Below are 57,671 nucleotides of genomic sequence, written 5' to 3'. Positions count from 1 at the left end.
AAAGCAGAGCTGCTTCAACCAGAACAACCCAAAATTATCCAGTTAAACATTACCGGAACCACTGATGTTGATCTGGAATACCTGTATAGAGATAGTATTATAGCCAATACCAAGGCAGGTACTGGTGGCATTAGCGTAAAAACCCTTCTTGCGGTAAAAGATCAGAATTCCACCTTAAAAATCAGAAATAAGACTACTGCCGAAATATTATTGACCAAAACGATTACTGCAGCCCCATTTGATCAAAACATCAGTGTTTTTTACGATGGTACCAAAATATATAATAATGCCATTTCATTGCAGTTTAAAGGTTATGCCTTATCTGGCGAACTCGAGTTCTTATTAGATGGAAATTTACTATTTTCAGCTACAGGTGCAGTAAATAAGCCATACTCCATCCTTATTGATAAGGGCACGACGAGAGAAATTTCTATCAGAAAAAAAGGCGAAACAGCCATTTTGTTAACCAAAACAATCGAATCGACCATAGCTAAACAAAATATCGGTTACTTTTTTGACGGCACTAAATTAGTGGATAATGTAAAACTCGATCTGCCCGTTAATCCGGCCAATATGATGCTGACGGCTAAATTTGAAACGACATTTCCAAATCAGTTTAAAAATGTAGATGTAGATCTTATTTTTTACACCAGGCTTAAAACCGCATCAAACACCACTGTTGGCTCAAAAGTATCGCCCGAAATCAGGTTTACCCTACCTAAAAATGGCTCGTTTAATTCGATAGAACTCCCTCCCTTACCAGGCCCGAATTATATTTACAGCTTCGATATAGCAGAAAAAGGCACCAATAACGAGCCTTATACTTCAAGCTCTCCATTAGTATTGGCAGGCTATACACTTAAACCCAATGAAGGCAGAATTACAAGTGCATTTGCTGATAACGGCATTAATTTTGAAGCCGGAAAATCGAAATTATTTGTAATTACTGATGCCAGAACGACAGTTACTTCGCCGGCAAAAAACGTTTATGTATCAGGCGGAAAATTAACAGATCTTTCGCAATATTTTCAATAGGATTTATCATTACTATACAGAAAAGGGAAAAACCAAAGCAAACTGCAGCGGCTATTCCCTCTTTTCCTTTATTACCATTGGTGCATTAACCTATTGATAACAATCATTTAACTTACAACACGATTTAAATCAGCTACTTATTCATTTATTTGAATAACGCAGATAAGTAATCTGCAATGGATATCCAAACTGATCTTATGCCGTCGTTCTGCAACATCATTCCCTTTCTAGGAAACACCGATTTAAGTACTCCCCTTATTATTATTTTTATAGTTTGCTTACTAGCTGTAGTTGGTTTCGAATTTGTTAACGGGTTCCACGATACGGCCAATGCGGTAGCTACAGTGATTTATACAAAAGCACTTAAACCGGTTGTGGCCATACCCTGGTCGGGGTTCTGGAATTTCATGGGTGTATTTACCGGCGGGATTGCCGTGGCCATGGGCATTTTAAAACTTGTTCCTTTAGATGCCTTAATGAACCTTCCTATTGGTGTGGGTGCTGCCATGGTATTGGCGGTTTTATTGGCCTCCATTGCATGGAACCTTGGCACCTGGTATTTGGGTATCCCCTGTTCGAGTTCGCACACCATGATTGGCGCTATGATTGGTGCTGGTTTGGCATTTACCTGGTATTATGGGGGTAAAGGCGTAAACTGGGGCAAAGCCGAAGAAATTGGATTATCGTTAATCTTATCGCCCATCATTGGTTTTGGATTGGCTGTTTTGCTGATGTACTTTTTAAAACATATTGTGAAATACCATGCGCTTTTCCATATCCCACATGGAGAAAACGACCGTCCGCCTTTACTCATTAGAGGCTTACTCATTACCACTTGTACCTTAGTGAGCTTTTTCCATGGCAGTAACGACGGACAAAAAGGGGTTGGTTTGCTGATGTTGATCCTGATTGCTTTTTTGCCTGCAAAATTTGCTGTAAATCATCATATCCCAAATGATAAAGTACTTTTCCAATTGAACAAAACCGAACAGGTACTTCAAAAAACTGCAGCACTTAATCATGGCAAAAAACTGGATATCAACACGATGGTAACTAAAATAAACAAGGCTAAATTTCACCTGTCGCTAAAAAATGAAACAGATAAAAAAAATATCTATCTTTTCCGTAAGCAGATAGAAGAAGTAATTGCTTCGGTAAAAATGGTAAGGGCAGATAAAACATTGATCATTAACAAAGCCGACGATCAGGTCCTTGCCGATAATACTACCGAATTAGCCAAAGTGGTTGAGTTTGCACCTTTATGGGTTATACTTTTAATTTCCATTTCGCTGGGGCTTGGCACCATGATTGGATGGAAACGAATAGTGGTTACCATTGGTGAAAAAATTGGAAATGAACATTTAAATTATGCTCAGGGGGCAACTTCCGAAATCGTAGCTGCATCTACCATCGGTTTAAGCACAGCCTTCGGGTTACCGGTAAGTACCACACATGTACTATCGAGCGGGATAGCCGGTGCCATGGTAGCTTCTGGCGGAAAAGAGAATTTAAACAATAATACCTTAAAAAATATAGGCTTGGCCTGGATACTTACGCTGCCCGTATCAATCGTTTTAGCCATCTTGTTATTTATGCTTTTTCATTTGTTTATCTAATCTTTTTCAATCATTCTATATCCTTAAAAAAAATGAAACAGATCCTTGTAGCAACAGATTTTTCGAGAAGTGCAGGAAATGCCCTGGCTTATGCGCTGGCTATGGCAAAAACGCTAAATATGGAGGTTGTGGCCATCCATGCCATTCATCCTACCGAAGGCATAAACAACAGCACTTACAATGCCATTTTTATCGAATCTTATTACGAAAACAAAAGGACTGCTTTAAAAGAATGGGCCGAAACCATCAGGACGAAAGAAAACTATATTGATGTTAAATTAGAAACCAAATGCGATGTTGGGTTTTTAAGGGCAGTAATTACCAATCATACTGAAAATAACCCGGTAGAACTTTTGGTAATGGGCATTACCGGGGCAACAGGTATAAGTGGTATTGTGGGCAGCAACGCCAGTATGGCGGTTACCAAAATGAGAATCCCAACACTAATTGTTCCCTTAGAAAGTAGTTTTACAAACTTCCCCATTATTACGCTGGCCACCGACTATGAAACCGTTTTATCGCCTAAAGATATTACCGCACTGAGCGAACTCTTAAAAGCTTCGGGTACGAGAAAAATGCAGGTGCTTTATGTTGCCGAAAAATCGGATGAGCTACATATTCAAACTGGAGAAAAAAGGATAAAAGAATTGCTTCCTGATACTGAAATAGAATTTAACTACATTATAGACAGTAGCGCACCAAATGGCATTATGGATTTCATAAAAAGCAACCATACAGATATACTTTGTTTAGTTAAACATCACCACAATATTATTTACCGGTTATTTACCAGTAGTACGGTTAATCAGGTACTGAACAAATCGGTAAAAGCAATCCTGGTTTTACACGAATAGATTTTTTATTGACCGAGCGGATGTGATTTTCTTCCAAGTACCCAGCGGTTACGCATGCAACGGTAACACCTGTAACGTTTCATAGGTAACCAGAATAACAGGGCTTTCATCATAAATGTCCGTGGGATTCTTTCCATATCAGATTTATCGCCCTTACCGCATGGACATACACCTTGGAAATGCTCGTTCCCTATTGATTCGATTGCTGCTGTCATGACACAAAATTGAAAATTTATACTAACCTTATAGATAAACAAAAATATAGCGTTAATGTTAATATAAAATAATCTGTTCAACACCAAAATATGTTTATCACCTCATTATCAGTAAATTTTGCGTTGATTTCCCTATAAAACCCGGCTATTTTGGTTTAAAATCGGCTATTAGGCCTTTTAATTACTAATAGCGCTTACCATATTTGCTACAAGTCGTTTCAACTTAGCATAATGCATTAAATAATTGAAAGAAATAATACCTAAAAATGCGCAGCTTACTCCAGCCAATACATCAAGCGTATAATGATGACTGGTATAAACAGCCGAAAACCAGATGCCGAGCATAACGGTAAAAAAGAAAATATTAATTTTCCCCAAGCGTTTTTTTAGGCCATAATAAACAACAATAACGGGATACGACGAGTGTAAGGATGGCATGGCAGCAAATACATTAGAACCTTTGCTGTATATCCCATGAAAAAGCGTAATACCAAAAAAATGGTCGAAACGGGCCAATCCGGCAGTATTGCCAGCAGTTTTGGCTATAAATTCGAAGCCATGTTCCTGCACATACCATGGCGGCGCTGCCGGAAAAGTATAATAAACCACAAAGCCCAATAAATTTACCCAAACAAAAGTGAGCGAAAACTGAACAAACTGTTCTTTATTCTTAAAGAAAAGATAAGTAGCAAATGCCAAAGGAACGGGCACCCACATTAAATAGAAAAAACCCGTCAATACATCTAAAAATGCAGTACTGTTTATCTTCCAGTACTCGTTAGGGGTAAGTATTAGCCCATGAGAATGAACACCAAACAACTTTTTTTCAAGTGAATACAAATCTTCAATATGCACTTGGTTAAAAAGATAGTTTGGAAAGGCTTTCATATAATCAAACAATATCCAGTATACAATAAAGATTGAAAAGCCGAGAATAAAGCGTCTCGTTCCCTTCGAGATAAAGAACAAAGCATTAAAAATAAAAATCAGCACCAACTGATCGGTTTTAAAGCCAACCAGCAGTACTGATAACAATAGATATCCAACAGATATAGCAACTGTTAGATAAATATTCCGAATATTATAAAAGCTGTTTTTAAGCAATACTTCTTGCTGCATGTTTATTTTTTATCAAAATTAGACCTAAAAATATGGTCCCAAAAAGTCCAGCTTACCCCATAACCTTTGGTCGAATCGGAATAATGATGAAGCATATGATGTTGCTTTAGCTGTTTCCAGAAACCGCTTTTAAAATTAGCATGGTGAAGGGCGTAATGCACCATATCGTAAAACAGATAACCGATCATAAAACCAGAAAAAAATGGATAAACTATAGTTTCGGGCAACAACCAATCGAAAAGAAAGTAAAAACCTAAAGCCATGGGGATACTGGCAGAAGGTGGCATAACCAATCTTTTGGCATCATTAGGATAATCATGATGTACCCCATGAAAAATAAAATGGATTTTTTTGCCCCACTCCGCTTCCGGTTCAAAGTGAAAAACATAGCGGTGCAAGATGTATTCGGTGATGGTCCAGATGCCAAGGCCGAACAAAAACCATCCAGCAAAATTTAAAACAGGCATTTCGATTTCCCAAAGCGCTTTCCAAAAAAGAAAGGCAATAACCGGAACATATACGATTAACGGTACATAAAATCGAACTTTTGATAAACTTTCCAAAAAGTCATTCTTAAACATCCTGATGGATGCGGTTGAATTTGAAACAAAATTCTTTTTCATTTGGTCATATTTTTTTGGTCTTCAACTTCGATCTCGTTTATTCGTCATCCTGAACTTGTTTCAGGATCTTATCATCGAACAGATTTGTTATTCTAAACACAAGTCTTCGACTCCGCTCAGACTGACATATCGGTATAGATTTCTCAACTCCGTTCGAAATGACGGACTACTGTCATCCTGAACATGGTGAAGGATCTCTAACCTATAAAACACAGCACTTATAAATTAACTTTAAAGATTCTTCGTTGCATTCAGAATGACAATCAATGCTTTATGCATCACGCACTCCGCTACACCTTAATCCTTTCAACTAACACTTTTGAAGGTTCAGCAGCATCAAAACCTTTTATTTCTACATATTTCACATTCGGAAACCAAAAGGTCCCCCCCTCAATCCGAAGGAATATCCGTTCTAACTGCATTTTTTTATTGTTGATCGTTGCAAAAACATGATATTTTTTATCTACGGCAGATTTATTCAGGTACATCGGCAGTTTTTTATGGGAGGTAAACCGGAGTTCGAACTGACCATTACCCAGGTTTTTGCTAATGATGCCATAAGCAAATTTCCGTTGGATATAACTCAGTTCTTTCTTTTCACCTTTATCTCCGTAACGTATCCAAAATACGTTTACGGGCTGCTCTTTATTTACTTCGCCATGTTTATCTACATTTAACTGGCAGATAATGGTATTGGTATTCGGATCGCGCTGTAAATAAAACAATTGATTGCTGATATCCTTTGGTGTAGGGAAAGTAATCGGAGAAGGATCACTTCCCTGTGCATTTGCATTAAAGGAAAGTGTTCCAGTTAAGCTTCCCATTAATACCAAACCAGCAATTAATGCGGCCTTGTTATTTCCTTTTCTTTCGTTAAATTCTTGTGCTTCCAAGCCTTTTTTTGCTTCCTGTAAACGTTTAACAGCTGTAATGTTGGTTAATACAGCCATAACCGTAATGGGCATGGTAAAAATCGACATCGTTTCGAAAATATGGAAAGAAATACCTGGCACGTATACCTTATAATCACCACCGATAAAATGGCCCATAATACCACAGGCAATTGCAAAAACACCAATGGTTACCACCCTTTCTGGCCTTTGCATTAAACCGCCTTTACATTCAACCCCTAATCCTTCGGCTCTTGCACGGGTATAACTCACCATCATCGAACCGATAAGCGCGATAAAAGCAAACAGCGAACTTAAAAAGTAATGGTGCGCTACAAGGTAATAACAGATGCCCAAAAACATAATCATTTCGCTGTAACGATCGAGAACGGAATCGTACAAGGCCCCAAATTTCGAGCTCATGTTCCCTAAACGCGCTACCTGACCATCGAGCATATCGAACAGGCCAGCAAAAAGCACCAGTGCGCCTCCCCAGCCAATGTATGACATATCGCCCCGGTTCGACTTTTCGGCACCGAGCACAAAAATTACGGCTACGCCGATATTCAGGATTAAACCAATGGTGGTTACCGCATTTGGTGTTAAACCGATTTTAATCAATCCCTTTACAAAGGGATTGATTACCTTATATATGCCCTGCTGCAGATTATCCCTTAATTTAGTTTCCATAGCTTTTTTCTTAAAAATCAAATTTTACCCTTGCCCTTATTCCCCACTCCGAAACCTCCGGATTATTGAGGTAATTGAAGCGTTTCACCAGATCTACCCTTAATAATTTAAAGATGTTACCTACGCCAACACTTCCCTCCATATAGGGTTGATTACCTAATGCATAAGTTCTTTGTGCACCATTTTCATAAACAGGGAGCTGATATAACCCTGTTTGAAAATTTGGATTATTTTCATTCCGCAAACCACCATATAATGCTTTAAACGACACTACTTCTCTTAACTTTAATTTTTTGAGCAATGGCACTTTATTAAAAAAGAAGCCATTAAAATTTTGGTCTATATTGATGCTCACATAATGATCGCTCACAAATTCAAGAAAGTTCATCAGGTTATAAGAATTAAGCTGATAGGCATAGGTTTGGTTCGCACGGTGTATATCCAATAAAGGAAAAGGTACTTTCCCGGCGATATAACCACCTTCTAAAGTTACATCGCTATAACCCAACTGCGATAGATAGAAACGTTTATCAATACTGCCCATTAAATTATGGTAATTGTATTCGCCACCAAAAACACCTTTTAAACCTGCAGTATAACGTAAATTAAATACCGGATAACGATCGGCAATGGGCACACGGTATATTTTACCCTGATAAAATTTTTCATTTGGTGCATACCTTAACTGCACGGAAACCTCACTGGTGGTTAGTCTGTTTACCATTTGGTTATTCGAATTTAAATAACTCAATCCTCCAGCCGGAGTCTGACTCCATTTTTTAAAGCCAAGATTATAAGAAAAATGGTTCTCGAACTCTTTAACATAATCTAAACGGTAAAAATCGTTGTACAACAGCATATCGTTTACCCCCCGTTTAAACGAGAGCAGGAAATTATCTTCCTGTACAAATTGCAGCTCTTGCCCGGGTATTTTGGTATCGCGCTGAAAACTGGCCCTAACGTAGTTTTGAGGAAATTCGTAGATCGATTTGTTATTCAGCGAATAGGTTGCTGAAAGGAAAAACTTCCACTTCTCATCTTTAATCCCATAAGCTACATAGTTTTCGAAGTAATAGCGTTTACTGAGTTCGGGGGTTGTTCGGCCACCGACACGCAGCCTTAAACCTTCTACATTGTTAAAGCTATAAAATGTATTTACGGGGCCAATTTCGTAAGGACCTAGATTTTGATAACCTGCGAATAAGAGCGTAACGATTTTCATTGTACGTTTAAAGGATGGCAGGTTTTGCAGGGTATCGATATTACCATAAATTTTCAACTGGTTTGTCGAAATGGTATCTAACCTGTTTTTCTCCCAGAACTTATCGTCTTTTTTTGCAGCATCGGCCAGTACAACGGTACTTTTCCCCTGAAAAATAGTGTCTGGCAGCGCCGTATCAAACTGGTAATTTTTAAAAGTAACGCTACGCTCACCTGTAAAGCCAATTCCTTTGGTTTTACCGATACCAAAATCGGCCAAAAGATTGCTTTTGCTTAAACTGTATTTGCCTTTATCGTTTGCTTCAAAATTTAGATCGATTTTAAGTGCACGTACAAAGTTGAGGTTAATATTTTTATTTACACCAAAAGAAGCTCCGGTAACGGCATAATGCTTATCGTTGGTAACATAAATCTTCCCCTCAAATAACATATCGTTTGTATTACGCGGTGTAAAAGACAGCTCGATTACTTCAGGTTTCTGTGTTTTAATGGTATCGGTAATAAAAAACTTATAAAAAGAAGGAGCACCATCTGCAATTGGACTCAAAAATTCGTTACTGATTACAGAAATATTGTTCTTGTAAATATCAATATCCTGATACATCCTGTCGAAATAGGTCTTCATTCCCTTATTATCAATGTAACGGCTGTCAAATTGAACCTGTTTTTCCCCGATTATAATGGTTTTGTTCTTTTCTGGATTTTTGCTCAGGTAATTATCGGCCAGTTTCTCCTGAATATAAATTGGGAGGAGATTTTTGCCACCAATCAATGTTGAATCTTGCTCCTGAAATAAAAACTGATAATTCCTGAACATTTTTTTGTTCTTAAACTTATCAGACACATTACTCAACGAGAACAACATTTTTTCGTATTGCCTGAAAGAAACAGTATTATAACTCTTAATGCGGTTTTCTTCTTTATGGGCAATTACCTGGCGGATCAATTCTACCGCCGGATTATCTTTATTGCGATATTTTATCTTTTTACCACCCACAATGACCACTTCATCTAGGGCCCTCGAATCGGGTACTAAGGCAACATCAAGTTCCTGTGTTGCAGCAGGTACGGTATTTTTAAAAACAGTGCGATAACCTACATAATTAAAACTCAGCCCGCTTTGTGGGTTAGGAGAAATAAGGGTATATTTTCCGTTCACATCTGTCTGAGTGCCTATTTGGGTATCTTTAAAAAAAACGGAAACATTAGGTAATGTTTCTTTGGTTACGGCATCGCGAACCGTTCCCGATACAGTGGTTCTTTGCGCAAAAGCATTTACCTGCAAAATAAAACTGAGCACCACGGATAACAAAAATGAATAAATCGGTTTCATTTAACTTGAAAAAATAAACTGCTTTTGCATAATATAATTGTAGCTTAAGCCCGTTAAAACAGCGCTCAAAACTTTGGCGAGTACGTAATTGAGATTTAAAAAATGGGTAAGGATAAACACTCCCGCTGTTACGATGATCAGGTTGCCCGCCCATACCAAAATGTATTTCAATATCTGCCATTTAATGGATGCAGATTCACTTTCGAAAACCCATTTCCGGTTCACATAAAAGTTAACTGCCCCGCCTGCAACCGTACCTGTAATACTTGCTGCCAGATACCACCAGCCAAAAAGATTTACGGCAACAATGGTCACACCGAAATCTGTTGCCGAGGCCACTAAGGATGATGCCTGTGCTTTTAGATAAGTGAACATCATGGTTAAAATAGTTCTAAAAAAACAACCAGTTGCAGTATAACATTTGCATAAATCCCAGCCAGTACATCATCGGCTATTACGCCCCATCCCCCTGGCAATATTTCGAGCTTTCGGATATAAAGGGGTTTGAGGATATCGAAAAACCTAAAAAGAACAAGCCCTATTAAAGTGTATTCCCATTTTAAAGGCACAAATAACAGGGTGATGCACATTCCGGCAACTTCATCAATCACCACCCTGTTATGGTCTTTACCCCAAATTTCTTCTACCTTATCGGCACTCATTACCCCAATCATCACAATAAACATGGTGAAAAGCACTGGCCACAAATAGGGATTGGTATAGGGGCTCTGGAAAAAGTGCCAGCAGATGCATGTTGCTATAGCAGCATAAGTACCTGCGCCTTTGCCGATATACCCGATTCCCAGAGCCGTTGAAAGAAATTTGTGGATAAACACTATACTGTTTCTATCAGTTCTTCTTCGTAATCCTGACCTAAATGGGTGATCAATTCTTCGCCCATGATGTAACGTAAGGTATTCTGAAGTTTCATTAACTGTTTAAAAATGTCATTTTCTGCAGGTACACCTGGGATCGTTTGTGGCGATTTCAGGTAAAATGACAACCATTCCTGAATGCCTGACAGGTTTGCACGTTTAGCCAGATCGATAAACAAAGCAAGGTCTAATACAATTGGTGCGGCTAAAATAGAATCGCGGCAAAGGAAATTAATCTTGATCTGCATTTTGTAACCCAACCATCCGAAAAGGTCTATGTTATCCCAGCTTTCTTTGTTATCACCATGAGGCGGATAATAATTGATCCTGATTTTGTGGTACATATCGCCATACAGATCAGGATTAACCTCTGGTTTAAAGATATCTTCCAATACCCCCAGTTTTGATACTTCTTTTGTTTTAAAGTTATCCGGATCGTCTAATACCAAACCATCGCGGTTACCTAAAATGTTATCAGAGAACCAACCATTTACACCTAACGAACGTGCGGCCAAACCAGGCGCCAAAATGGTTTTCATTAAGGTTTGACCGGTTTTAAAATCTTTGCCGGCAATTGGGGTATCGGTTTCTTTAGCCAATTCAATTAAAGCAGGAATATCAACCGTTAAATTAGGTGCACCATTGGCAAAAGGAATTCCTAATTTTAATGCAGCATAAGCATAGATCATACTTGGCGCAATACGCGAATCGTTATCTCTTAAACCCTGCTCAAACGCAGCTAACGATTCGTGTACTTCTGATGGTTCGAAATAAATTTCGGTAGAACCACACCAAACCAGCACAATACGGTCGCAATTGTTTTCTGCTTTGAAGTTTTTAATATCATCCATTACGGCTAAAGCCAGTTCGTAACGGTTATCGAGATCTTTTACATATTTACCATCCAGGTTTTTTACATAATTTCTATCGAAAGCAGCACGCATCGGTTTAATGGCCTGTAATTCTTCACGCACATCGCGCAACAGGTTAGCATCCAATACACGGGCATTCATTGCCGCTTCGTAAACATTATCTTCATAAACATCCCATCCACCGAAAACCAAGTCTTCAAGACCAGCCAGAGGCACAAAATCTTTAATTTTTGGTTCTCTTTTTTCTGTTCTTTTCCCTAAACGGATGGTACCCATCTGTGTTAACGAACCGATAGGTTTTGATATTCCTTTTTTAATTGCAGCAACTCCGGCAATCATGGTTGTTGCTACAGCGCCTAGTCCTGGCATTAATATTCCCAGCTTGCCTTCAGCTGCTTTTACTTGTTGTTTCATTCTATTTTATTTAAAATCTTATAACCAATTATTTTTACGGTACCAGTTTATCGTTTCTGTAAGGCCTTGTTCCAGCCCAAACTGAGGCACAAAACCAAAGTCGTTCTGAATATTTTTAATGTCACAGCCCCAGTTAAGGGCGGTGAGTTCTTTTATCTTATCTACATTTAAGGTTGGTATTTTATTAAATACGCCATACAATCGTTCCATCGACCAGGCAAGTCCCTTAATCATCTGTACAGGTACATTAACGGTCAATGTTTTTTTGTTTAAAGCCTTACGCACATGGGCAGCTAGTTCAGAACGGTTATAAACTGCCCCATCAGATACATTATAACTTTTACCAACTACATCAGACGCGAGTGCTTTTATAATGATATCGGCTAAATCGGTGGCGTACACAAAGCTTAATTCCTGCTCCTGCTTGCCGATATATAGCTCCAGCCCTGCTTTAATAGTTTTAATTAAGATGAAAATGTCTTTCTCACGCGGTCCATACACTGCCGTAGGCCTGAATGTGATTAAGGGCAGATCCGGAACCTGAGCCAGGTATGTTTCAGCAAGGGCTTTGCTGATCCCATAATTGGTTACCGGATTTGAGGCACCCTTATCGGTCAGTTTTTCATTCTTTTTATTTAAAGGCCCCAATGCGGCCAAACTGCTGATAAATACAAATTTCTTTATTCTATGTGCTGATTTTGAAGCCGCCAAAGCGAGGTTTCGGGTGTAAATGGCATTTACCTGATTGTAATCATCGAGTTTTTTCGCCTTTGTTACCGCAGCCGCATGAACGATGTAATCGTATTTTTTTTCTTCTATATTTTCTTTTAGCAGGTAGATCGAAGAAAAATTAAGATCCACGTAATTGATCGGAAAACCTTTAAGGTGCTCTGCCGTGGCCGATTGGCGGACATTTGCATACACCTCAAGATCATTTGCCAAAGCAGATTTAATCAGGTGATAGCCCACAAATCCAGTTGCTCCTGTAATCAACACCCGCTTTTTCATATCGCTTTCTCTAAAATCCTATATTTACGATATAACTTCCCACCAATATCTTCAATGGGTTTATTGATCAGATCGTTATGGTCTAAAGTCCAGCTGGCCTCTGCATATTTCATGTTTTTAGCCTTGAAATGTTTGATGATACGGCCATAAAGACAGGCTTCAATACCCATTTTACGGTAACCATCTACTACACCAAGCAATAAAATCCGGATACCATCGATTTTCTTTTTGTTCAATAAAAGCTTGATCAGACCTGTTGGAAACAACCTGCCGCGTTTAATTTTGATCAAAATCTGGTTGATATCAGGTATAGCCAACGCAAAGCCCACAATTTTGCCGTGTTGCTCGGCCAGGATACAAAATTCAGGGTCAAGAATCAGTTTTAGGTCGTTTGCCGTATAGTCAAATTCTTTATCTGTCATTGGCACAAAACCAAGGTTTTTATCCCATGCTTTATTATATACTTCCCTCACTGCATTACATTCTTCCTTGAATTTCTTCATGTTGATTTTACGCAACACGATGTCGTTACGGAGCAACCGTTCTTCAATCCTATCCAACAGTTTAACTGATCTTTCGCTATAATTGCCTGCGGTATAGCGGTAGGCCCTTAAATCGACGTTTTTCTGAAAACCAGTTTGTTCCAAAAGCGACAGGTAATATGGTGCATTATAAGGCATCATGGCTACCGGCGGCCCGTCGAAACCTTCAATCAGTAATCCACATACTTCGTTGGTTGAAAAATTTACCGGACCCAAAATTTTTGTAAGTCCTTTATCCATTAACCAGGCTTGTGCTGCATTTAAAAGCTGTTGCGCAACTTGCACATCATTAATACAATCAAAAAAACCAAAGAAACCATCATTCCCGCCATAAACCTTATTGTGGTTGGTATTGTTAATGGCTGCAATTCGTCCAACTACTTTACCTTCATCATAAAGCAAAAAAAGCTGGATTTCAGAATGTTCGTAAAAAGGATGTTTGCCTGGGGTAAGCAGATCGCGCTGTGCAATAAAAAGTTCGGGAACGTAATTTACATCGCCCGCGTATAATGCATGCGGAAAATCTACAAACGCTGCTAATGCTTTTTTATCAGAAACCTTTACCAGTTCTCTCATGATTGGCTTCCTACTAATTCTACGTTAACGGCCTTAAAAGCAGCGCTTAGTTTAGTTATAGCCAATTCGATCTGATCGAAAGTATGTGTGGCCATTAAAGAAAACCTGATCAAAGATGAATCTGAAGGCACTGCTGGCGAAACTACCGGATTTACAAATACCCCATTTTGCTGAAGGATATTCGTAATCATAAAAGTTTTGGTGTTATCGCGGATATAAATAGGAATAATCGGGCTATTGCTATGCCCAATATCGAAACCTGCATCGAGCAAAAGTTTCTTCGCGTATTCTGTATTGGCCCAAAGTTTATCAATCCGTTCAGGCTCCGATTCGATAATATCCAATGCAGCAATCACACTTGCCACAGCAGATGGTGGCATACTTGCACTAAACATCAGTGAGCGCGCACGGTGCTTAATATATTCGATGGTTTCAGTACTCCCGGCAATAAAACCGCCCAATGAGGCCAGCGATTTGCTAAAAGTACCCATAATGAGGTCCACATCCTCGGTCAGATTGAAGTGTGATGCTGTTCCCGATCCATTAAACCCAATTACACCAAGGCTATGCGCATCATCCATCATAATGTTGGCGCCAAATTCATTGGCAATTTCTACCATTTCTGGAAGATTAACCAAATCGCCCTCCATGCTGAAAATACCGTCGGAAACAATCAGTTTAGCGGCATCTTCTGGTAACCTGCTTAATTTTCGACGCAGATCCTGCATATCGTTATGCGCATATTTAATGGTGCGCGAAAAGGATAAACGGCTTCCATCAATAATAGAGGCATGATCGTACTCATCCAACAATAGATAATCGTTACGATCTAATAAACAAGATATTACACCTAAGTTAACCTGAAAACCAGTGCTAAAAAGCACAGCCGCTTCTTTGCCCACATATTCGGCCAAACGATTTTCCAATTCCTGGTGAATATCAAGCGAACCGTTCAAAAATCGCGATCCTGCACAGCCGGTTCCATATTTTTCGATGGCTGCTTTTGCCGCTTCTTTTATTTTAGGATGATTGGTTAATCCTAAATAGGAATTTGAACCAAACATGAGTACATTTTTTCCGTTTATAACCACCTCGGTATCCTGGCCTGATTCTATCGACCTGAAATAAGGATATAATCCCTTTTCTTTTATCACCGCCGCATCCTTAAAAGAGGCAATTCTATCTTGTAATTTTTTACGCATGCTGCACAATATATTCTTCAGTTTTTAAAACCCTGTTCTGAAAGTTTGGTCGATACCAGAATGCTACTTGTGGATATTAAAATCAACGGTATAGATTAAGGCCGCATTAACCAAACGATTTGATAACACAATTTTAACGCGGAATTGAAGCCAAAAAAAGGTTCAAATGTGGGATATATTGGTCAAAAAGTGGGATCAGCAAAATGTGACATTCAGATGAATTGACCAATTGACATTCTGACTTTTATTATAAAATAGTAAAATGATAAAAAACCCATAAAAAAGCATAATAAATCACATAAATTACTGTTTTTAAGTTAATTAAAATTACATATTTATTAATCAAAAGATTGAAAATTGATCAGAAATTAGTCATTTTAAAAAAAATTACTTGCAAAATTGATCCCTAATATTACATTTGTCAGAGCAAAATCCGACAGATAAAGGGCGAAAAACTATCCGTAAAAAGGTGGCTAAAATTGTAGTGCAAAAGATGATGGAATCTGTTAAGAAATTATTAAAAAAAACGCCGACCGATTTTATGCAACAAGAGTTACTCAATAAAACCTTTTCAGAAAAAAACCATGAGGAAGCGCTTTCTTTAAACGATGGCCTGATGGCAAAAATCCATCATAGTAGCGATCCGCATTATTGCAGTTCGGAGCCTTTCCGCGTATCGAGTTATGCTTTAATTCTGATCACAAAGGGAAAGATGAACCTGAAGATAAATTTTGTAGAACATGTATTAAATCAAAGAGATATTCTACTCATTTTTCCACACGCTGTTTACGAAATTAAGGATAACAGCGATGTTTCTTTCATCAGTATCCATTTTAACAAAAGTTATTTAAAAACCAAGGGGATATTCTTTAATAGCGGAAATGCTTACAGGATGTTCCAGAACAATCCCACCCATAAATTTTCATTATCAAAAGAGGAATATACATTCATTTATTATGATATGCTTGCCCTACACAAAAAACTGAATGTACCTAAAGATACTCCTCAGATTAAAAACATTGTGCATAATAGCTTCCTGGAATTACTGTATGACCTCTTTCTGATAAAAAACAAACAGAAAGATCCGTTACCTTTTGCTCACGACAGCAAGACAGAACTCACTAATCGTTTTTTATCACTGGTTTCGGAAAACTTTAAACAGGAAAAGCGTGTAATTTATTACGCCAACTGCTTACGCATTACGCCAAGGCATTTATCGCAGGTTGTTAAACAGGTAACCGATAGAACGGCAGGTGAAGTTATTGATGAAATGGTGATTAGGGAAGCGAAGTTATTGTTAACGAGCCATGTGATGAATATCTCGGAGGTAGCCATGGAACTGCGCTTTAGTAACTCCTCTTTTTTTGGTAAGTATTTTAAAAAACAGACGGGAATTACCCCATCTGAGTATAAATTATCGAATAATATTGCGGTTTAAGCCGATAAACTTCATAGCTAAAACTTGGCCTAAACTGATTTTCAATGATAAAGAAATGTTTCTCGACAACGCCATTGACAGACTCCAATAGGATGATCGTCATTCCCGCGCAGGCGGGAATCTTAAAGCTTATAGCATTATGATTCCCAATCAAGTTGGGAATGACGATTCCATGCAATAAAATACTAATTCATTAAAATTCCCTGGCGTAGGCAGATAGAAATCTTCAAACCTAATCTATTCCTTTTTTTTGGAAAGCAGAGACAGAGGTGCTTCGGTTCCCCTAGTCCCGCTCCCGATAGAAGGAATCGGGGATAACGCTGTCGGTCGGGTTTATTCTACGCTCATAGTACTGCTATTCATGCCACCTAAACCCGATCAGAGCGGGATGCTACCGATTTTTCATCGGGAGCAGAAGCGGGAGCGGGACGGAACTACTCCAAATGCTCCCGCAATTGCTTTCCCAAAAAATAAATGTTAATATTATGGTTGTGCACTAGTCAATTTTTTACCCGCTATATCTTCCCATCTGTAAAAATGAAAGGTTTTATCATCACTCATGGCCACTAATAAACCGTGTTTAAAATCGGCGTTTAAAGGAACTGAAACCACATCAATACCATCGGTTTGATTAGCAGAATACTTTATCGTGGTTAAAAGTGGATGCGGATGGGCAGCATTGGCCTTAGCCACCCGATCGTATACTTTTAACTGCCTGGCACCCTGGTCCGATACGAGGATATACCCATTATTTCCTGAAGTTTTATAAATAGCGATTCCTTCATTGTCGACAGCGAAATCACCCTGCCCAAATAATGCCAGTTCTTTATTTCCCTTGGCTGGGTCTGCATAATACTTGCGCACCCCTACCTGTTCATCGCAATAATAAACGTAACCCAGTTCATTATCAACAGCAATGGCTTCGATTTCTTTTTTACCGCTATACTGCCCGAATTTCCGTACCAAATCGGCTTTAACATTGCCTTTTCCATCATCTGCCAATAAATATTGCCAAAGATAACCTCCGTTTTTAGGGCCCGTTTTACGGCCAACAATGGCATAAATTTTTCCACTTGGATCGGTATACATCGAAATCCCCATTAAATCGCGGTACTCTGCCCCTGTTTCTCCTACAAAAACAGGAATTCCGCCATTGTCGATTGCTTTCATATCGGGAAGAGAAAATATCCGTAGTTTATGCGTGTAACGCTCTGTTGTTACCACAATATCTGTCTTTTTTCTGGCCAACTGCAAACCATAGGCAATATCAACGTTATTAGGACGCTTTAAGCCTTTTATGGTTTTAGACCTGATGATTTTACCTTTCAGATCGAAAACATACAGACCACCATTGGTATCTTTATCGGTACCGATAACTAAAGACTGCGCCGGATTGTTCGGATTTACCCAGATCGCAGGATCGTCGGTATCAAAGTCTACAGGTTCAGACACATATAAGGGTTTTACTGCTGTACTGCTTCGATTTTGTGCGCCTCCATTACAAGAAATGGTCAGGCTTAAAACCGCAAAAGCGGCAAATTTTAATATATTGTTATACTTCATTTTATATTTTAGTTCCATATGCACCAACAAATGTAGAAGGTGATGGAGAGATATAGGTGATACCATTTTTCATTATAATTCCAGCTTGGTGATGGCGGGTAAAGTTGGTGATACCCTTACCCAAAGCTGGCGAGTTGCCTTGCAGGTGAAAATCCCACGCGGTATTGAAATCGGCATTGGTAACAGCAGTATTTAAGGGATAATTCACAAATTTAGGATCATTTGCACCGGCTATATTACTAATTACATCGTTTTTACCGCCCACAATATCGCCAGTTGGCTGAAACTGGTTTACGGTGGTCTGGTCGAAACCATAATACCAGTTATTACTGTAGACAGAACGGCTATCTTCAGGCTTTTTCGGATCTCTTTTCACACCAAAACGGGTATTGGCAAAAAGATTATTATACAGATCGGCACGCACCGTGCTCTCCAGCCAGATTGATCCGCCTTTGGCCGTTGGTCTTCTCCAACCTGTATTTACCATGGTATTGTTATAAGCAATAATATAGGTCTGCGGGGTTTTATCTCCAGTGTTAGATAATTTCAAAGCATTGGTATTGGTGCTATAAACTAAATTATAGGCTATATCTGCCAAGCAGCCCGATTTAAAGTTCATGGCTTCGCCTCCTGTTACACCAGTGGTATAAAAAACATTATTGGCAAAAATGATTCTTCCTCCTTCAATATAAGTACAATCTTCCTGAAAATTTCTGATGGTGCTATTTTGAACCACCAGCCTGCCCCTGGCATTGGCAAACCAAAGGGCGGGTAAACTTTCGCCCGCAACAGCTTTATACAAGCCCATTTTTACCGAAGTAGAGGCATCGGAGGTTTTGGCACCACCATATTCGAGAATGACATGATCGAGCACCAGTTCTTCGCATGTTGGACCGGCCAAAATACCGCCCCAAAGCTTTCCGAATTTTTTTGATGAGGTTTTATAAAATTCATTGACAGTAAACTTGACTGGGTTTTCTGCAGTTCCAAGTGCATACAGATTACCTTTTATAATAATTTCTGGTTTCGCAACCGTATCCATCAGCACCGTTACCCCCTCTTCAATCGTTAGTGTTTTTCCTTCGGGAATCACAATATCGCCTTTAATTACCTGCGTACTGCCTTTGGCCCAAACCCCGGAAACCTCACCAATTGCCGAGCCATCAACAGCAGTAGTATCAACATCTATATTGGCTTTTTCACATCCTGCTAAGGCTAGCATAACAAGGATTAATAATTTAAAAATCTGATTTGATTTCATGTTTTTGTATCTTTAAATGCTATTAATTAAACTTATATCTGAAGCCAACAAGATAGTTTTGGCCATAATAATCGCTTCTGATCAAGGTATTTCCATTTTTAACCAGATCTTCTTTAATATCGTTATTTGCGGAATTTGTACCTTTTATAAATAATTTTGTTGGTGTATTTAAGATATTATTAGCCTTTACAAAAACACTGATACCACCTTTAAAACGTTTTTCGGCCGAAGCATCCATCTGTACAAATCCTTCCTGCCATAAATCGTTATTTAAGAATTGTGAAACCGTATTGATGCGTGGCCCTGTATAAGCACCTGCAACCTGAACATCCCAGCCTTTTTTAGTGTCTTTAAACAATAACGATAAGTTGGCAATATGAGCCGACTGACCGTAAAGCGGGCGTTCCTGGTTCACATTAGCGGGCTCTGTATCTCCGGTAGTATTATTAATAACCCGAGTGGTTTTAGTGGTGTTAATGCGCGAATGGGTATAGGTATAATTGGCCTTTATGCCTATTTTGCTGAAATATTTGATATAATCTACTTCTGCGCCATAATTATTGGCCGTACCAAAGTTGCCCGGGGTATAAAAAGTATCCTGTCCACGGACAGCATCGGCCTGAAAGGTATATTCAATAGGATTTTTGATCCGCTTATAAAAAGCACCAAACAGCAATTGTTCTGAAGCGCCTGGAAAAAGCTCGTAACGTAAATCGAAGTTATCGGCTAAGGCACGTTGCAGGTTAACATTACCACGCTCTACAAAATCCTCATTAACCACTTTTCCAGGTACAATTTCGTAAAAGCCAGGACGGTTAAGGGCTCTGTAATACGAGGCATGTAATTGTGCTTTTTGGCTTAAAAAGTATTTTGCGGTTAAACTGGGTAGTAAATCGGTATAAATCTGATTACCTTTCGGAAAAGCTTCACCTGCAGCAAAAAGCAGGTTATAACCCTGGTTGGTATGCTCTACCCTTAAGCCCCCAATAATTTCTAATTTGGCAGAGTTATACTTAAACATACCATAACCAGCTGCAATTTTCTCACTGGCATCATAGGTCAATGCATTAGATACTGCTCCTGTAGGATTGGAAACCACTAAATTCAGATCGGTATAATTCTGAAAGTCAACACCATAAATATCACGGGCATGATCAGCCGTTGGGCCTAAACTATAACTGTTAAAGAAGCTGCTCCTTTGTTTATCACGATATAAACCCCCTGCCATAATATCCAGTTTATGTTCGCCAGTTAGAACCTGGTAAGTCAAATCCAGGTAACCTGCTAAATCTTCATCGGTATTGCGCTCCCACCTACGGGTAACCGGATTGGTATTGACCAGACTGGTACGTTTGCTTTGAAAATTCTGTTCTACCCCATTTAAACTGATATTGGTATTTTCGGGTACATCATTTTTAGCCGAAGAATAAACAGCCGACCATTGTACTTTAAATTTATCATCAAAGAATTTGTGGTCGCCATGCAACGTAGAATTGTAAATCTGCTGCTCGGTTAAGCGGCTACGGGTATCGTAAACCAATTCTGCATTTCCAGCTGTTGGATTATAAACCCCATTATAGGTAGTGGTTACCGCATCTCTAACCTGCTGATTTTTCAGGTTAACATATACATTGTATAAACTGATCTGGTGGTCTTTGTTAAAAATATAATCAATTTTTCCATGTAAGCCTGTGCGTTGCTGTTGCTCAGAAAATTCGCGGTAACTTTTGCTGGTAATTTTTGCATAAGAATCAGTACCTACAACCGAGTTATTGTAGAAGGTACTGTTGCTGCCACGGTAGGTATTCTGATAGCTTCCTGCCAGTACCACCCCTAATTTATTATCCAAAAAGCGCTTACTCAAGGATAAGCTACCGATTAAGTTAGGTGCAGGATTTTTATACTTATAATCAAGTGTTCCCTTACTAAAATCGTTCTGTGTAGCATTATAGGTTTTCCCATTTACCTCGTAAGGCGATTTGTAATTAATACCCGAAGCATCATAACTGGTAAACTTACGATCGAAAAACAACTGGCTATAACCGGTAGAAACATTGGCATTTACCTGCAACAAGCCTGGGGCATTTTTCATCACCATATTAATGGCACCGCCAATGGCATCGCCCTCTAAATTTGGCGTAAGGGTTTTATACACCTCTAAACGGTCGAGTAAATCAGCAGGAAAAAGATCGAGCGGAACATAACGATATTTATTATCAGGACTTGGGATTTTAACACCATTTACCAAAGTATAATTGTAGCGTTTATCCATTCCCCTTAAAATGGCATATTGGCCATCGCCGTTGCTGTTGCGTTCTATTGATACACCCGAAATACGTTGCATCACATTGGCCACCGTTAAATCAGGGGAAATCTCGATTGACCTGCCTGATACGATATTCATTAGTTGTGGAGCATTTTTTTCTAAACGCCTTGCACCCTGATCGGTAGAACTAACTGCATTTGATTTAATAGTAATATCGTCAAGACTTTTCGAATCGCTCTCCATGTAAAACTTTAAGTGATCGTTATCTTCTTTCAGTACCACTAAGCTTTGCTCGATAGTTTTGTAGGTGATATAGCTTACACTAATTTTGGCGGCACCAACTTCTACATCCTTAAATTCGAAAGTACCATCTAATCCGGTGTTGGTTGTGCGCCTTGGGTTTTCTAAAACCACTGTTGCGCCTACAATGGCCTCTCCGGTTTGCTTATCGTAAACGTGGCCTTTCAGTTTTGTGGCATTAGCTGCGCCCGCACAAAAAAGAAGTAAAAACAGAATTTGTAATCGTTTGTTCATTGTGTTTGGTTATGTCTTTTTATTGTCGACAGGGCAAAGGTGTATACACCAGATTACACAATGAAATTATAAGGGTTACATAAAGGCAACAGCGTTACAACAAGCATATATAAAAAGGCAACACAAAAACATAACAAAATGATTATCAATAAATTAAATAAGCACCAAAACACCATTATGCTTTTATTACCGTTACATTAACGAATTGTTAAGCCCATCAAATCAAAAAAACGGGCCACAATATTACAGCTGATGTAACGGTTATAACGCCTGGATAAATGCTGATAAATTATCGCCTTGTGCCAGATTTAGCTTTTTCCTTAACCTATATCTCGATACCCTCAGGCTATCGGTAGAAATACCAAGTAAGGTTGCCATATCGCCAGAATCGAGGTTCATTTTTAACAATGCAATTAAGCGCATATCTGCTGAAGTAAGCTCATTGCTATATTTTTTCAGGCTTTCGAGAAATTGATGATGCACCTGTTCAAAAGCCAGCGTAAATTCTTTCCAGTTACGTTCGTGATTAAAGCTCTGATTAATTTCGGTGAGGATCTGGTTCATCTGCTTTTTCTGATCGCGCTTATCATCTTTTATCATCGCCTGTAAAGTGCTCCTAAGCTTTTCCAAAAACTGGTTGTGTTTAATCAGGTTTAGGGTATGGGTAGACAGTTCTCTGCTTTTAACTTCTAATAACTGTTTTAGATTTTGCTCTTCGAGCTGAAGATTTTTGAGCGCCAAGCTGGTCATATCGTGTTCTATTGCTTTCTGTCGTGCCAGCATCTGTTGATCTTTTAACTTTAAGCGCTGCCTGCTAAAAATTACAAAACCCAAAACAACTATTAATACTACTACAATGGTGGCAGAAAAAGCAATAATCCTGTTTACTTTCCTATCGTTTTTCAGTTTAGAAATCTCATCTGATTTTTTATTGATATCGTAAAGTACCTGCAAAAATGCCACCTGCCTGGCACCATCTTGCGAATAGAGGTCGATGGTGTATTTATATCCAAGTTTTACATAATGGTAAGCGCTATCCATATTGTTCAACAGTTCATACGCCTTACCTAAATCTCTACAGCAGGAACTTAACTGATAAACATTACCCATCTTTTCGGCCAGTTTAAATGCTGTTTCGGTTTGTACAATACTCTCCTTATACCGGCCTGTTTTACGAAGGATATCGCCTAAATTATTAATTACTTCAATACTCCCCAGGTTATTATGGTCTTCCTGATATAAATTTAACGACTGTTTAAAATGTACGTAAGCAGAATCATAACGCTCCAGGTCTTCATATATGCTGCCCAGGTTTTCGTGTATTTTGGCCGCCCCACTTTTATCGTTAATCTGTTCGTTTATTTTTAAAGCCAGTTTTTGATAGTAAAATGCACTATCGTAAAGTTGCCTTTTTTCATATAACTGCCCAATATTACCCAAAACGGTTGCCTGGCCAATTAAATTATTCGATCTTTTATAAACACTTATGGCTTTGCGATAGCTGTTCATTGCTTTGTCTTTCTGCTTCATGTAATAGTAAAGCACACCCACATCGTTAAGGTTAGCAGCCAATAAAAGCGATTGGTTGGCATTGTTGAATATTTTATCTGCTTTTAAAAAGAATTCTAACGATTGGCTAAAATGACCCTGCGTATAACAAACCTTGCCCATTTGCTGCAAACATTTACCTTCTAAAAGCTCATCATTATCATCAATAGATTTGGCATATATTTTTTTTAATTGAGCCAGGGCAGCAGTCGGATTTTTTTGATTCAGCGCAATAATCGATTCGAATTTTTCTTCCTGCGCAATTGCATTCGAAATGAAAAGCAGAAAAAGTACAAGAACACTAAAGGATTTGATCATATTAAAAATATCTATATCAGGCAATGCCAGACAAAGAAAGAGCGTATATGTTAACTTATGGTTAAGTTGAATAATTAACTGATGCTCGCGAATGCCAAATCTAATTTCAAGATCGGTTTAAAGGATATTTTGTAATTTAGACGTAATATACTAGATAGATACATTGAAGTCCCTAATGGAGAAATTGATTGGTACACTATGGATGGTGATACCAATTTTAACGATTCTTTAGATGGTATCGATTCGATTTTTTATGGCCGGATTAGCTACGATTTATGGGGAATTACCAACTTGGAGAAGAAGAGGTTTGGAGTTGGGCGTTTGGCGTTGATTAACCAATTTACACAAAAAACCGATTAACCTTGATAATGATCTCTATGGAAGAAATAAAAAACGGCGTTAAAGCTTTTTATGCTAAAACCCAAGCCGACTGGCGCCAATGGCTTGCTGAAAACCATGAAAAAGAGGTATCTGCTTGGTTAATTATCTATAAAAAAGATGCATCAGCGAATAGTTTACCTCATAGTAACGCAGTTGATGAAGCACTTTGTTATGGATGGATTGACAGCTTAACAGTTAAGCGTGATGAAGAAAGCCGTTATCAATTTTTCTCTAAAAGAAAAGCCAAAAGTAATTGGAGCGCTATAAACAAAAATAAAGCCCTAAACATGATTGAGCAAGGATTAATGAGCCCTGCGGGTTTGCAAACAATCGAAATAGCAAAAGCCAACGGCATGTGGGATGCCTTGAACGATGTGGAAAATCTGGTTGTTCCTGATGATTTAAAAAAAGAATTTGAATCAAACATGCTGGCACAAACACACTGGCAAAAATTTCCCCGTTCTTCAAAGAAGGCTATACTAAAATGGATATCAGAGGCCAAAAGAGCAGAAACAAGAGCAACAAGGATTAGCGAAACGGTTAGGTTGGCGGGCGCAAATGTGCGGGTAAAATAGAATTTAGTTTGGAGTTTTTAGTCCAAAACCAGAAGTCTTGCGGCAGTTTGCTATAAGAAAATGAAAGGAAGTTTAGTTTATCTCTTGAATAACCATCCACTACAGTCCTAATAATGGGCAACTGAATACAATGAAATAATCTGATCAAAAAAAATAGCGACCAGGATAAACCTGGCCGCTATAATCATTGTGCGCATAAGTAGATGCATTTATCTTAATAACCGCTGTTCTGCTTTAAAATGCCTTTAGAAAGATCTAGCTGATCTTGCGGGATTGGCATTAAATACAATTTATCAGTCCAGGTTCTAACCTGGATAGGTTTAACCGCATCGCTGATACTAAAAATAGATTTCATTACCTGTGGCGCAATTTTCCATCTTCTGATGTCCATATAACGCTGCCCTTCTATAGCAAGCTCTATACGTCTTTCGTTCCTGATCAATTCTCTTAAGGTTGCCTGAGTAGCATATTTAGTTCTGTCTACTACTGGCATACCAGCACGGGTCCTGATCTGATCTAAAGCATCGTATACCGATCCATCAGGACCTGTTAATTCATTTTTGGCTTCCGCATAGGTTAATAAAACCTCTGCGTAACGGATCAGGATATTGTTGGCGTGATTTTCCATCTGATCACGGTAGATTTTCGGATCTACCATTTTACGCACGCTATAACCTGTTAATGCGGTATTACCTGCGCCCTCGGTCCATTTAAAGGTATAGCCGTCTTCAATGGCATTCCATGGGTTTCCATCAAATAAAATACTGGCATAAAAGCGGGGATCCCTGTTTTTATATTCGTTTTTAAATGCCGGATCTTTGGCTTTATACCATGCAGCACGTTGTGCTGGTGTAGGCGGTGTAATTAAATCGCCGGTTTTATAACTTGGATAACTGTTTACCAGCTCTTGTGTCGGTGCAATTGAGCCCCATCCACCTAAATCAGCAGAAGGCAACAGGGTGTTTAAAGCATTAGGATCCTGTTGCGGAATACGCTGTCTGTCTAAAATCACTTCCACATTTCCCTCATTGGCCTGTTGAAACAAGGCTTCGTAGCTACGCAGACCTAAACGGAACTTTTTCTCGTCGTCGGCATTTGCAAAATCTACCCATGCACTGTAATTATCTTTGGCACTTAAGGCATCTTCGGCCGTTACTTTAAACAAACTGTAACCCAAAGTCATTACCTGGCTTGCTGCATCGGCAGCCAATTGCCACTGGCCATCGTATAAGTATGCACGTGCTTTTAAAGCAAGTGCTGCACCTTTGGTAATGCGGCCCTTTTCATTTGGTTTACCACCAGCATAACTTTGCGGTAAAATTTTAGCAATAGCATCTAATTCATCAACTACAAATTTTAATACTTCTGCTTTTGGTGTTCTTGGAATATTTTCTCTGCCAAGCTCAACAGTTTTTGTCGATAATGGCACATCACCAAATTTACAAATCAACCAGAAGTAGGCATTTGCCCTGATAAAACGAACTTCGGCTTTATAGCGATCCAGCAAAGTTTTATCAATAGCAGTTACCTTATCTGCATTATCTAAAAAATAATTGGCACGGCCAATTGCGGTAAAATCCCAGCCTGCATCTAAAGCAGAGTTTACATTACCTGATGATACGTCTGTTGCCGAACTTTCCCACGGATATTGCGCATGTGCATTATCTGCAGCCGCGTCGTCGTACACCATGCCATCGCCAGGTAACTGGTTATACACCCCATTTACGGCCAGGTAAACATCATTTGCGTTTTTCCAGAAAGTAGCTTCCGATACCTGGTTTAATGGTGGCCTTTCTAAAAAATCTTTTTTGCAAGAAACCAAAGCAGTTGATAACAATATGCTTGTAACTATATATATCTTTTTCATTTTTCTATTCATTTTATAATCCTGCACTTAAACCAAACGACCACGTTTTAATACCCGGATAACCACCGCGGCCTGAAGCAGATTCGGGATCATAATCACCCAAACGTTTATCGGCCATAATAGTGAAAGGATTATTGGCAGTTCCGTAAATTCTCAGTTTAGACAAACCAATTTTTTTCACAGCATTTTGAGGTAAGGTATACCCTAAAGTAATGCCCCTTACCCTGAAGTAAGAACCACTGAACAGGTAAAATGATGAAAGCTGATTGATATTATGACCTGCATCAGCAGTTAACAATGTCCTCGGGAAATCTGCATTTGGATCAGGGTTTTCTTTTGTCCAGCGGTTTAACAACTGTACTTTAGCATTTGCACCGTTAAAAAAAGGTGTTGAAGCTTCCTGGCCCAAAAAGGTTTTTACTTTGGCTACGCCATAAGTAAGGATATTAAAATCGAACCCCTTGTACGCGGCACTTAAATTAAAACCATAGTTTACAAAAGGTACGTCGTTGCCAATAATGGTACGGTCGGCTGCGTTAATCACATTATCGCCATTTATATCCCTGTATTTAATATCTCCAGCTCTGGTACGAGCATCTTGAAAAGCATGTGAAGCAACCTCTTCATTACTAACAAAAAGACCATCAGCAATATACCCGTAAAAAGACCCAAGCGATTCACCAACTCTTTGAATATATAGATCATCCGCAAAGAGGTCATTGTTGTTATCACCAATTTTGGTGATTTTACTTTTAATTAATGATAAGTTACCGCCTACACTAAAAGTAAAATCTTTACCAATGCGGTTGTTATGAGTAACAGCCAGCTCAAAGCCTGTATTACGGGTACTTGCTGCATTGGTAAAAGGTACGGTTAAGGGATAAGTTGCCAAAGCGGCATTACGCAATAACAAATCTTTGGTATCCTTAATGTAGTAATCTGCGGTAATGTCTAATTTACCTTTAAATAAGGTCATATCTGCTCCGAAATCGGTCATATATACTTTTTCCCAGGTTGTGGTTGGCCACGATCCGTCTGCCTGCCAGATTCCATCCTGTGCGGTACCTTCAAAGCTATATTGAAAGCCCGAGTTTAATCGGTTAAAATAATTACCAACGGCAACCACATCCTGGTTACCCAATGAACCATAAGAACCACGGAGCTTTAAATTATCAACCCAGTTGATGTTTTTCATGAAGTCTTCTTTTGAAACTACCCATCCGGCAGAAAACGACGGAAAGAAGGCCCTACGTACATCTTCACGGAAACGTGAAGAATAATCAATACGGGCATTTACCTCTAACAGGTATTTATCTTCAAAAGCATAGTTAAAACGACCAAACATCGATCGCATGGCCCATTCTTCGGCAGCAGTTCTATTAGCAAGACCATAAACACCTGCAATAATATCGTCATTGTTATTATCTGATAAAATATCTTCTCCGTTACCAGAACCATTAATGATGGTACTTAAATCGTTATTAGGAAAGTTTCTGCGGCCAAGAAATGCACTTCTAAGTACATTGCTTTCTTGCGATGAACCTACCGTTACCTTTCCGTAATGTTTGCCAAAAGTACGTTCATAATCTGCAGTAGCTTGCACCAACAATTCTTTTCTTTTAGACCAATACTCCCTTAAGTCGTTCTGTGTGCCTTGTCCTGCAGGTAGCGGAATAGGGTTGCCAGTTAAAAAGTTATTAATCGGAGCCATGGTATTGTTAAAGGCCGTGCTATTGTTATTGGTAAATTTTAACGAAACCAATCCATTAATTGATAGACCTTTTAATGGCGTTAAGGTAGCGTTGGCAGCAGTTTGGAGCAAATTATTACGGTTGCTGCCTTTTGATGATTCGGCAATCATACGGGCCTGGTTACGGTATGGCAATGAACTACTGGCTACCGTTCCGTTGTTTACCGAACCCCACTGGCCATTACTCTGGCGAAAAACAGTGGTTGGCAAAGAACGGTTTAACTCTGTCCACGATAAGTTACCCAAACGATCAAAAGCCTGATTAATGAAGGAGATATTGGTACCTATCTTCAGAATATTTTCGATAACCTTAGTCTCAGTATTTAATTTTGCACTAAACCGATCCTGGTCTTTGTTCGGAATCAACGATTCCTGCGTTAAATAATTTAAGCCCAAATAACTACTGGTTATTTTTCCAGGTGCATTGATGTTTAAATTCACATCGCCTTGCGGTGCGTTTGGCCTTAAAACTTCTTTATACCAATCAGTATTTGGATATAAATCTGGTTGTGAACCATTTCTGTATAACTCTATTTGTGCCGGCGTGTACATAGGGCTACGGCCAACATTGGTGAGTGCTTCGTTATAAAGTGTAGTATAATCTACTGATCCTAAATATTTTGCAATACGGGTTGGAGATTGCCAGCCGTAGTTGGCATTAAACTCGATGGTTGCTTTTTCTCCACCACCTCTTTTAGTGGTTACCATAATTACGCCATTTGCAGCTCTCGAGCCATATAAAGCAGCAGAAGAGGCATCTTTTAGTACGGACATGCCCGAAATATCATTTGGATTAAGGGTGGCAAACTCTTGCGAACTGGCCGGAATACCATCAATAATGTAAAGTGGAGTACCTGCACCTGCCAAACTGCTTCTGCCCCTAATATTAACGGCAGTACCACCGGTAGCACTGGCACTTACATCGCCAGGGCGTTGTAAAATGGTTAAACCTGGAGAAATACCCTGTAAAGCATTTTGTATTGAGGTTACAGGTCGTTCTTTTAATTGTTTAGGTGTAATGGTTGCAATGGCTCCGGTTAAACTCGATTTTTTTTGTGTACCATAAGCTACCACTACTACCTCGCTTAAATCGTTGCTTTGTGGCAACAAAGTAACTTTTACCGTAGCCGATGCTTTTATTTCTTTGGTTTGATAACCTAAATAAGAGATGACTAAAATGGCATCATCGGCCACACCAGTTAGTTTAAAGTTTCCACTTTCATCACTCATCGTGCCCTGCTCTCTGCCTTTTATTTTGATGCTGGCACCGGGTATACCTTTACCAATTTCGTCTACAATAGTACCAATCACGTCGATAACCTTGTTTACGGGCGCGCTTTGTTCTGGCTTATTAGCAGGGCCCGCATTTGTAGGACGTTCTTTAACCACAATAGTATTGGCCTGTATAGAATAGGTTAAGGGCTGGTTTTTGAAGCATTGATTTAAGGCTTCGGTTAAAGGCATATCTTTGATATCAATGCTCACCATGTTTGCCTTTTTTAAATCGCTTTGGATAAAAAACACATTGTATCCGCTTTGATTTTTTATTGCTTTAAGCACTTTTTGTAATGATGCATTTTTTTCATTAAGCGTAATGTTCTTTTGTGCAAAACTGCCCGCATGAACATGTAAAAAGGCTATAAAAAGCAATAAGATGGTTAGCTTCATAGATAACAGAATTTTATTCTTTATACGGCTTGAACCGTATAAATTAAAATCGTAAATTTTCATACATTTGTTAGGTTTTAGGTTGATTAAATGCCTATAGCAGTTGCTATTACATTTACAATGTTTTAACTATTTGGTTATTGTTGGAACAACTTTAATCTAAAACTTTAAACGGGTTTCGATTGCACTCGAAATCCGTTTTTTAGATTAAAATTTCATGTATTATTTTAAAATTTTAATCCTCCTTCCTTCTATTTTAAATTTAAACTTATCAGTAGATTCTAATATTTTTAAGGTTTCTTGTAAGTTGTTGTGTTTCGAAAAAGATCCGCCGAAGTAAATCCCATCAAAATCACCAACATACTCTATATCAACATCGTACCACCTGGCTAATTTTTGCATCGCTTCTTTAATTCCTTCGTTATTGAACATAAAGAAGCCATTTTTCCAGGCGATATATTCTTCTACATCAACATTGCTCACTTTGAAACCCGTATTGTGAAAAACAGCCTGCTGTCCTGGTTTTAGCAAACCTGTAGCCAATGGACTGAAGTTTTTAACGGCTACCCCACCTTCTACCAGGGTTGTTTTAATCTCAGCGTCATCAGCATAAGCACTTACATTAAAATGGGTACCCAAAACACTTATTTCTTGTTTTGATGTTTTAAGTTTGAAAGGCTTGTTTTTATTTTTAGCTACTTCGAAATAACCTTCGCCGGTAAGCTCTACCACCCTATATTTGCCTGTAAATGCGGTAGGATATTTTAATGATGATATGGCGTTTAACCAAACCTTAGTTCCATCGGGCAGGGTTACCTGATACTGGCCGCCGGCCGGAGTACTAATGGTATTAAAACCTGGTTTAGCCAGCGCTGATTTATTTTCTAAAACGGTATAAACCAATTGCCCGTCGGCAGTTTTGGTAATTTGAATTCCCTCTTGCTTGGCTATTGTACCATTTAGCGCCTGATCTAAATTAATTTTAGTTCCATCAACAAGTGTTAAAAAGGCTTTGTTCCCGCCTGGTTTGATTAAACTGGCTGATTTATCTATTTTTTTAAGATCGGTACGCTCACTTAAAATAAACCAACCAAAACCTAAAACGGCAATTAATGAGGCGGCAACGGCTAAGCGATAAAAATACCTGTTAGGGCGTTTTTTCTCATACTGCTCTATTTCTTGATTAATCTTATTAAAAATCTTCTCGCCAACTTTAACTTGCTCTTCCTCATCAATCTGTTTTTCACTCGCCAAAGTATTTTGGTTCAATTGATTATTGTACCAAGATTCTAATTTAAGACGTTCTTCTCCACTGGCAGTACCGGCTATGTATTTTTCTGTTAAACTTGTTAATTCTGCTTTTTTCAATTGCTTGTGGTTTGCTGTATGTACCCAACATAGCGTATACCCCCCAAAAGAAATTTTAAATTTTACACAACAAACTATGTAACAGCGAATTAAAATTAAACATAGTTAAGTAATTGTAAACAATTCGATTGAATCATTTAAATGAGCATTAATTTATTTACCCCAAATGCCGGCCAATAATAAAATGGCCCAAAATAAGAACTCGCCCATATCGGTACGCAGGCGCCGCAGTGCAATGGTAATCTGGTTTTCTACGGTTTTAGGCGAAATGTTTAAACGGGCAGCTATTTCTTTTACGCTGAGGTGTTCTTTACGGCTGAGGATGAAAATTTCCTTACACTTTTGAGGTAATAACTCAATACTCTCATCCAGACGTTGCGCAATCTCTTTTTCGGCAAAGGCATTTTCGGCATTATTTGCACTCACCAAAAGCTCGGTATCATGAAGTAAATCAGTGCGTATTTTACCATCTCTAATGGCTTTAAATACCTGAAAACGAACGGCCGTAAACAAATAATTGTTCAGGTTATCGACTGCGCTATGCTCCCGTTTTAACCAAAGACTTACAAATATCTCTTGTATAATATCTTCAGAGGCCTCTCTATTACGCAAAATATGATAAGCAGATAAATATAACTTGCTCCAATACCTGTTATAAATTTTTTCGAACGCAGACCGATCATTACTTTGCATATCGCGAACAAGCAAACTATCAGGCCATAGTTGTAAATTATCAGGTTTCATTAATATAAGGAGATCTCTGCAATACTAAGCAAAAAAATAGCGGCTTAATTTACATATTTTTTTTTGCAAGGTAGCATAAATGTTGCATTATTGAAGAGACAAAAGAAATGAATGAAGTAAATTAAACGATAAATCAATAAGCAGTGGAGCACATGAACCATTTTGGTATGAAAATCCAGAAATATCTAACCATGGCTTGCTCTGGGGCATTAATCCCTCAGCTTTTAATTTTAGTAATTAAGAGGATAAGGTTTCCACAACAGAAATTGTATCTGACTGTCTTTCTGCTTCTAAGATTGTCTTCAAGAAAATAGGGACAGGCTCTCGCTCCCTATAGCAATCGCAATTATATTTATGAGCTGAATCAATAACGGATCATCGAAATAATCAGTATCCAGCTCCCAATCACAGCTAACCAATAACCAACCTGACTATTGATAAATGAACCAATGACTAATGAACTAACTCATCTCCCTAATCAACACCTCGATTAATTCTTTTGCAGACGTATATTTTAAGTTTACCGCGTTTTGGCCCGACCAGAAATTGTAGATATCTGTTTTGCCCTGTTCAATGGCAGCGGCTCTTAACGGCCCCATTAATCGGGTTTGTAGTGGAAAGGGCAATACCTCAATATCATAACGAATAGCACTGGATATCCGGTTACCGATCATCCGTCCCATTCTCCCGGTTAATGATTTAGAAAGCACCGTATTTTTTGATTCTTCGGAGAAAAGTTTTGCCTTGTGCATCGGCGTTGCATTAGATTCGTCGGTTACTAAAAAAGCGGTACCAATCTGAACTGCATCTGCGCCAAGCGCCAATGCTGCCTTTATACCTTTTGCATCGGCAATACCACCAGCGGCAATTATGGGTGTTTTTGTTTTCGCTTTTACTTGCTGGATCAATACAAAAGTTCCTGTTAGCGACTCATCTGCTGGTTTAAGGAATGAAGGACGATGCCCACCCGCTTCAAATCCTGTTGCTACAATGGCATCAACCTCGGCTTCTTCGAGTGCTAAAGCTTCATCTAATGTGGTTGCTGCACCCACCGTTTTAATGCCTAACTTTAGTGCTTCGTTTAATACTTCTTTTGAAGGTATGCCGAATATAAAACTAAATACTGCGGGTTTCAGCTCGAAAAGCGTTTCAACCTGTTTCAAAAATTTTGAAGGAATATTGGCATCAAGATCGGGTAAGGGAATACTCAGTTCATCAAAAAAAGGTTTGAATAATAGTTTAATCTCCTCTATTTTTTCTGTTGGATAATTAACTAAACGTTCATCTACATCATTTACCCATAGGTTGATGTTGTAAGGTTTATCTGTTTTTGTTCTTACAATTTTATCGGTTTCGATAATTTCTTCAGGACTTAAGGTATATGCGCCGATGCTACCCAAACCACCAGCGTTTGATACGGCTGCTAAAAGTTCAGGTGTTGAAAACCCACCGCCCATTGGGCCTAATAAAATCGGATATTCGATCTTTAAAAGTTCGGTTATTTTAGTTCTGTTCCACATCTTAATAATTTTTCACGTTGGTTAAAAGTTTATTCACAATCACCCACCCGCTATCGGTTAGATTTAATGATAAAAGGTCGTAATAATTAAAATCAAAAATAGGCAGATGAACTTTGGCAATTGCAATAGAGTTGATAATTTCTATCGACAATATTTCCATTCGGAATGTTTCATTGAGCTCCTGCGGACTTTTGCGCTTACTTACCCCTTCTAAATATTCATCAAGTGTTTTAAAATATGGAATGCCGTTTACATCACCAGCCAATATAGACTGTGGATGAAATATTTTTCTGAGCAGTGCTGTATCTCCATTAAAAACTCCCTTAAAATAAGATGACAGTACTTCTGCTATTGCATTTGCATTTTCGCTGTAATTGTTCATGGTTTTAATTTTTTAAGGTATGCCCGGGGTTAAATGTTCCCTTTGCATACCTGGTTCTTGTTTTAATTTTTATCCCTAGCCAATGTGATGACCCGCTACATGACCTCCGTCTAAATTGATTATTTCGCCTGTTACAAAATTACTTTCAGCCAGGTACAGGGCCAGTTGAGCAACATCCTGTGTTTCGCCAATACGGTTTAATAAATGTAAACCCGCAAACGCATCTGCATCACTAATGCCATTTTTGGCCTGTAACGGACTTCTGATAATCCCTGCTGCGATGCCATTTACCCTGATGTTGTTTTTGCCGAACTCTGCAGCCAATTGTTTAGTTAAAGCATGGATGCCTCCCTTGCTCGAAATGGGTGCTGTTGCAGGAAAGCCACCAATGGCATGATCTACCAATACGGTTCCGATGTTAATAACAGCACCACCATTTTGTTTCAACATCTACGTGATGGCTGCCTGAGTGGTGAAAAATGTGCCTTTTAAATTGATATTCAAAAATCTGTCCAGGTATGCTTCATCTACCTCTAAAAAAGGCTTTGCTTCAAAAATACCGGCATTGTTTACCAGCACATCTACAGCACCAAAACGTGCTACGGCAGTTTCTACCAATAGTTTACCTGTACTGATGTTGCTGATATCGCCAGCTACCATCGCCAATTGATGGTGCAATCCTAATTCGTTGAAAGCAGTAATTAAATTGTTCTCATGTGCAGCATTGATCACCACATTGTGACCCTGTTCTAAAAATAAAGCTGCTATGGCACGACCAATACCTGTTGATGCGCCTGTTATAATGACAGTTAGTGTTTTCATGTTTTTGATAATTATTTATTGTTTGCTGTGATCCCTTTTTCGCGCAGTACCGATACCTGTTCGCCTGCATATCCCCAATCATCCAATTCTATTTCTTGAATTACTACGTGGGTAAGCTTCGGATCTTTATCCAATACTTCAGTAATCAGTTTGGTTATTCCACTAATTAGGGTCTGTTTTTGTTCGCGTGTAACACCTTCGCGGGTTACTTCTATTTTTACGTATGGCATGGCTGTTCGATTAAATAGTTAATGATGCGGTTAATTTTACATCGAGCTCAAATTCATTGTAGATTAGGTTATCGCCAAGGTTGGTGAAAAAGTTACCTGATCTGAATTTCATGTTGTATTTGGTACGGTCGATAAAGATTTTACCAGAAGCTGTTAACGTATTGCCAGTAACCACAACATCTGCCGCAAAAATTACAGTATGTGTAATGCCTTTAATGGTTAAATCGCCGGTAATTACAGTATTATCTTCATTGGTTTGATCAACAGCTGTGATCACAAATGTAGCCTCCGGGAATTGATCAGTTGCGAAAAAATCTTCAGAGAATAAATGTCCGGCAAACTGTGCATTGGTTGCAGGGTCGGTAACATCCAATATTACGATAGAGGTGGTATCGATGATAAAGTTCCCTTTGCTGAGTTTATCATCGTTTAAACTTAGTGAACCCGATCTAATCGTGATGGTTCCGTTGTGTGCTCCGGTAACTTTTTTACCAGTCCAGTTGATGTTGCTTTGAGCACTTACAATTTCAAATTTTGTAGTTTCCATTTCTTTATTTATCAATCGTTAGTGATTTGACAACACAAAGTAAGGGAGGAAATTTACAGGACTTAGGTGATGTACATCACATTCCGCAAGCGCTATTTTTGAGCGTTGTAAAGTCTGCTCAGGGTTTCTCTCGAAACACCCAAATAAGCAGCAATTAAATGTTTAGGGACAAGATTATACAATTGAGGATACATGGCCAAAAGTTCCTCGTAACGGGCTTTAGTATCGTTATTCATAAACGACAACAGCCTTTTCTGCGAAGCCAGATAGCCCCTGTTTGTTCTCCACCGGAAAAAATGTTCAGCCTGATGAATTTCACTGCAGATTTTTTCGCGGTCATCGTTAGAAAGGCATAACACTTCTGCATCGCTAATGCAATCTACACTTATGGTTGCACGGGTATGGTTGTATAGAGCGCCATAATCTGAAGTCCACCAGGTAGGCATGGCAAACTGCAGGATATACATCTTGATTTCGTCGTTGATAAAAAAAGCTTTTAAACAGCCCGAGATCACAAAATATTCGTGATCTACCTTATCTCCTTCGCTAATGACGACCTGCCCTTTTTTAAAAGACTGTTGCTTGAAATAGGAAAATAAATAATCGAACTCTTTGTCGTTTAAAGTTGCCGTTTTTAAAATATGCGCTTTTAGTGTTTCTTTAGGGTTCATAACTTCAAATAAAGGTAAGAATTATTGGAGTTAGTCGGAAGTCGGTGAGTCAGGAGTCCGAAGTCGTTAAACGACATAAAGTTAACCGATTCCGTAATTAACAGAATAACACAATACTTGATTTTTAATTTTTTAAATGTAACTTTGTTGCATTGAATTATTCAGTCTATAAATATCGCAGAGAAATTTTTGCCCGTATATGGGCGGTATTGCTATTGGCGGTATTTCTTAATGCAACACTGATAGAAAGCCTACATCACCATGGTGCCGAAAAAACCAGTTACAGCAAGCAAAGTTCTCTGGCGTATCCGCTTAAACAACTAGGTTCGGCAAAGCTAAAGTGTAAATTGTGCGAGGTACTGAAACACCGATCGCATTTTTTCGATGTCCCTGCTCCTACTGCATTTGCTTTACCCTTAGTTAAACCAACGCTTAAACCTTGTATTTACCTGATGAGGCATGCTGTTGCTTACCTCTTATCCTGCGCCAATAAAGGGCCTCCTAGCCTAATGGCATAATCTTCATACAAGAAATTTCTTTTCATAACCTGCAAATTCATACTGTTTAACGCACATACCTGTTTGGTATGTGCCAATATTTTATTATGCTTCAAGCCATTTCACTATCCAAAAATTACGGGGTTTACCAAGCCCTAAAGCAACTTAATTTAACCGTTAACGCTGGTGAGGTATTTTGCCTTTTAGGCCAAAACGGTGCAGGGAAAACGACTACTATTAATTTATTTCTCGGTTTTATTGAACCAAGCGAGGGTAAAATTTTAATCAACGGAGAGGCACTGAATGCGCACGATAACGAGCGCCGCAAACATTTAGCTTATATCCCTGAAGTGGTGATGCTTTACGGAAACCTTTCTGCCATTGAAAACCTCGATTACTTTTCGAAACTAGCGGGCTTTAATTATGATACCAAAAGCTTAACCGGTTTTTTAAACCAATGTGGTTTACAGGAAGCTGCCCACTATAAACATTTATCGGGTTTTAGCAAAGGCATGCGCCAAAAAGTGGGTATTGCTATCGCATTGGCCAAAAATGCAAAAATCATTTTAATGGATGAACCCACCAGCGGACTAGACCCAAAAGCTACGGCAGAATTTACCCAACTGGTTAAACAATTGGCTGCTGAAGGGAAATCGATATTAATGGCTACTCATGATATTTTTAATGCGGTAAACGTAGGTTCGCACATTGGTATTATGAAACAAGGTGAATTAATCCATACACTTAAAGCCAGCGACATCACTGCAGCCGATCTCCAGGAATTATACTTACAAACTATTTAAAAACAAATCTATTTCATGTACCCAACATATAAAGGTCATTCTATTTTCCGTGCACTCTCTTTGCTATTGTTCTTCAGCACATTTTACCTGGTCACTTTTGCTCAGGTTAGGGTAAGTGGAAAAGTAAACGATACCCAAAACCACGCTATCCAAAAAGCCACTATTAAATTTAAGAATGGGAAAGATCAACTGAATACAAACAGCGATTCGCTCGGTAATTTCTCAGTTGTTCTACCTAAAACAGCTAATTACACCATCACCATTAGTGCCATTGGCTACAGCACTTTTAATCGCATTTATTCCATTAATGGCATTGGTGATTTGAACCTAGGTGCGATTGTGCTGCAAACCACCAGCGAAGAATTGCAGACCGTTGAAGTGGTAGGTACCAATGGCAAAAAGTACTATGGCAACTATTCCTTTTCAGCCACCAAAACGGCTACCTTGAACAAGGATATTCCACAGGCTATTTCTTCGGTTTCGAAAGAATTAATTGCCGACAGGCAGGCAGCTGTACTGGCCGATGCGGTTAAGAATGTAACCAGTGTATCGCAAAGCAGTTATTACAACCAATTTTCTATCAGAGGAATTAACCAGAATGAAGAAGGTGCCATTATTAACGGCATGCGTACCCGCCAATATTATTTTAACCAGCCTTTAACCAATAATCTGGAGCGGATAGAGGTGATAAAAGGTCCGGCAAGTGCTACATTCTCGAGTGTAGACCCGGGAGGAAGCATTAACCTGGTAACCAAAAAACCACTGACTGAAGATCGCAAAGAGATTAGTCTCTCGGCCGGAAGTTTCAGTACCATTAGAGGTGCATTAGATTTTACAGGTCCTTTAAATGCTGATAAAACGCTGCTTTACCGACTTAATGTGGGGTATGAAGACAGTAAAAGCTTCAGAGACCTGCAATACAGAAAGGGTTATCTGATTGCCCCTTCTTTTTCGTACATCCCGAATGATAGAACCAGCTTAAATGTAGAAGTGGTAATGAACAACAGCAATTCGAGGTTAGACCGTGGACAGGCTATTTTTGGCGCAATTGCAGGTAAAACAGATTTAAAAAGTACACCGATCAGTTTCAATATGGGGGCCAGTAACGATCGCTTTAATAGCCAGGATTTAATGTTGATGACCAATTTTTCGCATAGTCTTACACAGAATATTGTATTTAATGTGGCCTATATGAAGCAAAACTGGAGCGAAGATCTTTTAGAACATAGAACCACCAATGCTTTTGGCGTTGATGAAAACAATCAACCTATCCCTACTTTAGCGGCCATGCGCGCCGTTCAGCGTCAGCAAAAATGGCAAACCGACAATTTAAGTACTTATTTTAGTATAAACGCCAACACTTTTAGCTTAAGCCACAAGCTGGTAATCGGGTACGATAGAATAAATACCCAGAAACTTCGGGGCGGTGGCGAAAACTCTGCCCAGGGCTACCGCTTAAAAGATGGAACCGTTGCAGCAAAGTACGATCCTACAAAAAAAGACCTCTATTTATTTAAAGTGGTAAATGGTATAAATGCACCTGTACCCAATGTAGAACACTTTAACCTGTCTGCCCCAACCTATACCATTAAAAATTTAAGCGATTACGTTTTTACCAAAACAGAAATCCCTGCCGCATATAATTTGGTTAATGCAGTATACCTGCAGGATCAGATAAAATACCATCAAGTTACCTTAACATTGGGTTTACGACAAGAGTGGTACGAGGATTACAGCAATTACAAATTAGCTACCGAAAAGAAAATTTATCAGCATAAACTTTTGCCAAGGGCCGGAATTACCTATAGCATAAACGCAAACATTAACCTTTACGGAACCTATTTACAGGGATATCAGCCACAAGGCAATACCTCAACCCTGGTTATTGTTCCACCACCTGCAGGCACCAATTTTAAGCCTTTAGAAAGCGACTTAAAAGAGATTGGTGCAAAATCTGAATGGCTGAATAAAAACCTGATGGTGAATATTTCGGTATTCGAAATCAACCAGAAAAACCTGCTGATGAATGCAAATGACCCGTTAGATGTAAACCGATTAATAGAACGAGGTGCCCAACGCAGCCGTGGTGTCGAATTAGAAGCGTCTGGTTTTATCAGGTCTAACTGGCAGTTTAATGCAGGTTATAGTTATGTAGATGCTATTATTAAGGATGATTTTAATCCGGATTTAATTGGTCAGCGGGTGCAGAACACGCCAAAACACAGTGCCAGCTTATGGACACGCTACAACTTTGAAACACATAAGCTAAAGGGAATCGGTTTTGGAGCAGGTTTACAGTATAGTGGCACTAAACTTCCCTTATATATCAGAGATTTTGTACTGCCAGCTTATACCCTGTTAGATGCAGCACTTTATTATTCGCCTGCTGGCTCTAAAGTACAACTGGCTGTAAACATGAATAACATTTTAAATAAGACCTACTGGGTCGGTGCTCAAAATTATCTACGCCTTTTCCCTGGTACACCAAGAAATGTAATGTTTAACGTAACCTATAGAATATAATGTCTAATAGAATAAGCACTATTGCGAAACAAACTTTTAAAGCTGCATTTAACAATAGAGCCACCTTGTCTTTAACCCTTTTATTAGGCTTATCGCTTTGTTTGGCCACTTATGTTGGATGGCAGAATTTTAAAATGCAAAATAACCAACGGCTCCACTATAAGGCCCTGGTAAGGGCACAGTGGTTAGCCAAACCAGATAAACACCCACACAGGATGGCCCACTATGGTTACCTCGCCTTTCGCGAAAAACACGAACTGAGTTTCTTCGACTTTGGCATAGAAAGTTTCGCAGGGGTATCGATTTTTTTAGAGGCACATAAACAGAATACGGTTAATTTCAGCGAAGCGGGCTTTACCAACGGTATGCTCAGCTTTGGCGAAATCAGTGTAGCCATGGTACTGCAACTACTGGTGCCGCTGCTTATTTTCTTTTTGGGTTATAACAGCATCTCGGCAGAACGAGAATCGGGAACCTTAAAGATCCTGTTGTGCCAGGATGTGAGCTGGAAACAACTGCTGTGGGGCAAAACAATAGGCATTATCAGCATTTGCCTTTCCATATTTATTCCTCTTATACTGCTCACCATCTTATTATGGGCCTCGTTAAGTCATTGGCAGGTCAGTATGGATTCCGCTTTACGTTTATTATTGCTGGTTTTAACCTACTCCGTTTATTTTTTCATTATTTCGGCCATTACAGTTTTGGTTTCAGCCTTTGCCCGCAGTTCCAAATCGGCCTTGATTACCTTATTGGCCTGCTGGATATTCTTCATGGTGATTATGCCTCGTATAACCCAGGCAGTTGGTGTAAAAATCTACCCTTCACCATCTAAAATAGAATTTGCCGATGCCATTGCAGCCGAAGTTCATCAGCAGGGCGATAGCCATGATCCCAATGACCCACATTACACAGCCATTAAAGATTCGTTACTTAAAGCTTATGCTGTGGATGATGTTAAAAAACTGCCTTTTAACTATGGTGGTTACATTATGGCCGAGGGCGAAAAGATTACCTCAAAAATTTATAGTAAGCACCAAAGTGAGCTGAACAAAATTTTCGAAAAACAGAACAGCATTACTACGGTTACAGGTTTCTTAAACCCTTATTTATCGCTGAAAAACATTTCGATGGCCTTAACCGCATCCGATTTTAATACTTTCGTCGATTTTCAACACCAGGCAGAAACTTACCGTTATCAACTCGCTCAAAAGATGAATAAGCTGCAAATTGAAAAGATCAGCAACATTGCACCTGGAGAAGAAGAAAAACCTTTGGCCATCAGTAAAACAAATTGGGCCGAACAACCCGATTTTAATTACCATTTCAAAAAATTAGGTGCTGTTATGGCAAATGGGCTATTAGCACTAAGCGCCTTGGCCTTCTGGCTATTTGTTGCGGTTATTTTACTTCAATGTTCACCAAAATGGATTAAAACGATATAGCAATAAGCATGAAAAAAAGCAGATATCACCTAGAATTTAAATTATTTTTCAGAAGCAGTTCTTCATGGATCGGGATCATTATCCTTCTGATTACAGGTATGGCCGGCCTCTACTTCGGCAAAACCTTCATCGCTAAGCAACAGGCGGTAATCGAAAAAGCAGCAACACTGCAAAAGAAAAACACCCTCAATAATATCGATCATTTTGGAAAAGATATCGGTCTGTTATTTTTCCATAATAAATTTACATTGGCAAACGCCCCTCAAAACTGGGCTCCTTTTGCCAACGGACAGCGCGATATCAATCCGTATTTAATTTCGGTGACCATGTTGGGACTTGAAGGCCAGCTTTACGATACTGATATCAATAATCCTGTTAGCCTGCTTTTGGGCAATATGGATCTTAGTTTCGTATATATCTTTTTGTTCCCATTGGTCATTATTGCCTTTACTTACAATCTGCTTTCAGAGCAGCAGGAAAGCGGCATTTGGTCTCTTTTAAGGGCACAAACCAATCAATCTTTTCAGGTCATCTGGCAAAAATTTTTAGTCAGGGCGGTGGTTATTTTCGCTGTGGCACTATTGCTCTTATTTATTGCAATGCTTTACTTAGAACTCCCACAGGATTTAACTTTAGTTTCGGTTGCGGTACTTATTATACTTTATCTGACCTTTTGGTTTGCCATTTCAATTTTCTTCATCTCTTTGGGTAAATCGTCTAATTTTAATGCATCAGCATTGATAGCAGTCTGGGTACTCCTCTGCATCGTAATTCCGGCATCGTTCAATCTTTTTCTATCCAGAACATACCCTATTCCTGAAGCTTTGCAAAATGTAATCAACCAGCGCGAGGGTTACCACGAAAAGTGGGATATGGCCAAAGATGTAACCATGAAACCCTTTTTTAAACATTATCCGCAATTGAAGAAATATCCTTTCCCTGAAAAGAAAACCTTTAGCTGGTATTGGTATTACGCCATGCAGCAAATGGGCGATGATCAGGCAGCGGCAAGTAGGTTAGCTGTTGAAAAGAAACTCGCCAGCAGACAGTATTTTACCAATGTTTTCGCTTTTTTCTTTCCTACCATTCAAACTCAGCTAGGGGTAAATAAAATGGCAGGATCAGATCTCGATACACATCTTGGCTTTCAGCAGGCGGTAAGAAAATATCACGAGCAGATCCGCTTACATTTTTATCCGGCAATTTTTCTTAATCAATCCGTTAACGATACAGATATTAAAGATTACAAACTGGAGAAATATAATCGGCAAGAGGTTCCAACGATATGGATTAATATGCTTTCGGTGTCGGTGATAACCATTATGGTTATTGGCGCAACGGTTTTCAACTTGAAAAGATTCAATTATTAACAGAATTCGTCCTTGCGAGAAGGCTTTTCAGCCGACGAAGCAATCTTTATAGCAAGGATTGCTTCGTTGTTCCTCCTCGCAACGATTTCTCTCCACCGTTAATCACCTCCAAATAAATGCCTAATGAACTATTTAGAACTGCACCAAAACCAATAAGCCAACACTACAACGGATAAGCTGTTTCGCTTTTAGGTTCAGACAACACAAAGTAGCTTTGAACGGTTGTAATATTGGGCAGTGTAGCCAGTTTATTCCGCAAAAATTCGTGATAGGCATCCATATCTTTAGTGGCAATACGCAAAATAAAATCGTGAGCCCCGGTCATTTGAAGGCACTCCATTACTTCGGCAAATTTCGAAACTTCAGTTTCGAATTCGATCAGGGTTTTCGCGGTATGCTCTTTCAGCAATACATGTGAAAAAGCAATCAGGTTGCTGTTGATTTTTTTGCGGTCAAGGATCGCCACGATTCTTTTAATATAACCTTGCTCTTTTAACCTCCTTATACGTTCGTGTATGGTTGCTATCGATTTATGCAGCTTTAGTGCCACTTCTTTATGGGTCAGGGCCGCATCATGCTGCAGCAATTTTAATATCTCAATGTCAACCTGATCTAAATCTCCTTGTATCATATATGCTTAATAGATTGAAAAAAAATATAGCGGGCATTAAAAAACCCAATATAAACTGAAATAAAAACTAGAAATATCTCAAAAAAACAGAAAATTTCTGTAAAAAACGACTTGTATTGACACAAATAATAATATTACAGAGTTTTACCGAAATTTTAATTAATCAAAATAACGCTTTCTGATTTAATTTAAAAACATCCATGAGAACATTAACAGCTAATGAAATGACTTCTGCCAAACAAGGGAAATTTGAACATTTATCGCTTCTGGTTGGTAATACACCCATGCTGGAGCTGACCTATACTTACCAGGGAAGTACAGCTAAAATTTATGTTAAATGTGAGCATTATAATTTAACCGGCAGCATTAAAGATAGGATGGCACTTTACACTTTGAAAAAAGCTTACGCAGAAGATAAAATCAAAGCTGGAGACCGTATTGTTGAGGCGACGAGCGGCAACACCGGGATTGCATTTGCAGCAATAGGCAAAGCCTTGGGCCATCCGGTTACCATCATCATGCCCAACTGGCTGAGCAAAGAGCGTATGGATATTATTAAAAGTTTAGGCGCCGAAATTATTCTGGTTAGCAAAGAAGAAGGTGGTTTTATCGGCAGCATTAAACTTGCAGAAGAGATGGCCACGAACAACCCAGATATTTTTTTACCAAAACAGTTCGAAAATATTGCCAATCCGGAAGCACATGAACATACCACGGGTAGGGAAATCTGGGGGCAATTGCAATTGAAAAACCTATCGCCAGATGCTTTTGTAGCCGGCGTGGGTACCGGAGGAACCATTATGGGTGTAGGTAATTTTTTAAGAAAGCAAAATGCTAACATTAAAATACACCCACTCGAACCTGCAGAATCGCCAACATTAACCACAGGTTATAAAGTAGGCAGTCATAGAATCCAGGGTATTTCTGACGAGTTCATCCCCGAAATTGTTAAACTAAGCGAACTGGATGAAGTGGTACAGGTAAACGATGGCGATGCCATACTCATGGCACAAAAACTAGCGGAGAAATTAGGTTTAGCCGTAGGCATATCATCAGGGGCCAATGTAATAGGCGCCATCAAACAACAGCAAAAAATGGGAATTGAAAGCTGTGTGGTAACCATCTTTTCTGATAGCAACAAGAAATATTTAAGTACCGATTTAATGAAGCCGGAACCAGTTAAAGCAGGATACATTACCCCTGAAGTAGATTTTCTGGATTACCAGGCCTTTAGCAGATTAAATTAATCAACATAACCAATAAACCACAACATGAAAAAAATCATCTTTTTGTTCTGTGCCGTATGCCTTGTTAACCTTAGTGCGTACAGCCAGATTTTAAAACCCGTAACCTGGAGTTATGCAGCAAAAAAAACCGGACCAAATACCGCTACTGTTTTCATTAAAGCCACTGTAGATCAGGGCTGGCACCTCTATTCGCAATTTGTTAAAGACGGAGGTCCTGTTAAAACCACTTTTACTTTCCCGGCATCTGGTGCTTATACCCTGGTTGGAAAAACATTTGAGCCAAAGGCGGTAACCAAATTCGAATCTACCTTTAAAATGGATGTGAGCTATTTCGAAAAGTCAGTGGTGTTTCAACAGAAAGTAAAGTTGAAAGGCAAAACGGCAACCGTTAAAGGCAATGTAGAATTTATGGTATGCGATGATAAGCAATGTTTGCCACCAGAGCAGGTCGACTTTAGTATTCCTGTAAAATAATAGCATAACCAAGCATATGATATCTTTAAAAAAAATCTGTCTCGGTTTGCTGTTCTGTGGTGCCATATCCTTAAATGGATATGCACAGGACAGCTCTGGCACGGACGACCTTACGTTTACAGAGATTAAGCCGGAAGCGCCCGATAGTACAATTAAAGCAGTTGATACGGTTGCCAAAACAGCAGCCGCGGTGCCCACTAATGTTAAACAAACTGTTGCACCATCAAAAGAAGAACACAAAACCTTGTGGGGAATTTTTATTGCAGGCTTTGTTGGCGGTTTAGCAGCCTTGTTGATGCCCTGCATCTTCCCCATGCTGCCCCTTACGGTAAGTTTTTTCACCAAAGGATCAGAAAAAGGAAGAGCCTTTCGGCGTGCAGCATTGTATGGTTTTTTCATTATCCTGATTTATGTAGTGCTTGGGCTTTTGGTTACGGTAATTTTCGGGGCCGATGCCTTAAACAGTCTATCTACCAATGGCATATTCAATTTCTTTTTCTTCTTATTGCTGGTTGTTTTTGCGGCTTCGTTTTTAGGTGCTTTCGAAATTACCCTACCCTCTTCCTGGGTAAATAAAATGGATGCCAATTCAGATAAGGGCGGCATTGCAGGATTATTTTTTATGGCCGGAACACTGGCATTAGTATCCTTTTCTTGCACTGGCCCCATTATAGGCACTTTATTGGTGCAGGCAGCCACTACGGGTGCTTTATTAGGACCCGCAATAGGCATGTTTGGCTTTTCTTTGGCGCTGGCCATTCCTTTTGCATTATTTGCACTATTCCCGTCAGCAATGAGCAAACTGCCAAAATCTGGTGGCTGGCTAAACAGTGTTAAGGTTGTGCTCGGTTTTCTCGAGCTTGCTTTTGCCCTAAAATTCTTAAGCAATGTAGATCTGGCTTACCATTGGGAATGGTTTGACCGCGAGATATTCTTAAGCCTGTGGATTGTTATTTTTGGGATGATGGGCATTTATCTTCTGGGTAAACTAAAGTTTTCGCATGATAGTCCGCTGGCATTTATCTCAGTACCCAGGCTTTTTCTAGCTACCATAGTATTGGCCTTTACCATTTACTTAATCCCGGGTATGTGGGGTGCGCCATTAAGAAGCATTTCTGCTTTTCTTCCACCACAGGAAACCCAGGATTTCGATCTATATACCGCTAATCTATTAGCCGGAAAACAGACCACAACAAATGATGGTCCGCATAAATACGCTGATAAATTTCATGCGCCACTAAAGCTGAATGCCTATTTCGATTATAATGAAGGTTTGACTGCAGCTAAAAGGCTAAATAAACCTGTACTAATCGATTTTACCGGCCATGCCTGCGTAAACTGCAGAAAAATGGAAGCCAATGTTTGGCCAGACAAAGATGTATATAAAATGATCAGTAACGATTATGTATTGATCCAGTTATATGTGGATGATAAAACAGCACTGGCCCCTGCCGATGTAACCATTACACCTGAAGGAAAGAAACTCAGCACCATCGGCAAAAAATGGAGCGACCTGCAAGCGAGGAAATTCCAGTCCAATTCGCAGCCTTTTTATGTATTGCTCGATCCAAAAACTGAAGCACTATTGGCACCGCCACAGGGCGCTGATTACGAAATAGCCAATTATAAAAAATTCTTAACAAGTGGTTTAAACGCTTTCCACTAAATGGATAGACTTAAAAGCGTTTGATTTTAATTTTAGTTAATGATGTAAGGACAGTACCGGATGGTCTGTCCTTTTTTTTATACTTTTTTCAACTGATAAATCTACTATCATTTATACACCTAGCAGTTCATCTTTCGCAGATACCTACAGCTAACAGGATAGAACAGGATGGATTACCCGAATAAAAGCTCTAATCTCGTATTACCAAGTATAATCAATCCTTTTAATCAAGACCTGTATGAGCAAGAAAAACTACGTCAACAAATGCAACCGTTTGCATCTAAATCCCCCAACATTACCGTTTTAAAGCCCTGAGGCCAATAAAAAGAATGGCTACTGTAGCCAAAAACATTAAAAACTAACTCATTTTTCATCTTACAACAAGTAATTCTTCCAAAAAGAAAATGGAATAATTGCTTAATCATATGCCCTCAAAACAGATAGCACACCTCATCTAAATATGCTATTTGGCTATATAACCAAATATTTACAAAACCAATAAAATTATGGATCTTAATTTTTATCCAGAAAACCTAAAGCGACGAAATGGCTATTCGTACAAGAAAGTCCTCGTAACAGGCATGTCTGCACTATGCTTTCTATGTGTTGCAAATACAGCCAATGCAGATGCTAGCCATCTAAAAACAACACCTTTATCTATCACAGCAACTAACATCTCGATGAGCAAACGAGACGTTACCTTGAAAGGAAAAATTGTTGACGAAAAAGGTGAGACCTTAGTTGGGGTGAGCATCAGATTGAAGGGCACTACCCTTGTAGCTTCTACCGATGTTAATGGTGCTTTTTCCATTACTATTCCATCAACAGTAAGCAACCCGGTTTTGGTAGTTTCGTACATTGGCTATACTACACAGGAGGTGCCGGTTGATGGAAAAACAACCATCAGCATTCAATTAAAGAGCGCTACCAACGATTTGGAAGAAGTTGTAGTAGTGGGTTACAATACCGTAAAGAAAAGTGACTTGACCGGAGCAGTAGTAAGTGTTGGTGCTAAAGAAATCAGATCGAGGCCAGTAACCAATGCCTTACAGGCCATGCAAGGCAAAGCAGCCGGCGTAGATATTACCTCAAATGAGCGCCCTGGTCAGGTTGGAGATATTAAAATCCGAGGTCTTAGATCATTAAAAGCCAGTAATTCGCCGCTGTTCGTAGTAGATGGTATTCCATTGCAAGCTGGCGGGATCGACGCCATAAACCCTAACGACATTGAAAATATCGATGTTTTAAAGGATGCCTCTGCAACAGCTATTTATGGTTCTAGAGGTGCCAATGGAGTTGTACTGGTAACCACCAAAAAAGGCAAAACCGGAAGGTTAACCATGGATTATGTGGGTACGGCAACAATCGAAACCCTAAACGATAGGATGGAAATGATGAATTCGGCACAATATATCGAGTTTCGCCGCGATGCATTTCGGGCATTACCGGCAACCGATACCCGGAAATACCCAACCGTGCCTACGCTGGCCAAGGATAGGGAAATTTTTGCCGGCGACCCGTACGTGCTCGAAAACATCGAAAAAGGCTGGGTAAATGGTGTTTATGATGGCAGCCTGGTTCCAACTACCGATTGGGGCGATTTAGTGACCAGGACCGGAATTACCCAAGATCATGTATTAAGTGTAAGTGGTGGAACCGAAAAAATGAAGGCATATGGATCATTCGGCTACCTGAACCAAACCGGCACACAGCTGGGGCAGGATTTTGAAAGGTATAGTGGTAAATTGAGTGTAGAGATTAATCCGGTTAAATGGTTTAAAATGGGACTTAACATCACAACAACCTATAGCTTGCAAAACTACGGTTTCGTTGCGGCCAGCGCTTCGGGCGCAGGTAATATTTATGCCGCTGCACGTGGTATGCTTCCTATGGCTATTCCTTACGATCCGAGCGGCAATAGAATTAACCTGCCTGGTGGCGATATCAACATCCAGAATCCAATTCTCGAGGCCGATTACAACATCAATCTTCGTAAAACCTTAAGAGCCTTAGGCTCGGCCTTTGCTGAGGTTAATATTTTAAAAGGATTAAAATACCGCATCAATTTCGGCCCTGATTTTTCTAATTTCTATAACGGAAAATACCAGGATGCAAAATCGGTAAACAGAGATGCGGGTATACCGGGCTCGGTTAACAATTATGCACAATTAAATCAGAGTAATAAGTTTGCCTATACCCTCGATCATTTATTGTATTACGACAAAACCATTAACAAACACAGTTTTGGAGTAACCTTTTTACAAAGTTCTTCCCTGTTTCAAGATGAATCTTCATCATTAACAGGCAGTAAAATAAATTTGATTGCCCCTCTTTGGTATGGATTAAGGGCGGGAAGTATTACGGCTTTGGATGGATTTGATACAGATTTTAGAAAATCTACACTCGAATCGTACATGGCAAGGGTAAATTATAGTTATGATGGCAAGTATCTGTTAACAGCATCGCTACGCTCGGATGGAGCATCGCAGTTGGCTGAAGGCAACAAGTGGGATTTTTTCCCGTCAGCAGCCTTGGCATGGCGTATGGATCAGGAAGATTTTATGAAAAACATTAAATGGGTTAACCAACTGAAATTGAGGCTTGGTGTGGGTAGTACGGGTAACTCATCAGTAGATATTGGTAGCACGCTGGGTCTTTTGCAACCGCTAACCTATACCTTTGGCAGTGCTGCACAGATAGGTTACGTTGCATCAGATGCTTCTTTGGCAAATCCAATTTCATTCCCCAACAAATTGTTAAGCTGGGAAAAAACCCAACAATATAATTTAGGTCTCGATTTCGACCTTTTACAGGGAAGAATAAGTGGTTCACTAGATGTTTATAAATCTAAAACCACCGACCTAATTTTACTCAAAAAGATCAATATCATCAATGGTTATCCTACTTCTTATGATAACATTGGTTCGACCAAAAACAAAGGACTCGATTTAACTTTGAATACGGTTAACGTCAAATCAAAAGATTTTAGCTGGGAATCTACCCTAAATTTTTCGGCCAGTAGAGACGAAATTGTGAAACTGAACGGTGGTGACATGGTTGCTGATCTTTTCTTTATCGGAAACGGGATTAGTGTAGCATATGACTATGTTAAAGATGGTATTTGGCAAGATACACCGGATGATTTAAAAGAAATTGCAAAATTTAATGCCAATGGTACCAGTTTTAAACCAGGAAGCATTAAAATAAGAGATTTAAACAACGATTATAAAATTGACGCGAATAACGACCGCCAGGTATTAGGCCGCTATACGCCAAGCTGGAGCGGAGGTATTACAAATACCTTTAACTACAAAGGTTTCGATTTATCTGTTTTCATTATTGCAAGATATAATTTCCTGATTGCCACCGGAGCCGAGTCTTTGCAAGGACGTTTTGCGCAACGGGTATTAGACTACTGGACACCAACCAACCCTACCAACGATTATCCTGCGCCTAACTATGCTAGTGCAGCAGGCGATCAGTTTAAAAGTGCAATGAATTATCAGGATGGCTCTTTTATCAAGGTTAGAAATATATCACTGGGTTATAATTTCGCCGATAATATTACCAAAAAACTAACATTATCAAGGTTAAGGGTATATGCGCAGATGATTAACCCTGGTTTAATCTACTCGAAGGTAAAATGGATAGATCCAGATTTAGGTGGTTCTACCTTTAACAGAGGTGTTGTATTTGGTATTAACGCAAGTTTCTAACAAAGTGAAAAAATATTGATTATGAAAAAGATTGTAAATATGATATCAGGAGTGGCTTTGTTAGGAAGCTTAATGGTTCTTCCCACTTCCTGTAAAAAAAGTTTCCTGGATGAAGAAGTGATCAACTCGCGCAATACATCCGATTTTCAAAAAACAGAAGGATTAGACGGCTTGGTTATTGGGATGTACCAGAGTTTAAAATTTCATTTTAATTATACCTGGGCATATACCAGTACCAATTATGGGGTAGATGAGTTTACCGTAGGTGGTGATAGAACCGAGCAAATGTGGAACTCTTATGACGGAACCTTAAATTCGCTAAATGCCGATGTGCAGGCCGTTTTTGATAACATGTACACCAATATTAATTCGGCCAATATTGTGATTAAAAATGTACCTATTTATTATACTGGGGCCAACAAAAATACCCGCTTAGGAGAAGGTTACTTTATGCGTGCCTTCGATTATTTTAAATTGGTAAAACAATATGGAGGAGTGCCCTTACAGCTCGAATCATTAGAAACGATTAAAGAAGGTTTTAAAAGGAACTCGGCCAAAGAAGTATACGAACAGGTCATTCAGGATTTTACGCAGGCCTATAACCTGTTGCCAACAGCGGCCGCAGAAAGAGGAAGAATTACCAAATGGGCAGCGGCTCATTTTCTGGCCAAGGCATACCTATTCCGTGCAAGTGAAATGAACAATGATTGGAATGGCGATACCAAAACAGCCGATCTACAAAATGCAATTAAATATGCAGACCTGGTAATTGGCAGTGGCCAGCATAGTCTAGCCACTAATTACAGCGACCTTTGGAATTTCACTACAGTTGATGGTGCAAATGAAACCAATCGCGAAGTTATCCTTGCCGCTCAATTTTCGAACAATACGGCAACCCAGGGAAGGTACGGCAACCAGGTACACCTGTATTATCCATCTGTTTATCAAACCCTTCCCGGAATGATACGCGATATAGCCGGAGGGCGCGAATTTCAGCGCATGAGATCAACAGATTATGCTTTAGACGTTTTTGACCGTGTAAACGACTCTAGATTCTGGAAAAGTTTCAAAACACGCTACGTGGCTAATAATGCAGCCAGTATCCCCAAGTGGGTTAAAGGTAGTGCACCAACGCCAGCACAAGAAGGGCAACCAAAATTTGCCGTAGGCGAAGAGGCTGTTTTGTACATTGTAAACGATGCTGGTGATACCAGGTATACACCCATAGTTCCTAATGCCGATCCTGCTTTACCAACAGATCTTGCCCGCCGCAAACCAACCATGTTTGTAAGGTATTTTGCCGGTCAACCACAAAGCTACTTAAATGCACATGGTAATTACGGTGTAAGCCAATATGTGGCTTTATCTAAATTTATGGATGGCTCTAGAAACCTCGTTGCCTCACAGTTCGGGCAGCGTGATGGAATTCTGGCCCGCCTTGCCGAAACCTATTTAATCGCTGCAGAAGCTTACGGACGATTGGGGCAGTATGCGCAGGCCATCCCTTACCTAAACACGGTTCGCGATCGTGCAGCCTATAAAGATGGCGAAGATCGTTCTGCTTATGTTGATGGCGGAATTGCTTATAAAACCAATCCTGCAGTAACTTCTGCAATTGTTTCCTATTCAGACAAAAATACATATTTCGAATCGAACAATATCCCGGTAACTACAACCAATACCTTATCCTCCATGCACTTAAATAGTGAGGCCGATATTTTTAACTCGAGCAAAGATTTTTACGATAAAGTTGGCGCCAGTTCGAATGCAGATAAATTCAAAGCCTTTATTTTGGACGAACGCTCCAGAGAATTAATGGGCGAATTGATGAGATGGGAAGACTTGGCTCGTACCAAGACATTAGTAGCCCGTACTGCAGCATTTAACCTGGAAGCTAAACCATTGGAGGGCAAACATTACCTCCGCCCTATCCCTCAAAGTTTCTTAGATGTACTTAAAATTGGAGGTGAACCTTTAACTGCTGAGCAAAAACAAGCGATGCAAAACCCTGGTTGGTAAATAGTTTAGGTTAAAAAAGGTTGCATTATAAATGTAGTTTGTCATCCTGGGCCTGTGGAAGAACCTGTTTTAAATACTTTTGAAGTGTTTCGACAGGCTCAACATGACAGACTCTGATGAGAATTAACTTTACGATGCAACCTTTTTTCAAAAAAATCTTGCTATTACGCCCATTCTATATTTCATATCGCATTTGTTACCACTCATTACTACCTCTGCACCATTATTTCAAACGTTTGAAAAGCATTTAAAGCCCTTTATCTGTAAATGCCCCACTTTCTACAGGATGGAGCAGGACGGCCCTATCAATTTTAAACGCTAAACTCGTTTAAACTATTTAACCAAATATTTCCTTTTTATTGATGGCGTTTTCATTTCTCTGTGAAATACAAACCGTCCATTTTACTACTATTTCAGAGATGAAGAAAATTTTACTTGCCTGTTTAATCCTGTTTTCTATAAATGCTTTTTCTCAAAAGGATAAAAAACCACAGACTGTTCCTAAACCATTATACAGCGACCCCATTTACGATGGCGCTGCCGATCCCGTAGTGATCTGGAATAAAAATGAAAAAAAGTGGTTTATGTTTTATACCAACCGCAGGGCAAATATTAAAAACCTTGATGGTGTTGCCTGGGTACATGGCGCACGTATTGGCATTGCCGAATCCAAAGATGGTGTAAAATGGAAATACCGCGATACCTGCGATATCAGATACCGGTTAACCGATTATACGCATTGGGGCCCAGAAGTAATCGAAAATAAGGGAATTTATCACATGTACTTAACCTATGTACCCGGTGTTTTTAAAGATTGGCGCCACCCACGGTACATTGTTCACCTGACCAGCAAAAACCTCATCAACTGGAAATTCGAATCGAAACTGAACCTTGCCTCCGATCGTTGCATTGATGCCTGTGTATTTAAACTTCCTGACAACAAAGGCTGGCGCATGTATTACAACAATGAAATGGCGGGCAAATCGATCTATTACGCAGATAGTAAAGACCTCTATCACTGGGAAGATCAAAACAAAAAATTAATTGGCGATAAAGGCTGTGAAGGTCCAAAGGTATTCTTCTGGGAAAAGACCTATTGGATGGTAGTCGACAACTGGAATGGCCTCGGCATATATTCGTCTACTGATCTCCTTACCTGGAAACGCCAGCTCAAAAATATTTTGCAGGAACCGGGCAAAGGAACCGATGATGGCGTAATGGGTGGTCATGCCGACGTGGTAGTAAATGGCGATAAAGCCTATATCTATTATTTTACCCATCCTGGCCGAACACCTCAAAATAAAGGGATAGATAACAGTACCACCAGGAGAAGCGTAATTCAACTGGCAGAGTTAACATACCTAAATGGTGAAATTATTTGTGACCGCGATAAACCTTTATCCGTTAAATTAAATCCATAACCAAACATAATGAAACATATTTACCTCTTTTTAATGGTTGCGCTCCTTCCCTTTATCGCTTGGGCACAACAATCAGCTAATCCAAGAAAAACCTACAATTTTAATCCTGGCTGGAAACTCTTTATAGGTGATTTACCTGGAGCAGAAAGTACCGATTTTGACGATAAAACATGGAAAGCCATTACCCTACCCTATGCATGGAACGAAGATGAAGCCTTTAAAAAATCAATAGAGGATTTATCTACGGGTATTGCCTGGTACCGCAAGCATTTTACCATTTCAGAAACCAACCCAAGTAATAAAATATTCCTGGAATTTGAAGGTATCAGGCAGGCTGGTGAATTTTACCTGAACGGAAAGTTTATTGGCCGGCACGAAAATGGCGTAATGGCTTTTGGGTTCGACATTAGCACCTTAATTAATCAGAACAAAGAAAATGTAATTGCGGTTAGGATTGATAATGCCTGGAACTACAGGGAAAAAGCAACCAACTCTGGCTACCAGTGGAACGACAAAAACTTTAATGCCAATTATGGTGGAATCTCCAAAAATGTCCGTTTGCATATTACAGGTAATGTATACCAAACGCTTCCACTTTTTTCAACCTTAAAAACCACTGGCAACTATTGCTACGCGAAAGACTTTAATATTAAAGATAAATCGGCTGTGATTATTTCCGAATCGCAGGTTAAAAACGAAAGCACTGCAGATCAGAAACTGGTGTACGAAGTGGAGCTAAAAGATCTCGATGGAAAAACCGTAAAAACCTTTAAATCAACAGCAACCAATATCAAAGCTGGCGATACCTTAACTTTAAAAGCAGAGGCACTGGTAACTGATTTAAACTTTTGGAGTTGGGGTTATGGCTATCTGTATACGGTTACTTCAAGATTAATATCTGCAGGTAAGGTGATAGATGAACTGAGCACCAAAACAGGTTTCAGAAAAACAGCATTTAAAAATGGCATGGTGTATTTAAACGACAGCGTGTTGATGATGAAGGGTTATGCACAGCGCAGCAGTAATGAGTGGCCCGCAATCGGTTTATCGGTACCGCCATGGCTAAGCGATTACAGCAATCAACTCATGGTAGAAAGCAATGCTAATTTAGTTCGCTGGATGCACATTACGCCTTGGAAACAGGATATAGAATCGTGCGACCGTGTAGGTTTAATACAGGCGATGCCAGCCGGAGATTCGGAAAAAGATGTAACCGGAACCCGCTGGGATCAACGAAAAGCAGTAATGACAGATGCCATTATTTACAACCGCAACAACCCGAGTATCCTTTTTTACGAATGTGGAAATGAATCGATCAGTGCAGCGCACATGCAGGAAATGAAAGCCATTAGAAACCTTTACGACCCAAATGGCGGCAGAGCAATCGGATCGAGAGAAATGCTCGATATCCCTGAAGCTGAATATGGTGGAGAAATGTTATATATCAATAAAAGTGCAACAAAGCCATTATGGTCTATGGAGTATGCAAGAGATGAAGCTTTACGGAAATATTGGGACGAATTCTCCCCTCCTTACCACGTAAACGGCGCTGGCCCTAAGTACAAAGATGCCGATGCAAGTGATTATAACCGCAACCAGGATTCTTTTGCCATTGAAGATGTAATTCGTTGGAACGAATATTATGAAGAACGCCCGGGAACAGGAACCAGGGTAAGCGCTGGTGGGGTAAACATTATATTTTCTGATTCGAATACCCATCACCGTGGAGAAGAAAACTACCGGAGAAGCGGTGAAGTGGATGCCATGCGTATTCCAAAAGATGCCTTTTTTGCGCACAAAGTAATGTGGGATGGCTGGGTTGACGCTAAAAAAACCGGCATTCATTTAATCGGGCACTGGAACTACAAAGCCGGCGTAAAGAAGAATGTATATGTAGTGGCTAGTGGCGACAAGGTAGAGCTGATTTTGAATAATAAATCGCTTGGTTTTGGCGAAAAAAGTAATGGTTTTCTGTTCACGTTTAAGAACATTAGTTATCGGGCTGGAACAATTAAAGCCATTTCCTATTCTTCGGCTGGAGAAAAACTGGCCCAAACCCAATTGAAAACCGCAGGTAAAGCTGTTTCTTTAAAACTAACGGCAATAAAAAACCCGAGTGGTTTTAAAGCAGATGGTGCCGATGTGGTATTGGTTCAGTTTGAAGTAGTAGATCTAGAGGGAAACCGCTGTCCTACCGCTTCAAATATGGTCAGCTTTAGTTTAGACGGCCCAGCCGAATGGCGTGGAGGTTTAGCCCAGGGACCAGATAATTATATTTTGGCTAAAAACCTTCCCGCTGAAAATGGGGTAAACAGAGTGCTCATCAGATCGACAACCACTGCCGGAAAAATTAATCTAACGGCAAAGGCCGAAGGCCTAAAATCTGCAAACCTTTCTTTCGAAACTTTACCGGTTAAAACCGCTAATGGTTTATCTGCACAGTTGCCGAGCGATAATTTGAAACCAAACTTAAGCAAAGGCGCAACACCACTTGATCCCTCCTATACAGTTTCGCGTAAATCGATCAAAATTGTTGCTGCTGAGGCTGGTGCCAATAACGATAAAGCCAAGTTAAGCTTCGATGATAATGAGTTGAGCGACTGGGTAAATGATGGAAAGATTGCTACTGCATGGATCAAATATACTTTAGCAAAAGAAAGTACCGTATCTTCAGTATCTTTGAAATTGAATGGTTTTAGAACCAAAATTTACCCGTTAAGGATCTTAGTTGACGAAAAAGTGGTTTTCGAAGGCAATAGTAAACCTAGTTTGGGTTATTTTACCGCCAATTGCAAGGCAACAAAAGGGAAAACAGTAACCGTACAGCTAGTGGGCTCAGGTAAAGAAAAAGAAAACTCGAATGTTGGCGTAGAGGTAAACGGTAAAAAACTTGATGATGGTATTGAACGTACAGAAACCAAACTAAAAGGTGGCTTAAGCATTATTGAAGCAGAAATTTACGAGCAGCCTTAAGCGATGAACTGTCCGTAGAGTTAAGCGCAGCGTCTCTACGGGTTTAATTATAAAATTGAGTTTCAAACTCAACTGACAAGAACGAGTCAGAGACTATTTTCCATTGATAATCCGTAGAGCCCTACTGAACTCTACGGACAGATTTTGAAGTTTATTATTAACTTTTAAACAGTCGACACCCTGAACCGAGCCTTAGCGAGCTCTCCGAAGGTAATTTAGTTCAGGGTCTTAAAGGCACGGAGGATACTGAAACAAGTTCACTGTTGTCCGGAGAAATATTTTTTTGTTTATAAAAAAGGGTAGCTTTAAGTCTACCCTTTGTAGTGTTATATTTGAGTTACCACACCT

General features: G+C 39.4%; 42 protein-coding genes and 1 pseudogene (1 of these 43 running past the window's edge). 18 read left to right on the top strand and 25 right to left on the bottom strand.

What is annotated here, in order from left to right:
• The 3 genes from HDC90_RS10110 to HDC90_RS10100 all read left to right on the top strand — a co-directional run.
• Nucleotides 1-1,035, top strand: partial view of a hypothetical protein gene (locus tag HDC90_RS10110; RefSeq protein ID WP_184465933.1) — the 3' portion only. It extends 66 nt beyond the left edge of the window; 1,035 of the gene's 1,101 nt are visible here — the last part of the coding sequence; its start codon lies off the left edge, out of view; its stop codon occupies nt 1,033-1,035.
• A 176-nt stretch (nt 1,036-1,211) separates the two neighbouring features.
• Nucleotides 1,212-2,651 (top strand): inorganic phosphate transporter, encoded by a 1,440-nt coding sequence (locus HDC90_RS10105; protein ID WP_255497582.1) that lies wholly within the window; start codon nt 1,212-1,214, stop codon nt 2,649-2,651.
• 32 nt (nt 2,652-2,683) lie between these two features.
• Nucleotides 2,684-3,505, top strand: coding sequence for a universal stress protein (locus HDC90_RS10100; RefSeq protein WP_184465930.1), 822 nt, complete (start codon nt 2,684-2,686; stop codon nt 3,503-3,505).
• Between the two features lie 392 nt (nt 3,506-3,897).
• On the opposite strand, the gene HDC90_RS10095 is transcribed toward HDC90_RS10100, so the two are convergent.
• The 10 genes from HDC90_RS10095 to HDC90_RS10050 form a co-directional block, all read right to left on the bottom strand.
• On the bottom strand, nt 3,898-4,839 hold the full coding sequence (locus HDC90_RS10095) for a phosphatase PAP2 family protein (protein WP_184465928.1): 942 nt from the start codon (nt 4,837-4,839) through the stop codon (nt 3,898-3,900).
• Nucleotides 4,840-4,841: 2 nt separating this feature from the next.
• Nucleotides 4,842-5,462: a sterol desaturase family protein gene (locus HDC90_RS10090; protein ID WP_184465926.1), complete on the bottom strand. Its 621-nt coding sequence runs from the start codon at nt 5,460-5,462 to the stop codon at nt 4,842-4,844.
• 290 nt (nt 5,463-5,752) lie between these two features.
• Complete coding sequence (locus tag HDC90_RS10085) at nt 5,753-7,042, bottom strand: DUF4833 domain-containing protein (RefSeq protein WP_184465924.1); 1,290 nt, start codon at nt 7,040-7,042, stop codon at nt 5,753-5,755.
• Between the two features lie 10 nt (nt 7,043-7,052).
• A complete protein-coding gene (locus tag HDC90_RS10080; protein WP_184465922.1) occupies nt 7,053-9,596 on the bottom strand; it encodes a DUF5686 and carboxypeptidase-like regulatory domain-containing protein in 2,544 nt (847 codons plus the stop codon).
• Nucleotides 9,597-9,974: a GtrA family protein gene (locus HDC90_RS10075; RefSeq protein ID WP_184465920.1), complete on the bottom strand. Its 378-nt coding sequence runs from the start codon at nt 9,972-9,974 to the stop codon at nt 9,597-9,599.
• A 2-nt stretch (nt 9,975-9,976) separates the two neighbouring features.
• On the bottom strand, nt 9,977-10,432 hold the full coding sequence (locus tag HDC90_RS10070) for a phosphatidylglycerophosphatase A (RefSeq protein WP_370576599.1): 456 nt from the start codon (nt 10,430-10,432) through the stop codon (nt 9,977-9,979).
• Nucleotides 10,432-11,757 carry an inositol-3-phosphate synthase gene (locus HDC90_RS10065; protein WP_184465918.1) on the bottom strand — a complete coding sequence of 442 codons (1,326 nt, stop codon included), beginning with the start codon at nt 11,755-11,757 and terminating at the stop codon, nt 10,432-10,434. The genes HDC90_RS10070 and HDC90_RS10065 overlap by 1 nt, the downstream gene beginning before the upstream one ends.
• A gap of 18 nt (nt 11,758-11,775) precedes the next feature.
• Entirely contained in the window at nt 11,776-12,765 is a 990-nt protein-coding gene (locus HDC90_RS10060) for an NAD(P)-dependent oxidoreductase (RefSeq protein ID WP_184465916.1), read from the bottom strand.
• Entirely contained in the window at nt 12,762-13,883 is a 1,122-nt protein-coding gene (locus HDC90_RS10055; protein ID WP_184465914.1) for a hypothetical protein, read from the bottom strand. The genes HDC90_RS10060 and HDC90_RS10055 overlap by 4 nt, the downstream gene beginning before the upstream one ends.
• On the bottom strand, nt 13,880-15,085 hold the full coding sequence (locus tag HDC90_RS10050) for an aminotransferase class I/II-fold pyridoxal phosphate-dependent enzyme (RefSeq protein WP_184465912.1): 1,206 nt from the start codon (nt 15,083-15,085) through the stop codon (nt 13,880-13,882). The genes HDC90_RS10055 and HDC90_RS10050 overlap by 4 nt, the downstream gene beginning before the upstream one ends.
• Before the next feature lie 418 nt (nt 15,086-15,503).
• Here HDC90_RS10050 and HDC90_RS10045 point away from each other — a divergent pair, with 418 nt between their 5' ends.
• Complete coding sequence (locus HDC90_RS10045; protein ID WP_184465910.1) at nt 15,504-16,523, top strand: AraC family transcriptional regulator; 1,020 nt, start codon at nt 15,504-15,506, stop codon at nt 16,521-16,523.
• A 483-nt stretch (nt 16,524-17,006) separates the two neighbouring features.
• Here the strand turns inward: HDC90_RS10045 and HDC90_RS10040 are convergent, their stop codons facing one another.
• The 4 genes from HDC90_RS10040 to HDC90_RS10025 all read right to left on the bottom strand — a co-directional run bounded on the left by HDC90_RS10040 (nt 17,007) and on the right by HDC90_RS10025 (nt 24,013).
• Nucleotides 17,007-18,086, bottom strand: coding sequence for a phytase (locus tag HDC90_RS10040; RefSeq protein WP_184465908.1), 1,080 nt, complete (start codon nt 18,084-18,086; stop codon nt 17,007-17,009).
• 1 nt (nt 18,087) lies between these two features.
• On the bottom strand, nt 18,088-19,308 hold the full coding sequence (locus HDC90_RS10035; protein WP_255497579.1) for a right-handed parallel beta-helix repeat-containing protein: 1,221 nt from the start codon (nt 19,306-19,308) through the stop codon (nt 18,088-18,090).
• 61 nt (nt 19,309-19,369) lie between these two features.
• Nucleotides 19,370-22,147: a TonB-dependent receptor gene (locus HDC90_RS10030; protein WP_184465904.1), complete on the bottom strand. Its 2,778-nt coding sequence runs from the start codon at nt 22,145-22,147 to the stop codon at nt 19,370-19,372.
• A gap of 261 nt (nt 22,148-22,408) precedes the next feature.
• Complete coding sequence (locus HDC90_RS10025) at nt 22,409-24,013, bottom strand: tetratricopeptide repeat protein (protein WP_184465902.1); 1,605 nt, start codon at nt 24,011-24,013, stop codon at nt 22,409-22,411.
• 198 nt (nt 24,014-24,211) lie between these two features.
• Between HDC90_RS10025 and HDC90_RS10020 the strand changes: the two genes are divergently transcribed.
• Nucleotides 24,212-24,373 carry a hypothetical protein gene (locus tag HDC90_RS10020; RefSeq protein WP_184465900.1) on the top strand — a complete coding sequence of 54 codons (162 nt, stop codon included), beginning with the start codon at nt 24,212-24,214 and terminating at the stop codon, nt 24,371-24,373.
• Nucleotides 24,374-24,390: 17 nt separating this feature from the next.
• The gene (locus tag HDC90_RS10015) at nt 24,391-24,969 is read left to right on the top strand and encodes a YdeI family protein (protein ID WP_184465898.1); all 579 of its coding nucleotides are present in this window, start codon (nt 24,391-24,393) and stop codon (nt 24,967-24,969) included.
• A 214-nt stretch (nt 24,970-25,183) separates the two neighbouring features.
• Here the strand turns inward: HDC90_RS10015 and HDC90_RS10010 are convergent, their stop codons facing one another.
• From HDC90_RS10010 to HDC90_RS09965, 10 genes and pseudogenes are all read right to left on the bottom strand, one after another.
• Nucleotides 25,184-26,836: a RagB/SusD family nutrient uptake outer membrane protein gene (locus tag HDC90_RS10010; protein WP_184465896.1), complete on the bottom strand. Its 1,653-nt coding sequence runs from the start codon at nt 26,834-26,836 to the stop codon at nt 25,184-25,186.
• Between the two features lie 13 nt (nt 26,837-26,849).
• A complete protein-coding gene (locus HDC90_RS10005) occupies nt 26,850-30,254 on the bottom strand; it encodes a TonB-dependent receptor (protein WP_184465894.1) in 3,405 nt (1,134 codons plus the stop codon).
• Between the two features lie 222 nt (nt 30,255-30,476).
• Nucleotides 30,477-31,622 carry a FecR family protein gene (locus HDC90_RS10000; protein ID WP_184465892.1) on the bottom strand — a complete coding sequence of 382 codons (1,146 nt, stop codon included), beginning with the start codon at nt 31,620-31,622 and terminating at the stop codon, nt 30,477-30,479.
• A 153-nt stretch (nt 31,623-31,775) separates the two neighbouring features.
• Nucleotides 31,776-32,366, bottom strand: a complete 591-nt coding sequence (locus HDC90_RS09995) for an RNA polymerase sigma-70 factor (protein ID WP_184465890.1) — start codon at nt 32,364-32,366, stop codon at nt 31,776-31,778.
• Nucleotides 32,367-32,827: 461 nt separating this feature from the next.
• The gene (locus HDC90_RS09990) at nt 32,828-33,886 is read right to left on the bottom strand and encodes a nitronate monooxygenase family protein (protein WP_184465888.1); all 1,059 of its coding nucleotides are present in this window, start codon (nt 33,884-33,886) and stop codon (nt 32,828-32,830) included.
• 1 nt (nt 33,887) lies between these two features.
• On the bottom strand, nt 33,888-34,268 hold the full coding sequence (locus HDC90_RS09985; RefSeq protein ID WP_184465886.1) for a nuclear transport factor 2 family protein: 381 nt from the start codon (nt 34,266-34,268) through the stop codon (nt 33,888-33,890).
• Nucleotides 34,269-34,343: 75 nt separating this feature from the next.
• Nucleotides 34,344-35,090, bottom strand: a pseudogene (locus tag HDC90_RS25530) (SDR family NAD(P)-dependent oxidoreductase).
• Nucleotides 35,091-35,101: 11 nt separating this feature from the next.
• Nucleotides 35,102-35,320, bottom strand: a complete 219-nt coding sequence (locus HDC90_RS09975; protein ID WP_131531439.1) for a 4-oxalocrotonate tautomerase family protein — start codon at nt 35,318-35,320, stop codon at nt 35,102-35,104.
• A gap of 10 nt (nt 35,321-35,330) precedes the next feature.
• Complete coding sequence (locus HDC90_RS09970; protein ID WP_184465884.1) at nt 35,331-35,867, bottom strand: YceI family protein; 537 nt, start codon at nt 35,865-35,867, stop codon at nt 35,331-35,333.
• 92 nt (nt 35,868-35,959) lie between these two features.
• Entirely contained in the window at nt 35,960-36,538 is a 579-nt protein-coding gene (locus HDC90_RS09965) for a Crp/Fnr family transcriptional regulator (protein ID WP_184465882.1), read from the bottom strand.
• 152 nt (nt 36,539-36,690) lie between these two features.
• Between HDC90_RS09965 and HDC90_RS09960 the strand changes: the two genes are divergently transcribed.
• From HDC90_RS09960 to HDC90_RS09940, 5 genes are all read left to right on the top strand, one after another.
• Complete coding sequence (locus tag HDC90_RS09960; protein ID WP_184465880.1) at nt 36,691-37,056, top strand: hypothetical protein; 366 nt, start codon at nt 36,691-36,693, stop codon at nt 37,054-37,056.
• A gap of 86 nt (nt 37,057-37,142) precedes the next feature.
• A complete protein-coding gene (locus HDC90_RS09955) occupies nt 37,143-37,838 on the top strand; it encodes an ABC transporter ATP-binding protein (RefSeq protein WP_184465878.1) in 696 nt (231 codons plus the stop codon).
• Nucleotides 37,839-37,853: 15 nt separating this feature from the next.
• The gene (locus HDC90_RS09950) at nt 37,854-40,361 is read left to right on the top strand and encodes a TonB-dependent receptor (RefSeq protein ID WP_184465877.1); all 2,508 of its coding nucleotides are present in this window, start codon (nt 37,854-37,856) and stop codon (nt 40,359-40,361) included.
• Nucleotides 40,361-41,806, top strand: coding sequence for a DUF3526 domain-containing protein (locus tag HDC90_RS09945; RefSeq protein WP_184465875.1), 1,446 nt, complete (start codon nt 40,361-40,363; stop codon nt 41,804-41,806). The genes HDC90_RS09950 and HDC90_RS09945 overlap by 1 nt, the downstream gene beginning before the upstream one ends.
• 8 nt (nt 41,807-41,814) lie before the next feature.
• A complete protein-coding gene (locus HDC90_RS09940; protein WP_184465873.1) occupies nt 41,815-43,176 on the top strand; it encodes a DUF3526 domain-containing protein in 1,362 nt (453 codons plus the stop codon).
• A gap of 163 nt (nt 43,177-43,339) precedes the next feature.
• Here the strand turns inward: HDC90_RS09940 and HDC90_RS09935 are convergent, their stop codons facing one another.
• Nucleotides 43,340-43,807: an Lrp/AsnC family transcriptional regulator gene (locus tag HDC90_RS09935; protein WP_184465871.1), complete on the bottom strand. Its 468-nt coding sequence runs from the start codon at nt 43,805-43,807 to the stop codon at nt 43,340-43,342.
• Nucleotides 43,808-44,007: 200 nt separating this feature from the next.
• Between HDC90_RS09935 and HDC90_RS09930 the strand changes: the two genes are divergently transcribed.
• The 7 genes from HDC90_RS09930 to HDC90_RS09900 all read left to right on the top strand — a co-directional run bounded on the left by HDC90_RS09930 (nt 44,008) and on the right by HDC90_RS09900 (nt 57,323).
• The gene (locus tag HDC90_RS09930; RefSeq protein WP_184465869.1) at nt 44,008-45,054 is read left to right on the top strand and encodes a PLP-dependent cysteine synthase family protein; all 1,047 of its coding nucleotides are present in this window, start codon (nt 44,008-44,010) and stop codon (nt 45,052-45,054) included.
• A 24-nt stretch (nt 45,055-45,078) separates the two neighbouring features.
• Nucleotides 45,079-45,528, top strand: coding sequence for a protein-disulfide reductase DsbD domain-containing protein (locus HDC90_RS09925; protein WP_184465867.1), 450 nt, complete (start codon nt 45,079-45,081; stop codon nt 45,526-45,528).
• A gap of 16 nt (nt 45,529-45,544) precedes the next feature.
• Nucleotides 45,545-47,194 carry a protein-disulfide reductase DsbD gene (locus HDC90_RS09920; RefSeq protein WP_184465866.1) on the top strand — a complete coding sequence of 550 codons (1,650 nt, stop codon included), beginning with the start codon at nt 45,545-45,547 and terminating at the stop codon, nt 47,192-47,194.
• A 506-nt stretch (nt 47,195-47,700) separates the two neighbouring features.
• Complete coding sequence (locus HDC90_RS09915) at nt 47,701-50,910, top strand: TonB-dependent receptor (RefSeq protein ID WP_221451825.1); 3,210 nt, start codon at nt 47,701-47,703, stop codon at nt 50,908-50,910.
• A gap of 21 nt (nt 50,911-50,931) precedes the next feature.
• The gene (locus HDC90_RS09910; protein ID WP_184465864.1) at nt 50,932-52,929 is read left to right on the top strand and encodes a RagB/SusD family nutrient uptake outer membrane protein; all 1,998 of its coding nucleotides are present in this window, start codon (nt 50,932-50,934) and stop codon (nt 52,927-52,929) included.
• Between the two features lie 419 nt (nt 52,930-53,348).
• Nucleotides 53,349-54,350, top strand: coding sequence for a family 43 glycosylhydrolase (locus tag HDC90_RS09905; protein WP_184465862.1), 1,002 nt, complete (start codon nt 53,349-53,351; stop codon nt 54,348-54,350).
• A gap of 9 nt (nt 54,351-54,359) precedes the next feature.
• Complete coding sequence (locus tag HDC90_RS09900) at nt 54,360-57,323, top strand: sugar-binding domain-containing protein (RefSeq protein WP_184465860.1); 2,964 nt, start codon at nt 54,360-54,362, stop codon at nt 57,321-57,323.
• Nucleotides 57,324-57,671 lie beyond the last annotated feature (348 nt).

The sequence above is a fragment of the Pedobacter sp. AK013 genome (assembly GCF_014205835.1).
GTDB lineage: Bacteria > Bacteroidota > Bacteroidia > Sphingobacteriales > Sphingobacteriaceae > Pedobacter.
The sequence above is the reverse complement of the archived record's forward strand: the minus strand, read 5'-3'. Positions and strand labels throughout refer to the sequence as shown.

Coding starts and splice junctions, on each gene's coding strand:
- HDC90_RS10105 (WP_255497582.1), top strand. CDS start 1,212: ATGGATATCCAAACTGATCTTATGCCGTCGTTCTGCAACATCATTCCC.
- HDC90_RS10100 (WP_184465930.1), top strand. CDS start 2,684: ATGAAACAGATCCTTGTAGCAACAGATTTTTCGAGAAGTGCAGGAAAT.
- HDC90_RS10095 (WP_184465928.1), bottom strand. CDS start 4,839: ATGCAGCAAGAAGTATTGCTTAAAAACAGCTTTTATAATATTCGGAAT.
- HDC90_RS10090 (WP_184465926.1), bottom strand. CDS start 5,462: ATGAAAAAGAATTTTGTTTCAAATTCAACCGCATCCATCAGGATGTTT.
- HDC90_RS10085 (WP_184465924.1), bottom strand. CDS start 7,042: ATGGAAACTAAATTAAGGGATAATCTGCAGCAGGGCATATATAAGGTA.
- HDC90_RS10080 (WP_184465922.1), bottom strand. CDS start 9,596: ATGAAACCGATTTATTCATTTTTGTTATCCGTGGTGCTCAGTTTTATT.
- HDC90_RS10075 (WP_184465920.1), bottom strand. CDS start 9,974: ATGATGTTCACTTATCTAAAAGCACAGGCATCATCCTTAGTGGCCTCG.
- HDC90_RS10065 (WP_184465918.1), bottom strand. CDS start 11,757: ATGAAACAACAAGTAAAAGCAGCTGAAGGCAAGCTGGGAATATTAATG.
- HDC90_RS10060 (WP_184465916.1), bottom strand. CDS start 12,765: ATGAAAAAGCGGGTGTTGATTACAGGAGCAACTGGATTTGTGGGCTAT.
- HDC90_RS10055 (WP_184465914.1), bottom strand. CDS start 13,883: ATGAGAGAACTGGTAAAGGTTTCTGATAAAAAAGCATTAGCAGCGTTT.
- HDC90_RS10050 (WP_184465912.1), bottom strand. CDS start 15,085: ATGCGTAAAAAATTACAAGATAGAATTGCCTCTTTTAAGGATGCGGCG.
- HDC90_RS10040 (WP_184465908.1), bottom strand. CDS start 18,086: ATGAAGTATAACAATATATTAAAATTTGCCGCTTTTGCGGTTTTAAGC.
- HDC90_RS10035 (WP_255497579.1), bottom strand. CDS start 19,308: ATGCTAGCCTTAGCAGGATGTGAAAAAGCCAATATAGATGTTGATACT.
- HDC90_RS10030 (WP_184465904.1), bottom strand. CDS start 22,147: ATGAACAAACGATTACAAATTCTGTTTTTACTTCTTTTTTGTGCGGGC.
- HDC90_RS10025 (WP_184465902.1), bottom strand. CDS start 24,013: ATGATCAAATCCTTTAGTGTTCTTGTACTTTTTCTGCTTTTCATTTCG.
- HDC90_RS10020 (WP_184465900.1), top strand. CDS start 24,212: ATGGATGGTGATACCAATTTTAACGATTCTTTAGATGGTATCGATTCG.
- HDC90_RS10015 (WP_184465898.1), top strand. CDS start 24,391: ATGGAAGAAATAAAAAACGGCGTTAAAGCTTTTTATGCTAAAACCCAA.
- HDC90_RS10010 (WP_184465896.1), bottom strand. CDS start 26,836: ATGAAAAAGATATATATAGTTACAAGCATATTGTTATCAACTGCTTTG.
- HDC90_RS10005 (WP_184465894.1), bottom strand. CDS start 30,254: ATGAAGCTAACCATCTTATTGCTTTTTATAGCCTTTTTACATGTTCAT.
- HDC90_RS09995 (WP_184465890.1), bottom strand. CDS start 32,366: ATGAAACCTGATAATTTACAACTATGGCCTGATAGTTTGCTTGTTCGC.
- HDC90_RS09990 (WP_184465888.1), bottom strand. CDS start 33,886: ATGTGGAACAGAACTAAAATAACCGAACTTTTAAAGATCGAATATCCG.
- HDC90_RS09985 (WP_184465886.1), bottom strand. CDS start 34,268: ATGAACAATTACAGCGAAAATGCAAATGCAATAGCAGAAGTACTGTCA.
- HDC90_RS09975 (WP_131531439.1), bottom strand. CDS start 35,320: ATGCCATACGTAAAAATAGAAGTAACCCGCGAAGGTGTTACACGCGAA.
- HDC90_RS09970 (WP_184465884.1), bottom strand. CDS start 35,867: ATGGAAACTACAAAATTTGAAATTGTAAGTGCTCAAAGCAACATCAAC.
- HDC90_RS09965 (WP_184465882.1), bottom strand. CDS start 36,538: ATGAACCCTAAAGAAACACTAAAAGCGCATATTTTAAAAACGGCAACT.
- HDC90_RS09955 (WP_184465878.1), top strand. CDS start 37,143: ATGCTTCAAGCCATTTCACTATCCAAAAATTACGGGGTTTACCAAGCC.
- HDC90_RS09950 (WP_184465877.1), top strand. CDS start 37,854: ATGTACCCAACATATAAAGGTCATTCTATTTTCCGTGCACTCTCTTTG.
- HDC90_RS09945 (WP_184465875.1), top strand. CDS start 40,361: ATGTCTAATAGAATAAGCACTATTGCGAAACAAACTTTTAAAGCTGCA.
- HDC90_RS09940 (WP_184465873.1), top strand. CDS start 41,815: ATGAAAAAAAGCAGATATCACCTAGAATTTAAATTATTTTTCAGAAGC.
- HDC90_RS09935 (WP_184465871.1), bottom strand. CDS start 43,807: ATGATACAAGGAGATTTAGATCAGGTTGACATTGAGATATTAAAATTG.
- HDC90_RS09930 (WP_184465869.1), top strand. CDS start 44,008: ATGAGAACATTAACAGCTAATGAAATGACTTCTGCCAAACAAGGGAAA.
- HDC90_RS09925 (WP_184465867.1), top strand. CDS start 45,079: ATGAAAAAAATCATCTTTTTGTTCTGTGCCGTATGCCTTGTTAACCTT.
- HDC90_RS09920 (WP_184465866.1), top strand. CDS start 45,545: ATGATATCTTTAAAAAAAATCTGTCTCGGTTTGCTGTTCTGTGGTGCC.
- HDC90_RS09915 (WP_221451825.1), top strand. CDS start 47,701: ATGGATCTTAATTTTTATCCAGAAAACCTAAAGCGACGAAATGGCTAT.
- HDC90_RS09910 (WP_184465864.1), top strand. CDS start 50,932: ATGAAAAAGATTGTAAATATGATATCAGGAGTGGCTTTGTTAGGAAGC.
- HDC90_RS09905 (WP_184465862.1), top strand. CDS start 53,349: ATGAAGAAAATTTTACTTGCCTGTTTAATCCTGTTTTCTATAAATGCT.
- HDC90_RS09900 (WP_184465860.1), top strand. CDS start 54,360: ATGAAACATATTTACCTCTTTTTAATGGTTGCGCTCCTTCCCTTTATC.